This is a genomic window from Mycolicibacterium wolinskyi, assembly GCF_002101965.1.
Classification (GTDB): Bacteria; Actinomycetota; Actinomycetes; order Mycobacteriales; family Mycobacteriaceae; genus Mycobacterium; species Mycobacterium wolinskyi.
The window spans coordinates 225957-280372 of record NZ_LQQA01000013.1 but is presented as its reverse complement, the minus strand read 5'-3'; the positions used below and the strand labels follow the sequence as shown (position 1 = coordinate 280372).

The following is a 54416-nucleotide window of genomic DNA, read 5'->3' as shown; positions in this document are numbered from 1 at the left end:
GAGGCGGCGAGCGTGTGACCCCAGTGGGCACGCGTAGCCGAACGGGTCCATCTCCTTGTAGTTGTAGTCGTTGTTGCGCATCGGATCTGCGCCCAACTCAGGGTCGTCCTTGTCCGGCGCCAGCACGAGCGGCGCGCCGCTGCGCCATCGGCCCATGAACTTGGCGGCCAGCAGTTCCTGCTTGTCCGGAGTGTCGGCATTCTCCCGCAGGTAGTCGCGGAATGCCCCGACATGCTCCTGCAGTCGTCGGTACGCCAGGTAGCTACCGTTGCGGGACAACACCTCTGGTTGCGGCAGGTTGGCGACCGGACCGTCCTCGTCCGGGTAGCCGAGAATGAACTCACCCGGCTCCAAGGCCGGGCCGGAACCCGGCGTCGGTTCTTCGCCCGACCCCTTCATCACGGGTTGTGACAACCGATCTCGGAATCCGAAGTGGTCGTGGGCGTAGTTGAATGGTGGCGTCGCGTTGAGGTCGAGAAACGACAGGCTACGGACTCCGTCGGTCCGCGCCAGCAGTTTGTCGTGTTCGGCGATGGAGCGTCGGCATTGTTCATCGGTGCGCGAGAACAGGATTGCGATCGCGTGGAGGTCTGAGCCGGCCAGGCCGCCGACCCAGCGTTCGGGCGCGTTGGTCCCGGTATCGCCGAGGATGTCCGCGCGGGCCGGCATGCCCTCACGGAACTCGTCCGGGAATGTGGCCAGGGACTCGTCGGGTACACCGAGGGCCCGCAGGCCGGTCCACGTGAACGCCAGCGTGACCCAGCGATCGGAGGTGTCCATCGTGGCCTGGACATCCGCTGCCGACTGAACTTTGTCGAGCAATTCGGCCAACCAGGCGCGGCCGCCGACCGGCGTGTCGAAGGACAGAAACTCGTAGCGCCCGGTGATGGCCGGCGTGCGAGTCAGCAGGATGTGTTGGATGTCGTCGAGTTCGAGCATCGGGACCGACTCACTGCATCTGATCGAGCATGTGCGAGAACGCAGCCTTGAGTCGCAGTGCCTTCTTTATCTCATCGGCGGTGACGTAGGGATACTCGCCGTACTCGAGAAAGCTCGGGCACTGGTGTTCACGTACGAACTTGACGAAGGCGTCTGGGTTTTCCTTCCAGTCCTCGGGAAAGCCTTCGAGGTTGGTGAATACGGTCGTGATACCGGTGGCGCTGAACAACTGCACCGCGTCCTCGGTGTACTTGTCGAAGTCGGTGTCGAATATGCCTTGGTACTGGAAATGCAGGCCGGAGCCGACGTCGAACAACACCCACCGCAGGTAATGCAGGCGTAGCGGTGCCAGCACATCGGGACTGCCGGCGATCGCGTCCTCGATCTGCTTTCCGTACGCGCGGACGGCCTCCTCACGGCCTTCTTTCACTTTCGCGATTATGGAAAATCCGTAGCAAGCCGGAGTTCGGGGATAGACGGGTCCGTATCGCCCGCGTTCGAGTTCGAAATATCCCTCTTTCGGAATCGCCAAGGCTGCCGGTTTCGTCCAGTCATGATTGCCGTTGGCCATGGCGCCTCCAAGTTCGACCTGTTGGAAGCGGACGGTACACCGGCGGCAGCGCTGCCGGGGCGTACTTCGCGATGAACACGGCGGAAAGTTGTCGGGAGTCTTGCGGCCCTAAGTTCTTTGCTCCCTATTCAAGTATTTGTGTCGTCGCCGAGAGAAAATGCATTTCTTGCGTCGTGCGCGGAAATGCGGCCTAAGCTTCGCCGCAGGGAGCGACAAGCCCCATTTGAATGCACAGAGGGAGACGCCCGTGCGATCAACTCAGCGCTATCTATTGGTGGGTTTGGCGGCGGCGGCCAGTCCACTTGCAATGGTTCTCGCAGCGCCACCGGCCATGGCTGATTGCACATACAGTGGCGGGTCCACGGTATGCGCGCAGGGCGAGGTCCGTGGTGCCGACGGAGTGCCGCGGGCCGCGACTCCGGTGGTTCCGTACCCCTGCGAGTACGACTGGTATTGCGGCACCGAATGGGATCTCGACATCGGCTGGGATCCCGGTCCCGGCGGTGGAGGCGGCATCGACATCGGCCGGCCCGGCCGGCCTCGTTGAGTAGTTGCCCCAACACTTTTCAAGCACACTTTCTGACAAAGGAGCCAACATGACGTCCTCAATGCGTTCCCAACGCCGCGCGGTGAAGGTGGCGATCGGCACCGGGGCTTTGGCCGGTGCGATGCTGTTCGGCTCGGCCGCCGTGGCGGGAGCCGAACCGCCGCCGGTCCCGCCGCCATGTACGGCAGCCGAACTCGCCCGAGTGATGTCCGGCGTCACGTTCGAGACGTCGAATTACCTCATCGCGCACCCCGACGTGAACGATTTCTTCACCAGCCTCAAAGGTCAGCCCAAGGACCAGATCAAGGCGCAGGTGGACAACTACTTCAACGCCAATCCGACGGTCCGCGACGACCTTCAGCGCATCCGGCAGCCCTCGGCCGACTTCCGTCAACGTTGCGGATTGCCGGCTACCCCCTGATCAACAGCGTGTGGCGACGGTTCTGCCGGACCCGTTCACGCCACGCGTCGCCGAACCGCCGATCGCACGACGTCGCGGATCCATTGATGGCGGCGGTCGTTGTCGAGCGCGGGATGCCAGACCATTCGGTAGGGCAACGTCGCGATCTCGTCCGGGGCGCGTAGGACCCGGAGCTGGTCGGCTGCCATCGATGTAGCGACGGCCTGGCTCGGCAGGGTGGCGATCAGATCGGTGCCGGGCAGCAGTTGCGTGGCGACCGCGTGGTAGGCCACGGTGACCGCGGGCCGTCGCGGCATGCCGAGTTCGGCCAGCGGCAGGTCGATGTCGGGTTGCAGACCGTCGTGTACATCGACGATGACGTGGCGGGCACGGCAGTACTCCGGCAGCGCGATGCTTCCGGCGTCAGCCAGTGGGTGATCGGCCGCGACGACACACACGAATCGTTCGACGAGCAGTTCCTCCGAGTGCAGGTCAGCGGTGGCGAAGCCGCCGTAGAGGCCCAAATCGATGGCCGAATTACGGATCTGGTCCGCGACCCCGTCGGGGGTCCAACTGTGGAAGCGCACCGGCGTGTGCGGTGACTGGCGAAGCAACTCGCCGCAGATCGCCGGCCCGAAGGTCTGCACCCCGTAGTCGGTGGCGGCCAACTGAACCGGCCGTGTCGATGCTCGCGGATCGAAATCCGCTGGCGCGAAGATGGTTTCGAGCTGGGGTAGCACGATGTTCAGTTGGGCCTGGATCGACTCGGCACGGGCGGACAACCGGTAGCCGGTCGAGTCGCGAATCAGCAGCGGATCGTCGAGGAGGCGGCGCAGCCGCTGCAGGGCCCGACTCATCGCCGGCTGGCTCAGGCCCACGCGCTCGGCGGCGCGGGACACCTGCCTCTCTTCGATGAGCGCGACAAGCGGCGGGATCAGATTGAGGTCGATCCGATCGATATGCGCCATGTGCATACACGTCATCCTAAATATGCATGCGACTAATGTGCCTGGAACTGGAAGCCTGGCTCAGGGGCCCGCCGTTACTACTGGCAACTTGAAAAGAAAGGCACGCACATGAAGATCTCGGGCAACACCATCTTCATTCCGGGTTCGACGAGTGGTATCGGTCTGGAACTCGCCCTCGCGCTGCAGGCGAAGGGCAACACCGTCATCGTCGGTGGCCGGCGTGTCGAGCTTCTCGACCAGATCACCTCCGAGCATCCAGAACTCGACACGGTCCAGATCGATGTCGCCGACCCCGCGAGCATCGAAGGTGCGGCCGCGACGGTGCTCGACAAGCATCCCGACCTCAACGTCGTGATCGCCATGGCAGGCATCATGGCCGTCGAGAACTGGCACAACCCAGAGATGTTCCTGCGGTCGGCGGAGTCCGTCGTCACCACCAATGTGCTTGGCCCCATTCGCCTCATCGCCGCGTTCGTCGAGCATCTGCAGGCGCAGGAAGACGCGACGTTCGTCACGGTGTCGTCGGGGTTGGCGTTCGCCCCATTGAAGGCGACGCCGAGCTACAACGCGTCCAAGGCCGCCGTCCACATGCTCACCGAATCGGTGCGGCTGCAGCTTTCGGACACCAACGTCAAGTTCGTCGAGCTGATCCCGCCGTCCGTCGCCACCGATCTGATCCCCGGCCAACGCGAGAGCAGCTTCGCGATGCCGCTGGAGGATTTCGTCTCCGAGGTCGTCGGTCTGCTGGAAAGCCAGCCGGACGCCAAGGAGATTCAGGTCGAGCGGGTGAAGTTCCTGCGCTACGGCGAGGCCCGTGGTGACTACGACCAGGTGGTCGCCACGCTCAATGCCGCAGATCCGCACGGGCATTGAGCCTGAGCTTCGCCGTGGGCTTCACGGCTCACCTGTAGCCGGTACGGCGGCGGAATGATCGCGGCACAGCTGTCGGTTGATCGCAGGGGACGCAGTGCGCACTGAGTCCTCCCTGACCCGAACCAGCAGCATAGGACCAACTCACGATGCCACCCACCACAGCCGGCCCCGCGATCCTCGTCATCGGCACCGGAGAACTCGGCGCGAGTGTGCTCGCCGCACTCACCCGCCATGTCGGCGAGCACCCCGGCGCCGCGACGATCAGCGTGCTGTTGCGGCCACCAGCACCCGACACCGGCGGACAACGGGATAGCCGCAGTAAGGAGCTGACCGCCATGGGCATCGCGATCGAGCACGCCGATGTCGCGACCGCTTCGGCCGCCGAACTCGCGGCCATCATGGGCGGCTACGACACCGTCATCAGCTGCATCGGCTTCGCGGCCGGTTCGGGCACCCAGCTCAAACTCGCGCGTGCCGCACTCACCGCAGGCGTGCCGCGTTACTTCCCGTGGCAGTTCGGCGTCGACTATGACGAGATCGGGCGGGGCAGCGCCCAACCGCTGTTCGACGAGCAACTCGACGTCCGCGATCTCTTACGTGACCAGCACACCACGGAATGGGTCATCGTTTCCACCGGCATGTTCACCAGCTTCCTGTTCGAACCCGCCTTCGGTGTCGTCGATCTTGCCGCCAACACCGTGCATGCCCTCGGAAGCTGGGACAACGAAGTCACTCTCACGACGCCAGAAGACATCGGTGTGCTCACCGCCGACATCGTCTTCGCCCAACCCCGGATCCGCGACACGGTCGTCTACCTTGCCGGCGACACGATCAGTTACCGCGAACTCGCCGACATCGTCGACCGGGTCCGGGGAACCACGGTCACCCGTGTGGAGTGGACCTCCGAGTACCTGGCCGATCAACTGCGCCGCGATCCGGAGGACACGATGCGCAAGTACCGTGCGGTGTTCGCCCGGTCGAACGGCGTGGCCTGGCCGAAAGCGCAGTCCTACAACGCGCTTCACGGGATCGCTACGACGACGGCCGAGGAATGGGCCCGACGAAATCTCGGGTGACCACCAGACGATTCTGCCGCCGCCGGTCTAGACAGTGACGGCCCCGCGGTCGGCGCTCAGGCCGGCCTTCACCTGGCGGGTCAGGTCGTCGCCGAGCACCTCGACCAGGCCGGCTTCCACGCCGTCGAGAGCGGCGGCCGCGACCTGTGCCGGGTCGGCCTTCGGGGCGTCGACGCCCGCGGTCATGTCCGTGTCCATGTAACCGACGTGCAGTGCGGTCACCGCGACGTTCTTCGGGGCCAATTCCTCACGCACAGCATCGGTTTGGGCCCACAGGGCGGCCTTGGCCGCCGAGTACGCGCCGATGCCTGCCGGGTGGATCCAGGACAGCACCGAGGCGACGTTGAGCACGGCGCCGGGCGCGTTGGCGATGAGGTGTGGCGCGAATGCGCGCGTCACGGCCAACGTGCCGAAGTAGTGGGATTCCATCTGGGCACGGATGTCGTCGAGCGGGCCTTCGAGGAGTCCGTTGTAGCTGGCGGTTCCCGCATTGTTCACCAAAAGAGTTGTGTCGCGCGCGATTTCCGACGCCGCGGCAATGGTGGCGGGATCGGTGATGTCGATGCGAACCGGGATGACACCGTCGAGCGTGATGGTTTCTGGGTTGCGCGCGGCGGCGTACACCTTGGCGCCGCGGGCTACGAGTTGTTGGGCCAGATGGCGGCCGAGGCCGCGGTTGGCTCCGGTGACGAACGCGACGGATCCCTGAATCTGCACGGTGACTCCTTGTGAGGCTGACTTGGTTATGTGGAGTTAGAACCGTGCGGTGGAGGGATCTGTTCCCTCAGTTGCCGGTGAGCATCGCCGCGACATCGTCACTGGGTACCTCGTAGCCGAGGTCGTCGATGAACGCGACGTGGACCGGCCGGTCGGTGCGCCGTGCTTTCAGCTCGACGGTGGGGCCCTCGGGGCGGGGCAGGTGGCGGTCGCCCCACTGTTGTAGGGCGCCGACGAGGACGTGGAGCTCACGCCCGGCCGGGGTGAGCCGGTACTCGGGCCTGGCGCGTTGACCAGGCTCTTGGTAGGACGTTTTGGTCATCACGCCGTAGTCGACGAGCGTCGCGAGCCGGTCGCTGAGCATGTCGGCGCCGATGCCGAGGCGGGACTGGAAGTCCGCGAATCTCGTCGTGCCCAGCAGTGCCTCGCGAAGGATGAGGATCGTCCATCGTTCACCGAGGACGGCGAGGCTTCGGGCGACCGAACACTGCAAGGTCTCGACGTTCTTTCGTCCCATGCTTCGAGGGTACGACTCTGAGTTGGGAGATCGAAGTCAGAAAGGCCCGCCGCCCGAAGGCGGGGGGCCGATCCTCATGGGGTCAGCCGGCCATGAACTCGTCATAGGCCGATGACAGTTCGGGTGACAGCGCGGTCACGTTGCACGCACGCTGTGCATCACCGATCGGAGCCAGGATGCCCCGCAGGTCGTAGTACTCCGCCGGGTTGGCGGTGAAGTAACCACGCAGCGTCGCTGCGGCCTGCGGACGCGGCTGGGTCATCGCGGTGGTGACCGCCTGATTGGCACCCGGGTGGGTGTCCAGGTAAGCGCGCGCCGCGCCGGTGGCTGAGCTGACCGTGTTAGCCAGCCCGCTGGCGCTGCAGTCCGGTGCCGCATTCGCCGCCGGTGCGGCGATCATTGCTGCGGCGACGCCCCCGAGCAGACCGGAGGCGCAGGCACCGGCGATTCCGCGGCGCGCAGTGATACCAGTGAATTTCATGATCATTTTCCTTTGGGTCGCGATTGTGGTCGCTGATTTCCCCGCCCGAGTCGAAAGTAACCGTCTCTGGGTGGAGCAAAACGCACCTGGCTCTCGCAGCAACTACCTGCGGAGAAGTGTTACGGCTGGCGGGAGTGAATTACGCCTCAATCCGCCCTGTATTCGAATTGAGATCTTGAAAACTCTCAGGTTTCGCGGGCCGCTCTTAATTGATCGTGATCTGCATGGTGACCGAATTGTTATCGGACGACGGCCCCAGCTAACCGTGGGAAGTCAGCCTTCGCGCCTTAGCTCGGCGAGCGAGTTTCGCAGGCCGCCGTCCCGCCGGATCTGCACGGCGGCGATCGCCAGCATCACTGCGGCGGTAACCAGATGGACGATCGCGTCGGTGACGTTGTTCGGGAAGGCAAATATGTAGGCGACCTGGTTGGAGAAGAACGCCCAGATTCCGGGCAATGCGCCGGCCACCGCGGCCAGCAACAGGTAGAGAACCGCCCACGATCTACGCCAGCACAGCACCAGGCCGGGGCCGAACAGCGCGAGCCCCGCGACAGCGTGCCAGCCGTTGTAGTCCATGCCGAGGATCTGGGCGGTCGGTGCGTCGGGCCCGGTCGCGAAGCTCGGCTCGACGATGAATCCGATGATCGCTTGGACCACGTGAAACAGCGAGATCAGCAGTAGGCCCCACTGGGCGAAACTCCATCGCCTCATGTCTCGGACGCTACGTCTACTACAGAGCGTAGTCAATGCCCGTCGTAAGGTCGGAGCGTGGAAATTCGAGCCGCCGAAGCAGCCGACATCGCCGCGATCGCGCCGTTCTTTCGTGCCATCGTGGCCGACGGCGAAAGCTACACCTACCCCGACGACATGACCGATGCGCAGATCCGCGAGGCCTGGCTCGCGGCGCCACCGGGGCACACCATCGTCGCGGTGGTTGACGGCGTCGTCGTCGGCACCGCAAGGATGGGCCCCAACAAACCCGGCCGTGGTAATCACGTCGGCACCGCGAGCTTCATGGTGGACCTGGCGTCGCCCGCCCGTGGTGTCGGGCGCGCCATGGGACAGTGGGTGATCGACTGGCACCGCGAAAACGGTTATTCGGCAATCCAATTCAACGCCGTCGTCGAGACGAACGTGCGGGCGGTGGCGCTGTGGCAGAACCTCGGATTCCGGATCATCGGCACTGTTCCCCGCGCCTACCGGTCCCGCACGCACGGACCGGTAGGCCTGCACATCATGTATCTGGAGCTGTGATCACCAGGTGTCGACGAACCGGCGGGCCGTAGGCGGTCTTTCGTGTTCGGCGGCCGCAGTCAGGGTGGCGGCGATCAGCGACCGCGTCTCGGCCGGATCGATGACATCGTCGATTTCGAACATCGACGCCGAGTTCAGCGCCCTGGCGTGCATTTCGGCGGCCGCAGTCGCGGCGCGTACGGCTTGCTCGCGGGCGTCGGCGTCCTCGATCGCCTCAAGTTCCTTGCGCATCCCGAGCCGGACGGCGCCCTCGAGACCCATCGGACCCAGGTGCGCTCCCGGCCACGCGACCGTGAGCAGCGGTTCGTGCAGGCTTCCTCCGCACATCGCTTGTGCGCCAAGGCCGTACCCCCGTCGCAGGATCACCGCGACCAGCGGCACACTCAACGCCGCGCCGGCCACCAGCAACCGCGAGCCACGGCGCACCAAAGCCTCGGCCTCGGCAGCCGGGCCGACCATGTACCCAGGGCAGTCGACAAGCGAGACCACCGGCAGCCCGAACGCCTCACACAACTGCAGGAACCGTGCGGCCTTGTCCGACGCCGCAGCCGTGATGGCACCGGCCATGACCCTGGTGTTGTTGGCGATGACGCCGACCGGGCGGCCGTCGATGCGCGCGAGCGCTGTCACCATCTCGGGCGCGAACTTTTCGCGCAGGTAGGTCACCGTGTCCTGGTCGGCGAGCGTCTCGATGATCGGCCCGACGTGGTAGGCGCGGCGGGCTCGTTCCGGAACCATTGTGCGCAAAGCTGTTTGGTCGGCAGCGGGCCCCGGTTCACTTGGCCCGTGGAAGTAACCCAGGAGCTTCTTGGTGGCCGTGACGGCCGCGGCCTCGTCGGGGACCACGACGTCGACGACGCCGTTGGGCGCCTGCACCGAGATGGGCCCGACGTCGTCGGGGGCGATATCGCCGAGACCACCGCCGGCGATCATCGCCGGGCCGCCCATCCCGATCGAGGTGTCCGCGGTTGCGACGATCAGGTCTGCCGCCCCGGCGATCACCGCGTTGCCGGCGAAGCAGCGGCCCTTGACGACCGCGATGCGCGGCACCACACCCGACAGCGCCGCCCACAGTTTGAACGCCCGCACCTCCAACGACGACACGGTCGGGTAGTCGGTGTCCCCGGGCCGACCGCCGCCGCCCTCGGCGAAGAACACCGTGGGCAGCCGCAGCCGCTCGATGATCTCGAACAGCCGGTCCTTCTTCCGATGGCCCAGCGCGCCTTGTGTTCCGGCGAGAACGGTGTAGTCGTACGACAGCACAGCGCATGCGTGGCCGCCGATGCGCGCGGTGCCCGCGACGAGGCCGTCGGCGGGGGTTCGTTCGATGAGATCGGTGTCGTCGCGACGCCGGCGTTGCGCGGCGATCGCGAATCGCCCGTACTCGACGAACGACTCGGGGTCGATGAGGTCGGCGATGTTCTCGCGGGCCGTCCTGCCCTTGGCAGCGTGGCGTCGCGCCACCGCGTCGGGCCGGGCGTCGTCCTGCGTCAGTGCCCGGCGCCGCAGCACTTCGGCGAGATCGTCGCGGATCGGTTCGTCGGGCATCGTGCTCCTACTGGAATAGCGACCGGGCGATCGGCGGTTGCGGTGGGTGTGACCGTCACCTCATTCGATCCACGCTCCCTGCTCGCCGAGGCCCGACTCGGGGTACTCGCCACCATTAAATCCAACGGCGTCCCGCAACTGTCCCCGGTGACACCCTTCTACGACCGAAATGCCGACGTCATCTATGTGTCGATGACCGAAGGCCGGGCCAAGACCGTGAACCTGCGTCGCGACCCGCGGGCTGCGCTCGAGGTCACGAGCGCAGACGGCTGGGCGTGGGCGACCGCAGAGGGGGCCGTGACGTTGACCGGGCCGGGCACCGATCCGCACGGGCCCGAGGTGCAGGCGCTCGTGGATTACTACCGCAACGCGGCAGGCGAGCATCCCGACTGGGACGAATACCGGTCGGTGATGGTGTCCGACCGCAGGGTCTTGATGGCCCTGGCGGTCGAGCGCGTCTACGGTGAGAAACTGCGCTGACTCAACCCTGCGGGATCTCGGCCGCGATGCGGTCGAGGACAGCGGGATAACGCTTGGCATCGCGCTGTCCGCCCGGCTTGCCACTGCTGACGACGGCAGCCGACAACTTGCGTGCGGGATCGGCCCACACCGCGATGTCGACGAGCCCGGTGTGGCCGAACGCCGAAGGGGTGTTACGGCCGAACGGACCGAATCGCTTGCCGCCCAACATGTAACCGGTGCTCCACCGCATCGGCTTGAGACCGGTCGCGACATCGGGACGCATCCGCCGGCACGGTGCCGTTGCGGCACGCAGGGTCTCGGGGCTCATGATACGCACGCCGTCCAGTTCGCCGCCGCGGCGCAGGATCTCGGCGAAGCGGGACAGCTCGTCGGCCGTCGAGACCGTGCTTGACGACGGCACGATGCTGGTGAGAAACAGCGGTGTGTTGCTGAGCGGGATGATGCGGTCGGGCGTGCCACCGACCGCGGCGCGGAAGGCCGCCGCGATGGGCGCGGGCAATGGTTTACCGGTGACGTGGCTGGGTGCGACCAGTGGAACCTCTTCCGGCAGAACGCCGTAATTCGTCCACCGGAACTTGAGCGGATCGAGGATATCCTCGGCCAGGATGTCGCGGATATTGCGACCGGTGGCCGCCGAGACGATCTCACGGATCAGCGGTCCCCACGTCAGCCCGTGATAGATGTGCACCAGGCCGGGCCGATACAGGGGCTTGAGCGTCGCGAGTTGTTCGCGTGTGTACTCGCTGTCATTGACCCTCGTGACATCGGGACGCGGGCCGGTGTGGATCGGCACGCCCGCGCTGTGGGTCATCACGTGGCGGATCGTGGTGCGGTCCTTGCCATGGCTCGTGTAGTTCGGCAGGTAGTCGCACACCCGATCGTCGAGCGAGAAGTGTCCGCGTTCGACCAGCATGTGCACGACGGTCGAGCTGATCGCCTTGGCCGCGGAATACACGCAGAACGGGGTTTCCGTTGTGACCAGGATCTTTTCGGCGTCCGGGGGATCGTCCGGGCCGTTACCCCAGCCATGGCCGATCGCACGGTTGAGCACCACCTTCCCGTTGCGCCGCAGGCACACCTGGATCGCGGGATGCATGCCGGCGCGGTACCAGTGCTGCACGGACTGCCAGATGCGCTCGATTGCCGCGGCATCGATGTCGGAGTGGTCTTCGTCGCCGATGTCGGTGACGGCATCCAGGTCGGTGGGTACCGAGATCTTGCCATCGATGTTCATTGCGGTTTCCTCGTCAGGGTCGCGGCCAGGTGATGCTGCAGCGGTTGCCCGACGGCACCCATCCGGACGGTGTAGGTCAGTTCGTCACCTTCGACGCGGACAGACCGGGCCAGCGCGGTCACCTTCTTGGCGGACTCGGTCAGGCCGATGGTGGTCGCGGTCAGATCCATCGAGATGCGGTCTCCATCGGTTGTCAGTGTGCCTTCCTGGATCTCGGTGATGCCCGTCGGATGAGCGAGGACCCATTCCAGCCGGTCCGGCTCCGGGACACGGACATAGCCCGTTTCCGCGTGTAGTGGGCGGCCGTCATCGCGGGCCCTCGTGCGCTGGCTGTAGGTGAGAAAAGGCTTGCCGACGTGGCCGAACGTGATCTCCTCGAGGTACTCGAACGGTTCGATCGTCGGATACTCACCGGCGCCGGGGCCGGCCCACGTGCCCAGCAAGGGGGCCAGGACGGCTATGCCGGGATGGAGGTCAACCACATCGCCAGGGTACGGCGGCCGCAGCAGCGCCGACTTGTCGGTGGTTCGAACTAGTGTTCGATTTATGGACTTCTCGGTGGCGGACCAGCCTGATCGACCGTCCGGTGGGCGATCACGAAGGCTTGAGCGGTGAGCTCGTTGAGATGCTCTTGGCGTTCACGTCTGGCTGTCGCGTACACGGTGAACCCGGCAGTGTGCAGGGCGTCGCACACCGTCGAGGTGTCGTGCCGCAAGAACGTCATGTCGACCCGATGGCCGAACGCCTCAGCGTAAACCGAAGGGGGAGCGTCGGTTTGGAAGCCAAGCAACAGCCAACCCGGATCGGTGAGGACGCGGCCGAATTCGGCGAACAAGGAGGGGAGGCGCTCGGTTGAGGTATGGATGATCGAGTACCACGCACACACCGCGGCGAAGCTCGCCGGCGGGTATGGCAGGTCGAACATGTCGGCAACCTGGTATCGAGCCTGCGGATAGCGTTGCCGGGCAATCGAAACCATGGCCGGCGAGCCGTCGATGCCCACGGCGTTCAGCCCGCAGCGGGCGAGCTCGGCGGTTGCTTGACCGGGCCCGCAGCCCACGTCCAGAGCATCGGAGCCGCCGGATTGCCGGACGAGGTCGGTGAATGACTCCACCAGGCGGCGGTCGAACGGCCTGACGTCGAATTCGTCGGTGAAGGTTGCGGCGTACTCGGTGGCGATCAACTCGTACTGGTCGTACACGAGGATCAACATTAGGCAGGAGGCATGACACCACCCAGGTGAGAGACTGCGCGCGTGACCGCGATTCTGATCACCGGAATGTCGGGGGTGGGTAAGTCGACTGTCCTGGCCGAACTGGCGCGGCGTGGGTACGAGACGGTCGACACCGATTACGGCGACTGGATCCACGTGGTCGACGAGGAGCCGCTGTGGCGTGAGCCGGACATCGAGGCGCTGCTCGGCCGACCGCGAACCGGTCCGCTGTTCGTCCTCGGAACGGTGGCCAATCAGGTGGACTTCTACCCGAGGTTCGCCGCCGTTGTCCTGCTCAGCGCACCGCGCGACGTCATCTTTCACCGATTGCGCACGCGTACCGGCAATGACTTCGGCAAAACCGCGGCCGAGCTGGCGAGGATCACCGGCGATATCGACGAGATCGAGCCGCTGCTGCGGGCGTCCGCCACACATGAACTGGACACCACGAGGTCGGCCGCCGAGGTCGCCGACGCGCTCGTCGCAATCGCCGACGCGGCAGGGCGGTAAAGTCCCGCAGGTGAGCACACCTGTCAACCATGCCGCGCGCATGCGCGGAGGGTTGGTGGGTGCCTGCTCGGCGTTGACGGCCGCGGTCGCACATACCGCCGCGGGCGGCGCCGCGCCGTCCAGCAGTCCGCTGGTCGTATTGGTCATGTTGTGCGCGACGCTCGGCGCCGTGGTCGGCGGATTCACCCCCGAGACCCGCGTGGGCCGGACGGCGTTGCTGATCGCGGGGCTCGGCGCCGGCCAGACGCTCGGCCACCTCGCGCTGAGCTTGACCGGAGGTCACCATCACGCGACATCGTTGTTGTCCGCGCCGATGCTGGGCTTGCACGTCGCGGCCGCGGTCGGCCTCGGACTCTTGATCGGCGCGGTCGAGTACCTCTACGTCGTCTGTGCTTCGGTGCTGTGCTGGCTGCGGGTCTTCATCCTCGGCCGCGTCCGCCCCGCCGGCCACGCGGTCTGGTGGCCGTCGGACACCGTCGTGGCGCGCCCTGTTCTGCTGCGCGCTGGTTTGGGAATGCGGGCACCCCCTGTGGTGTGCCCCGCGGGCATCTAGCACCCGCGATCGCTTCATGTGAGCCCGTCGTCCACCGGCGGGCTGTTACCCGTTGCGCGTCTGCGCACATTCCCTTTGAGCGAAGGCATTTCCATGACCACGACCCCTGACGACCAACTACGCACCGAACCCCCACCCGTCAAACCCCGGACCATCCGCCCGCTGCTGGTCCGGCTCCACTTCTATGCGGGCGTATTCGTCGGCCCGTTCATCCTGATCGCCGCCGTCACCGGCTTGCTGTACGCCCTCATTCCGCAGATCGACAACATGGTCTACCGCCACGAGTTGACCGTCGACCATGTCGGCGACCACCGTCTGCCGCTGGCCGATCAACTCGACGCGGCCCGTGCCGCCCACCCGGAAGGCTCCGTCGAGAGCATCCGCCCACCGGTCGAACCCGACGAGACGACGCAGGTGCGCCTGACCGTCGACGACGTTCCACCGGACTATTCGCGCACGGTGTTCGTCGACCCGTACACCGGTGAAGTGCGCGGCGCGCTCACCACGTACGGCCAGTGGATGCCGCTGCGCGCCTGGTTCGATGAACTGCACCGCAACCTGCACCTGGGCGCGGTGGGCCGCAACTACAGCGAGCTCGCCGCGAGCTGGATGTGGGTGATCGCACTCGCCGGCCTCGCGCTGTGGATCATGCAGCGCCGCGACAACAAGCTGCGCAACCTCGTCGCACCCGACCGGTCCGCGACCGGGCGCCGCCGCACGCTGTCGTGGCATGGCGCGGTGGGCGTGTGGACGATCGTGGTGCTGCTCGCGCTGTCGGTTTCGGGCATCACGTGGTCGCGCTATGCGGGGGAAACGGTGAACAGTATCCAGGCGCGGTTCGACACGACCGCGCCGAGCGTCGACACCGCGCTGGCGGGGGGAACCACAACGGCGACAGGGCATCACGGTCAGGGCAGTGCAGGCGAAACCAACCTGCACGGTGTGGACACCGTGTCGCGCACCGCCGAATCGGCTGGACTGCAGGGGCCGATGTGGCTGTACCCGCCCGCGGAATCGGGCGAGGCGTGGAAGGTCGATGAACGCAAACGTGACTGGCCGACCCGCTACGACTCGATTGCGGTCGACCCGGCCACGGGCGCGATCAGTGACCGGGTCGACTTCTCGGAATGGCCGTTGCTCGCCAAGCTCACCGAATGGACGATCGAGGCCCACATGGGTCTGCTGTTCGGCCTGGCCAACCAGATCGTGTTGGCGCTGACCATGATCGGGCTCATCACGGTCATCGTGCGCGGCTACCGCATGTGGTGGCAGCGCCGTCCGACCCGGGGGTCGGACTGGGCGGTCGGCAGGCCACCACTGCGCGGCGTACTCCGACGACTCCCACCGCTCGGCATCGCCACGGTCGTCGTCGTGGCCGCGGTGATCGGCTGGTGTCTGCCGTTGTTCGGCCTGAGTCTGGTGGCGTTCTTGGTCGCAGACGCGGTGGTCGCGGGGCTTGCAGTGAGGAAGCGCAATGCGTAGGGCGATAGCGGTTCTCGGTGCCGTCACGTTCGTGGCAGCGGGATGCACACAAGGCCATGAGGACGAGAAGATGGCGGCGACGGTCACGATCACCGATCAATGGGCCAGCGCCGCGGACACGGGAATGACGGCGGTTTTCGGCACCCTCGCGAACAGCGGTCATCATGACGCGCGGATCGTCTCGGCGACCTCACCGGCCGCCAAGACGGTCGAGATGCACGAGGTCGTGCCCGATTCGGGCGGCGCGAAGACCATGCGGCCCAAAGAAGGCGGCTTCACCATTCCCGCCGGCGGCACGCACGAGCTGATCCCGGGCGGTGACCATCTGATGCTGATGGATCTGACGGCGCCGCTGCAGCCAGGGGCCGACGTCGAGATGACGGTGGTGTTCGACGACGGCTCGTCGCTACCGATCACCGCCCAGGTGCGCGACGCCTCCGGCGGCGACGAGAACTATCAGCCGGCCGATCCCCATGCCCATGGCTGATCCGTCCTGGCTGACGGTCAACCGGCGGCGCCTCCTCACCGGGGGTGCCGCCGTGTTGGCCGCAGGTGCTGTTCTCACCGAATGCGGTGCCGCGCAATCCGCCACGGTCGGGTTCGGTGGTGAGGCCGAGCCGTTCCACGGCCCTCACCAGGCCGGGATAACCACCGCTCCGCAGTCCCACTCGGTGTTCATCGCGTTCGACGTCAAGCCCGATACGGGCCGCGGCGAGCGGGACACCGTCGCCGCGATCCTGCGGCTGTGGACTGCCGACGCAGCACGGCTCACCCGCGGTGTACCCGCACTCGCCGACACCGAACCCGAATTGGCCCTGCGCCCAGCACGTCTCACGATCACCGTGGGTGTCGGTGGCGGCCTGCTCGATCGGCTCGGCCTGCCCCGGCCGCCCTCGGCCCGCGAGCTTCCGGTGTTCGACACCGACCGCCTCGACGAACGTTGGTCGGGTGGTGATCTGGTGCTGCAGATCTGTGCCGACGATCCTGTCGTGGTGGCACACGCTACCCGGGTCTTGACGAAGAATGTCCGGTCGATGTCCGTACAACGCTGGCGGCAGACGGGATTTCGCAGCGCCCGCGGAGCCGACCAGCAGGGCACGTCGATGCGCAACCTGATGGGGCAGGTGGACGGCACGGCTACCCTGAGCCCCGGCGACTTCGATGACCTGGTGTGGTTGGGCGACGACCAGCCGGCGCTGAGCGGTGGAACGCTCATGGTCATCCGGCGTATCGAGATGCAACTCGACACGTGGGATGAACTGGACCGGCAGAGCAAGGAACTCACCGTCGGCCGCACGCTGGACACCGGTGCGCCGTTGAGCGGGCAACGTGAGATGGACGAGCCGGATTTCACGTTGCGGCGCAATGGCATTCCGGTGATACCCGAGAATTCCCACATCGCGCTGGCACACCACCGAGACAGCCGGGAACGGTTCCTGCGCCGGCCCTACAACTACGACGATCCGCCCGAACCCGGCCAGACCTCCAATACCGGGCTGATCTTCGTGACGTATCAACGCGACATCGACGCGCAGTTCCTGCCGGTGCAGCGGCGGCTCGCCGCGTTCGACGCGCTCAACCAGTGGACCACCGCGATCGGCTCGGCGGTGTTCGTGATGCTGCCGGGTGTCGACTCGTCCGAGCAGTACCTGGGTCAGGCGCTGCTGGAGGGAGGTTAGCCGCCGAGCCGGAATAGGTTGAGCTTGTAGCTGTTGACGACACCGGGCGCGAGGCGGGCCAGCGCGCGAAGACCGTAGCGGTAGCGCGCCGGCCAGCCTCTCCCCACCTCCGGCTGCGGCGTGGCAAAGGTACGGCTGTCGAGCAGCTTCACCCCCCATGCCTCCAGCCGGCGCGGGTCCTCGCACACCCACTGCATCCGCGCGGTCACGGCCTTCATCGAACCGTTGCGCTCTTGATTGCGCATCATCGTGGCGCCGCCGGTGTCGAAGGCCAGAAGCGAACCGGGGAAGCGCTCGGCGAGTTGTGTGACAACGGTGCGGGCCTGCTCCTCGGTGAAGTACACCAGCACGGCTTCGATCACGAACAGTAGGGGCGCAGCCGTGCCGGCGTCCGGTGCGACGGCGTCGAACCAATCGGTGTCGAGCACCGAACCCGCGAGCATCGTGCAGCGGTCACGGTCGGTGAAGAACTGCCTGCGCATCGCGATCGTGTCGGGCAGGTCGAGGTCGAACCAGCGCACGCGGCCGTTGTCGAGGCGGTCGAACCGCGTGTTGAGGCCGGTGCCGATCTCGACGACGGTCCCGTCGGGGTGTTCGTCGAGGTACTGCCTGACCCAGCCGTCGAAGATCGCCGACCGCAGTACCGAACCCGACAACGACGGGCCGCCGAACTTCGTGAAGTCGTAGTCGATTCGATCCACGAGTTCGGCGGCGCGACGGTCGTGCAGCACGGGATGGCGCGCGGCGGCGTCCCTGGCCCGGCCGTAGAGCGGAATGAGCAGCGTCTCCTGCACTTCACCGAGCGCTGGTTCCACCTTCGCCATGGAACTTAGGCTAGCCTAAGCCGCGGGCGCCGTGTTCGCTACTCCTCTACGCTCGTCGTCATGACCGATCACGACAAAGCCGCGGCGCGGCGGGAAATCACCGACGCACTGCTGAATGCCCTCAACCGGCGGCACGAACTGCTCGATGTGATCGTCGAGGCCGAGGATCGTGCTACCGCCGTCGACGCTGTCGCCGGATTACTCGGTACGTCGCACGCCGCCGCCGAGGCCGTCATCGGATTGTCTTTCGCGCAGATCACCAAGGATTCCCGGCGCCAGATCGCCGCGGAACTCGACGATCTGAACAGTCAGCTGAGCTTCACCGCCCAGGAACGCCCGGCGAGTTCCGGGGAGACGCTGGAGTTGCGGGCGTTCTCTCCCGAGACCGACCGCGACATCTTCGCGGCCCGGACCGCCGACGTGGGCGCGTCCGGTGACGGATCCGGCGCTCCGGCAGCCGAACTCGACGACGAGATCCGCGCGGCGCTCGGCCGCGTGAACGCCGAGGAGGCCGCCTGGTTCGTGGCGCTCGAAGGTCCCGAGAAGGTCGGGATGGTGTTCGGCGAACTCGTCGGCGGCGAGGTCAATGTGCGGATCTGGATTCATCCGGATTTCCGCAAACGGGGCTATGGCACTGCGGCGCTGCGTAAGTCGCGTTCGGAGATGGCCTCGTACTTCCCGGCCGTGCCGATGGTCGTGCGAGCACCGGGCGCCGTGCCTCCGGCTTAGCCGCGCAGGCTCGCCACGATTGTGCGGGCCGTGGTCTCGGCTCGTCGCCGTTCATAGCTGCGACCCTCGGACAGGATCGCGTAGACGACCGCGCCCAGCAGGGCGTCAGCCGCCGCATGGGCGGTTTCGGCCGCGATGTTCTCGGCAAGCAACCGCGTACGGACGGAGTCGAGCAGCGGCCTGCTGAACCCGGCGCGCAACCGGGCCGCAGTGTCTTCGTGTTCGAGCGAGGCCGCGGTGAGGGTGCGCAGCATGGCGTAGCCGTGCTTCGTGGTCAGCGCCGACGCCAGCGTTCCGGCCCATGACACCAGGTCGGCGGTGACGTCGTCGGTGGCGGGGATCGTCGCGAGGATCTTGTCGGCATCCTCGAGCAGGACGTCGGCGACCAGGGCGGGCCGGCTCGGCCACCAGCGATAGATCGTCTGCTTGCCGACCCCGGCCTTCGCGGCGACGGCTTCGATGCTCAAGCCGTCAAAGCCGCGTTCCAGCAACAACTCCCGGGTGGCCTCGATGATGGCCACCCGGGATTTCTCGCTGCGCCGCCGCGGCGGGGTTTCGGTCGTCATCGGCAGATCCTCGTCGCTCTTTACAGGAAAAGCTACACGCCGTAGTCTCCCACAAGACGAGACGCACCGTCTCGTAAACGCCATGAAAACGAACGCAAGGGCCCTATGACTGCTGAGAAACTCGTCATCGGGGCCAGTGGGTTCCTCGGTTCGCACGTCACCCGCAGGCTGGTCGAACGCGGCGAGAAGGTGCGCGTCCTCATCCGCCCCACGAGCTCGACCCGGGGCATCGACGATCTCGATGTGCAACGCCGCTACGGCGACATCTTCGACACCGAGTCGGTGCGTGCCGCGATGGCCGGCTGTGACGTGGTGTACTACTGCGTCGTCGACGCGCGCGCCTGGCTGCGTGACCCGACGCCGCTGTGGCGCACGAATGTCGAAGGGCTGCAGAACGTTCTGGACATCGCCGCCGACGCGAATCTCCGCAAGTTCGTCTTCACGAGCTCGATCGCGACCATCGGACTGGCCGAATCCGGCTGCGCCACCGAGGAACTACCCAACAACTGGCTCGACATCGGCGGCGACTACGTGCACACCCGCGTGCTCGCCGAACAGATGGTGCTGCGATACGTGCAGGAAAAGGGACTGCCCGCGGTCGCGATGTGCGTCTCGAACACGTACGGCGCCGGCGACTGGTTGCCGACCCCGCACGGCGGGCTCGTCGCGGCCGCGGTGCGGGGCAAGCTGCCGTTCTACGTCAAAGGCGCGGCAGCCGAGACGGTCGGTGTCGGCGACGCGGCCGAGGCGCTGATCCTGGCCGGCGACCGCGGCCGCCCGGGGGAGCGCTACATCGTCTCCGAACGGTTCATGTCCGCTCGGGAGATCTACGAAACCGCCTGTGCGGCGGTCGATGTCGAGCCGCCGAAGCGTGGCGTGCCGATCCGTCTGCTGGCAGCAGCCGGTGCGGTCGCCGACCGCGTCGCGAGCCTGACCGGACGCGACAGCCGGTTGAGCCCGCTGACCGTGCGGCTCATGCATGTGATGTCGCCGATGGATCACGGCAAGGCCGTACGCGAACTTGGTTGGCAACCGGGCCCGACGCCGCAGGCCATCGCCGATGCCGCGAAGTTCTTCACCTCCCGGCGCCGCGCATGAGCATTGCGATCACGCCCGAACAGGAGCAACTCGCCGAGGCGGTGTGCGCATTCGCCGCGCGGCACGCGCCGATCGCGGCCACCAGGGCCGGTTTCGACGAGCTGGCGCACGGAATCCTGCCGTCGTGGTGGCCGGAGCTGGTGGCCAACGGTTTTCACGCCGTGCACCTGCCGGAGAAGGTCGGTGGCGGAGGCGGTGGCCTCACCGATCTGGCCTGTGTGCTGCAAGCGGCGGCATCGGCGTTGCTGCCCGGGCCGCTGCTGAGTACCGCGATCGCCGGTGCGGTGGTGTGCGCGGCGGGCGAAACCGAAACGACCACAACCGTTCTCACCGAGTTGGCAGCCGGTATCCCGGCGGCTGTCGTGTTGGCGGAACATGCCGACTTCGAAGCGCGCGCCGACGGCGGCGGCTGGCGCGTCACCGGTTCGTCGGGCCCGACACTCGGACTGTGCGCGGCGCAGCGGGTGATCCTGCCGGCCCGCACCCCGGACCGCCTGGTGTGGTTCGTGATCGATCCGGCAGCGGCCGACGTCGAGACGCGCCGGGGCACCGATCTGACCACCGACCTGGGCGTGCTGCGGTTGCAGGACCATCCGGTGCCGGGCACAGCGCTGCTGCCGAATCTGGACGAGCACCGGATCGCCGGTATCGCCGCGGCCCTGAGCGCATGCGCGTCAGCCGGAATCAGCCAGTGGTGCGTGCGCGTCGTCACCGAACACCTGCGCACGCGTGAGCAGTTCGGCAAACCGATCGGCACCTTCCAGGCGCTGCAGCACAAGGCCGCGATGCTGTTGGTCAACAGCGAACTGGCGACGGCAGCGGCCTGGGATGCGGTGCGCGCCTTGGCCGGTACGCCCGATCAGCGTCGGCTCGCCGTCGCGGCGGCTGCCGTGATGGCGGTGGCACCGGCACCCGGCCTGGTGCTCGAAGCACTCACGATGTTCGGCGCGATCGGCTTCACCTGGGAGCACGATCTGCATCTCTACTGGCGGCGGGCCACAAGCCTGGCGGCCGCGATCGGTCCGCTGCCGCGGTGGACCCGTGAACTCGGCGAACTGTCGGAAACCGCGACGCGGGACATGTCCGTCGAACTCGGGGATGGCGATGCGGAGTTCCGCGCACGGGTCGCCGAGGTGCTCGACACCGCGCTCACCGTGACCGACGACGGTGCCGGCCGCCAGGACGACCGTCCCGAATTCGCGACCGGGCCGCGCCGCGATCTGCTGGCGAAAGCCGGGCTCATCGCGCCACACTGGCCTGCGCCGTGGGGATGTGACGCCACCGTGCGCCAGCAGCTCATCGTGGACGAGGAATTCGGCAAGCGCGCGCTGCAGCGGCCGTCGATCGGCATCGCGGAATGGATCCTGCCGAGCATCATCGCCGCCGGAACCGAGGATCTCCGCGAGCGTTTCGTGCCTGCGACGCTGCGGGGCGAGCTGGCCTGGTGCCAGCTGTTCAGCGAGCCCGCAGCGGGTTCGGACCTCGCGTCGCTCACCACTCGCGCGACCCGGGTCGAGGGTGGCTGGCTCATCAACGGCCACAAGATCTGGACCTCGGTGGCGCACCGCGTCGACTTCGGAGCGCTGCTGGCCCGCACCGATCCACAGGCGCCGAAGCACCGCGGGATCGGCTACTTCATCCTCGACATGCGTTCGCCGGGAGTCCGATTCCAGCAGATCACCCAAGCGAGCGGGCGGGCCGATATCAACGAGGTGTTCCTGACCGACGTGTTCGTCCCCGACGGCTTGCTGCTGGGCGAGCCGACGTCGGGATGGCAACTGGCGATCAGCACCATGGCGCAGGAGCGGGTGGCCATCAGCGGCTACGTGCACATCGACCGCGTCGGTGCCCTGCGCCGGCTCGCGTCCGTGAGCGCCGACCGCGACCCGTTGCTGCATGCGATCGGCGAGATCGACGCCTACACGAATGCCCTCAAGGCGCTCGGCCTTCGCGAGACGCTGCGACTGCTCGACGGCCGGCCGCCCGGGCCGGCGTCGAGCATCGCGAAAGTCGCGACCAACGTGATGCTGCGGCGCGCAGCAACACTCACACTGGGACTGTCCGGCCCGCTCGCCCTGGAAGCCGAGAGCGATCCGCCCGTCGTCGCGCCGTATCTGGACCTGCCCGCCGAACTGATCGGCGGTGGCACCACCGAAATTCAGCTCAACATCATCGCCCAGATGATTCTGGGATTGCCCCGCAAATAAAGGAGCCGGTATGGGATTGAAGGGTGAGGCCGCGATCGTCGGCTACGTCGAGTTGCCACCCGAGCGGTTGAGCACTGCCACGCCTGCGCCGTTCACGCTCGAACAATGGGCACTGTTGGCGGCCGCGGCGCTCGACGACGCCGGTTTGTCGGCCGAACTCGTCGACGGCATCGTCACGTCCCACCTGGGCGAGTCGGAGATCTTCGTTCCGTCGACAGTCGCCGAATACCTGGATGTGCGAGCGAATTTCGCCGAGTTGCTGGACCTCGGCGGAGCCAGTGCCGCAGGCATGGTGTGGCGCGCGGCGGCCGCCGTCGAGCTCGGCATCTGCGATGTTGTGCTGTGCGCGCTGCCCGCCCGCTACCTCACGCCCACCTCCGAACTCAAACCCAAAACGCTGTCGGACGCCGTGTTCTTCGGCTCGTCCAGCAACCAATTCGGTTCGCCGCAGGCGGAATTCGAGATTCCCTACGGCAACCTCGGGCAGAACGGTCCGTACGGGCAGGTGGCGCAGCGCTACGCCTACGAGTACGGCTACGACGAACGCGCGATGGCGAAGATCGTGGTGGATCAACGGGTCAACGCCAACCACACCGACGGTGCGATCTGGAAAGACAAGCCGTTGACCATCGAGGACGTATTGGCCAGCCCGGTGATCGCCGACCCGCTGCACATGCTGGAGATCGTCATGCCGTGCGTGGGCGGGGCTGCCGTGGTGGTCGCGAACGCCGACGTGGCCGCCAAGGCCAGGCACCGGCCGGTGTGGGTCAAGGGTTTTGGCGAGCACGTGCCGTTCAAGACGCCGACCTACGCCGAGAACCTGCTGGATACGCCGATCCGTAAAGCCGCCGACACCGCGTTCGGGATGACCGGGCTGACGCGGGACCAGATGGACATGGTGTCGATCTACGACTGCTACACGATCACGGTGTTGCTGAGCCTGGAGGACGCCGGCTTCTGTGAGAAGGGCAAGGGCATGGCGTTCGTGTCCGACCACGACCTCACGTTCCGCGGCGACTTCCCGCTCAACACCGCGGGCGGGCAATTGGGTTTCGGACAGGCCGGACTCGCCGGCGGTATGCACCATGTGTGCGACGCGACGCGCCAGATCATGGGCCGCGCCGGCGCCGCGCAGGTCACCGAATGCGATCGCGCGTTCGTCTCCGGCAACGGCGGCATCCTCTCCGAGCAGACCACCCTCATCCTGGAAGGCGACTGACGATGACCGGACTCACCCGACCCATGCCGGTGAAAACTCCGACCAGTGCGCCGTTTTGGGATGCGTTGAGCGAACACCGCGTCGTCATCCAATACTCGCCGTCATCGCAGGCCTACGTGTTCTACCCGCGCGTGCTCGCCCCGCGAACCCTGGCCTCCGATCTGGAGTGGCGCGAGATCTCGGGCATGGGCACGTTGTACACGTTCACCGTCGCGCGACGGCCCGTCGGACCCCACTTCGCCGACGCCGTCCCGCAAATATTGGCGATCGTGGAATGGGATGAGGGGCCGCGATTCTCCACCGAAATGGTCGAGGCCAGGCCGGAGGAGCTGCGGATCGGCATGCGGGTGCGCCCGGTGTTCTGCGACCACCCCGAGCATGCCGTGACAATGCTGCGCTACGCACCCGCCTGACCTCGGCGTTCGGCGAAAAGTGGTGTCGGCTCTCACATTTTCCTTGGCATGCGGCGCGCCGCGGAGGATTATGGAGTCATGCTAACCATACGGAAACTCCTGGGGTCAGTCTTCGTAGCGGGAGCCGCAGCCGCGATCGCAGCCGGACCGACAGCAGCACTTTTGGCCGACGCGCCTGCCACGTTCACCGATCTCACCGGAACCAATCAGGTAGTCCTCGCCACGCCGAGTGGCAGCGGCGACGCCGGCGGCGGCGGTGGCTGTGACAGCGGGCCCAACTGGCACGGCTGCGGCGGCTGGAACCCGGTCCAGGGCGGCTGGGGCCACGGCTGCATCAACGGCATCTGCGGTGGCTGGGACGGCCAGCGCGGCTGGGGCGGCTGACGCTACTCTCACCCATGTGACGACCAGGTGGGCGCCGAGCCGGCTCGGCGATCTGAGCGGCAAGCGCATCATCGTGACCGGTGCGACCAACGGCGTCGGCCTGGGAACCGCCCGCGCGCTGGCGCGGGCTGGTGCCCACGTCGTTCTCGCGGTCCGCAACACCGAACTCGGCGCGCAGCGGGCTGCCGAGATCGGTGGCTCGACCGAGGTGGTCAAGCTCGATCTCGCCGACATGTCTTCGGTGCGGGCGTTTCCCGGCTTGTTCGACGGTGACGTCGACGTGCTGATCAACAATGCCGGTGCGCTCAGCCAGCACCGGGTCGACACCATCGACGGTTTCGAGATGACGCTCGGCACCAATCTGCTCGGCCCGTTCGCGTTGACCAATCTGCTGTTCGACCGGGTGCGGTCGCAGATCATCAATGTGGGGTCGGATGCGCACCGCAGCGCGACCCTGCGGCTCGACGATATGCACCTGCGCCGCAACAAGTGGACGGTGATGGGCGCCTACAGCCGATCGAAGTTGGCCGTCATGCTGTGGGGCCTCGAGCTCGATCGACGGCTGCGGGCCGCGCGCTCGCCGATCGTCACACACCTGACCCATCCCGGTTGGGTCGCATCGAATCTGCCCAATGTCTCCGAGAAGCCGCTCATGTCAGCGGTACAGCGGGGCGTCAAGGCCGTGGCCGATGTGCTGGCCAACGACATCGACGCCGGAGCCGCCCCGACGCTCTACTGCATCAGCGAACCCATCCCGCCCGGCAGCTACGTCGGCGTCGACGGCAAATTCGGGTTGCGCGGCGACCCCGTGCTGATCGGCCGGTCGGCAGTGGCCTGCGACTACGAATCCGCCGCCCGCGTCGTGGAATTCGCCGAGCGGGAGACCGGAACCGCCATCCCCGTCTAACCCGCCCGCAGCGCGTCGGCCGCCGGGCCGAACATCACCTGCTTGATCGCGCCCAGCGTGCCCGAGTCCTTGCCGCCGAGCGGGCGCAGCATCTCGGTCGCGGTGAGCGTCACCGCGCCTTCGGCGGCGGTGGCGTCGACCAAACCGTATTCATGTGCGTCGACGCCGCCGAACCGGCGGCCGGTCGTCATCGAGGCGACCGCGGCCTGCGGCGTCAGCTTCGCTTGGATCAGTGCGGCCATCCCCGGCGTGAACGGGATACGGATGTCGACCTCGGGGAAGCAGAAGAACCCGCGATCGGCGCGCATCACCCGGTAGTCGTGCGCGACGGCCAGCATCGCGCCCGCCCCGAAGGCGTGGCCCACCACCGCCGCGGCCGTGGGGATCGGCAGCGTCAGGAACCGGGCCAGCAGGCCCTGCACCCGTCCGACGTACCACGGTCCCTGGTCACTGTGTGCCCCAAGCCAATCCAAGTCGAGCCCGTTGGAGTAGAACTTGCTGTCGGCCGTCGTCACGAGTCCTTGCGCACCCTTGTCGAGCACGGTGTCGAGAAGCGCGTCGACCGCGTCGAGGAATTCCGGCGAGAAGCGGTTCTCGTCGTCGCCGAGGTCGAGGACGGCGATCTCGCCGTCGTAGTCGAGGGTCGGTGTCACTGCTGTTCCCTTTCTCTGGGTTTCCGCGGTGCCGGCCCCACGGCCAGCACGGCGTCGACGGCGGCCCGCAGATGTCGGCGGGCTGTCGGATCGGCAAGCCGATTGCGGTGCAACAGGATCGCCGTGGGCAGATCGACGATGCACGTTGTCACGGCATCCACCGCGGCCCGGTCGCGCCGGCCCCAGGCATCGCTCGCGAGCTGGATCATCAACTCCACCAACAGCTTTTCCAGTTCGGCGATCTCGGCGGCGTATTCGCCGGGTGTGTCGGGGCCGAGCACATCGTCGCGGCGCATGCGCAACAGCAGGGCGGCCGAGTCGGGACAGCGCTCGGCGAAGGTCACCGGCGCCTGTGCCGCCGCGGCGATCGCGTCGAGGCCCGGCCGAGAATCGGCCACCAACTCGCGCTGCACATCGAGGAACCGGCGGCCTGCGCGCAGCCAGGTACGGGCCAACAGGCCCGCCCGAGATCCGAACGTGTGATAGAGCGCCCCGTTGGACAGGCCGACCGTGTCGCTGATCGCCCGGACGGTCACGGCCGCCGGGCCCGATGCGACGGCGAGCGACTCGGCGGCGTCGAGGACGACGTCCGGGTCGTACACGCGGGGACGCGGCATGACGTCACCATAACAGAGCGAGTGCTCGGTTATTGGAACGTGGAGGTTGACGATCGGTAAGGTCACCCTTAGTTTGTGGGGGTAACTTTCCTAATGGCCCACTGGGGGTAGCGGTGGCGATCCACGATGTCGCAGCCCGCGTCGGCGGGCGTCCGCCGCAGATCGCGGTGGCCGACATCGTCGAGGCCGGGCGTGAACTGGGCATGCGCCGGTTGAGCGTCAACGCCGTCGCGGCCCGGCTCGGCGTATCCGCGACCGCGCTGTACCGCCACATCGGCGGCCGGTGGGAGCTTGAGCGGCTCGTGGGGGAGAGCCTGCTCGCCGAACTCGAACTCGGTGACGACCCGAGCGAAACCATCGAGGAACATCTGCTGTCCTTCGGGGTGCGGCTGCACGGCTTCGCGCTCGCGCATCCCGGGCTGGCCGCCTACCTGCAGTTGCTGTTTCCGCGTGGCGAGGCAGGCGCCCGGCTGCTGGCCGACGAGGTGGCGATCCTCGGCAGGCGCGGCTACCCGCCGGAGTCGGCCGCGCTGCTCAGTAGCTCGGTCGCCGTGGTGGCCATCGGACTGGCCGCCCAGCACGAGATCAAGGCCGAGGCCAGTGTCACCGACGAGGGCTTCGACCGGGAACGCGACGCGATCGCCGAGCGGCTCGCCGGTGATGCCGCGCTCGGCCCGGTGCACACCGCAGGGATGCAACTGACCAGCAGGCAGTACGTGGACCTGCTGCTGAACGCCTTGATCCGGGGACTGCTGGCGACGGCGGCACCCGGCAGACCGATCGACGACATCGTGGCGGACCTGACCGCCGCGGGAGAGGACCGCTGATGGCACGCGGATTCCAGGGGGTGATGATGCGCGGCTTCGGCGCGCGTGATCACCAGGCCACCGTGATCAGCACCGAGCAGGTGACGCCGAATCTGCTGCGGCTCCGGATGGTCTCGCCCACGGTGTTCGAGGACGCCGTGGCCGTACCGACGTCGTACCTGCGGTTCTGGGTGCCCGACCCGGACGGCTCGAAGACCGAGTACCAGCGCGCATACACGATGACCGAAATGGATCCGGACACCGGGCATTTCACGATCGACGTGGTGTTGCACGAGCCTTCCGGCCCGGCCTCGAAATGGGCCAGGTCGGCCAAGCCGGGGGACAGCGTTCCGGTGATGTCGCTCGGTTCGCCCGGCTTCACCGTCCCGGAGGATCCGCCCGCGGGCTATCTGCTGATCGGTGACGCCGCGTCCACGCCGGCCATCAACGGCATCATCGGCGTTGTCCCCCAAGACATTCCCATCGAGGTGTACCTCGAGCAGCACGACGAGAGCGATCTGCTCATCCCGATCACCGAGCACCCGCGGCGCAACCTGCACTGGGTGGCCCGCGAGGACACCGCCTCGCTGGCCGCGGCGATCGAGTCGAGGGACTGGTCGGACTGGTACTGCTGGGTGACGCCGGAGGCTGGCTCGCTCAAGCACCTGCGGACCCGGCTGCGCGACGAGTTCGGTTTCCCGAAGTCCGAACTGCACGCCCAGGCGTACTGGACCCAGGGTCGCGCGATGGGCACCAAGCGCGACGACGAGACACCCGACGCCACCCCCGCTGTCGCCGAACCGGCCGCCGGGAAAGCGGCCGCCGTCAATACGGCCGAGGACAAGAAACCGGCGGCGACGGGCGCCCGCGGCAACTGGCGAGCGCAGGCTGCGGGCCGGCTCCTGGCCCCGCTGAAGAACAAATTGATCATCTCCGGCGTCCTGCAGGCGTTGATCACCCTCGTGCAACTGGCGCCGTTCGTCCTGCTGGTCGAACTCGCCCGGCTGCTGCTGTCGGGCGCCGACGCCGACCGGCTGTGGACGCTCGGCCTCACCGCGGTCGGCCTGCTCGGCACCGGCACATTCCTCGCCGCCGCGCTGACGTTGTGGTTGCACTGGATCGACGCGAACTTCGCGCGCGATCTACGAACCCGACTGCTGACCAAGATGGCCCGGCTGCCGTTGGGCTGGTTCACCGCTCGCGGCTCGGGATCGATCAAACAGCTCGTGCAGGACGACACCCTGTCCCTGCACTACCTGGTCACCCACGCCATCCCCGACGCGGTCGCAGCCGTCATCGCGCCCATCGCCGTGCTGGTGTATCTGTTCGTGGTCGACTGGCGCCTGGCACTGGTGCTGTTCATCCCGGTGCTGACCTACCTCGTGCTGATGTCGGTCATGACGATCCAGTCCGGCCAGAAGATCGGGCAGGCGCAGCGCTGGGCCGAGCGGATGAGCGGCGAAGCCGGTGCCTACCTCGAAGGCCAGCCCGTGGTGCGGGTTTTCGGCGGCGCCGCGTCATCGAGCTTCCGCCGCCGGCTCGACGAGTACATCGGATTCCTGGTGGCCTGGCAGCGCCCGTTCACCGGCAAGAAGTCGCTGATGGATCTGGTCACGCGGCCCGGCACGTTCCTGTGGTTGATCGCGGTCGTGGGAACCCCGATGATCGTCGCCGGCGCGATGAACCCGGTGGATCTCCTGCCGTTCCTGTTGCTGGGCACCACGTTCGGCGTCCGCCTGCTCGGCATCGGCTACGGATTGAGCGGTATCCGCGGGGGCATGCTCGCGGCGCGTCGCATCCAGTCCACGCTCGACGAAGCCGAACTCGCGGTGCGCACCGGGGAGAGCGCGACCGCCGCGCCCGGAGATGTGGTGTTCGACAACGTGACATTCGGGTACCGGCCGGGTGTGCCCGTCATCCACGACGTCTCACTCACCCTCAAGCCGGGCACGGTGACCGCGCTCGTCGGTCCGTCGGGGTCGGGCAAGTCCACGCTCGCCGCGCTGCTGGCCCGCTTCTACGACGTGGCTGACGGCGCCATCTCGGTGGGTGGCAGCGACATTCGGTCGTTGCCGGCCGACGAGCTGTACCGCCGGGTCGGATTCGTGCTCCAGGAGACACAACTGGTGGCGGGCACCGTCGCCGAGAACATCGCGCTGGCCGATCCCGACGCGAGCATCGAACGGATCCACCAAGCCGCGCGGGACGCTCAGATCCACGACCGCATCCTGCGGTTGCCCGCCGGCTACGACACGCCGCTCGGTGCGGCGTCGAGCCTGTCCGGCGGTGAGAAGCAGCGCCTCACGATCGCGCGGGCAATCCTCGCCGACACGCCGGTGCTGATCCTCGACGAGGCGACGGCCTTCGCCGACCCCGAATCGGAATACCTTGTGCAGCAGGCACTCAACCGGTTGACCAAGGACCGGACGGTGCTGGTCATCGCGCACCGGCTGCACACCATCACCCATGCCGACCAGATCGTCGTGCTCGACGCGGGCCGGATCGTCGAAACCGGAACCCACGAGCAACTGCTCGCCGCGGGCGGCCGTTACCACCAACTGTGGGAGATGGGCAGGCGCGACACCGTCACCGCCGGGGAGGCCACCCGATGATCCGCACGCTGATCGCCCTCGTACCCGCCGCGATGCGCGGCAAGCTCGGTGTCTACTCGGTTCTGACACTGCTTTCGGTGCTGATCCGTGCGGTCGGGACGGTGCTGCTGGTACCGCTCGTCGCCGCGCTGTTCAGCGATACGCCTGCCGACGCGTGGCGCTGGCTGGGCTGGCTGACGCTCGCGACCGTGGCCGGCTGGATCGTCGACACCACGACCTCGCGGCTCGGATTCGCGCTCGGCTTCGCGGTTCTGGACAACACCCAGCACGACGTCGCCGACCGGTTGCCGAACATCCGGCTGGACTGGTTGACGGCCGAGCACACCGCCACCGCGCGCCAGGCGATCGCCTCGACCGGGCCGGAACTCGTCGGCCTGGTGGTCAATCTGCTGACCCCGCTCATCGGCGCGATCCTGTTGCCCGCCGCGATCGCGGTGGTCCTGCTGCCGGTGTCGGCGCCGCTCGGGCTGGCCGCGCTGGCCGGCGTCGTCGTGCTGCTCGGCGCGCTGTGGGCGTCGGGCCGGCTGAGCCGCAAGGCCGACACCGTCGCCGACGAAACCAACAGTGCGTTCACCGAGCGCATCATCGAATTCGCCCGCACCCAGCAGGCGCTGCGCGCCGCGCGTCGCGTCGAGCCGGCCCGCAGCCTCGTCGGCGGGGCGCTGGCCGCTCAGCACGGCGCGGGCGTCCGGCTGCTGGCCATGCAGATCCCGGGACAGCTGTTGTTCAGCCTCGCCAGTCAGCTGGCGCTGATCCTGTTGGCGGGCATGGCCACTGTCCTCACCGTGCGCGGCGAACTCGGCGTGCCCGAGGCGATCGCGCTGATCGTCGTGATCGCGCGCTATCTCGAACCGTTCACGGCGCTGAGCGAGCTCGCGCCGGCGATCGAGTCGACGCGGGCGACGCTCGGCCGGATCCGGGGTGTGCTCGACGCCCCGGCGCTGACCGCCGGAACCGCGGGCCTACCGGATCTGAAATCCGCGCCGCGCATCGAATTCGACAACGTGAGTTTCGGTTACGGCGACAACCCGGTACTCGAGAACGTGAGCTTCGTGCTGGAGCCGGGCGGCACGACGGCGATCGTCGGGCCGTCCGGATCGGGCAAGAGCACGATCCTGTCACTCATCGCCGGGCTGCATCAGCCGACCGCGGGCCGGGTATTGATCGATGGCGTCGACGCCGCGACCCTCGACGCCGAAACCCGCCGGGCCGCTACGAGTGTGGTGTTCCAGCACCCGTACCTGTTCGACGGGTCGATCCGGGACAACATCCTGGTCGGTGATCCGGGTGCGGACGACGAACGACTGGCCGGGGCGATCCGGCTGGCGCGGGTCGACGAGCTGACCGGCCGGCTGCCCGACGGCGACGCCGCCAAGGTCGGCGAGGCGGGTACGGCGTTGTCGGGCGGTGAGCGCCAACGGGTCAGCATCGCGCGTGCGCTCGTCAAACCCGCGCCGGTGCTGCTCGTCGACGAGGCGACGAGCGCGCTCGACAACGAGAACGAGGCAGCCGTCGTCGACGCCCTCACCGCAGACCTGCAGGCCCGCACCCGGGTGATCGTCGCGCATCGGCTGGCCAGTATCCGTCATGCCGACCGCGTGTTGTTCCTCGACGCGGGCCGGATCGTAGAAGACGGCAGCATCGACGAACTCCTCGCCGCGGGTGGCCGATTCGACGAATTCTGGCGCCAGCAGCACGAAGCCGCGGACTGGCAGATCACGCACTGAGTCGGCCCAACCCCTGTTGAGCGTGTCGATCTCGCGGTAGCGTTGGCGCGAATTCGACACGCGTCAAGTCGAGACACTCTCGTAGGGCAAAGGGGCTCACCATGGGGATTGCGCTGACCGACGATCATCGTGAACTGGCCGATGTGGCCCGTTCGTTCCTCACCGCGCAGAAGGCCCGGGCCGCGGCCAGAGAACTCCTGGATGCGCCGGAGGAGAACCGGCCCGTGTTCTGGGACGAGATCGCCAAACTCGGCTGGCTCGGCCTGCACATCGGCGAAGAGCACGGCGGATCGGGCTATGGTCTGCCCGAACTCGTCGTCATCGTCGACGAACTCGGCCGCGCCGTGGCGCCCGGCCCGTTCCTACCCACGGTGGTGGCCTCGGCGGTGATCGACTACGCGGGCAGCGACGAGCAGAAGGCGCGGCTGCTACCCGGATTGATCGACGGCTCGGTGACGGCCGGCTTCGGGTTCGGTGACGGCATCACCGTCGAGGACGGTGTGGCCAACGGCGCCGCGCGCGTGGTGCTGGGCGGTGCGTCGGCCGATCTGCTGCTCCTGGTGGCCGGCGATGACGTGTTGGTGGTCGACCGCGCGCGGGTGTCGGTCGAGGTGCCGACGAATCTCGACCTGACGCGTCGATCGGGACGGGTGCTGCTCGACGGCGTCGCGGTGTCCGATGCCGACGTTCTCCAAGCTGCGGGCGCGGCCGCGGTGGCCCGGGCCCGACTGCTGCTGGCCGCCGAGGCCGCGGGCGGAGCGTCGGACTGTGTGGACGCCGCAGTCGAATACGCCAAGGTGCGTGAGCAATTCGGCCGGACCATCGCGACGTTCCAGGCCATCAAGCACCACTGCGCCAACATGATCGTGGCCGCCGAATCAGCCGTGGCGCTCGTGTGGGACGCGGCGCGGGCCGCGGGCACCGACGAGCAGCAGTTTCGGCTGATGGCGGCAGCCGCCGCGGCGCAGGCGTTTCCGGCGTACGTGCGCAACAGCGAGCTCAACATCCAGGTGCACGGTGGCATCGGGTTCACCTGGGAGCACGACGCGCATCTGCACCTGCGGCGCGCCATGACGCTGCGTGCGGTGCTCGGTGGTGACGGCCCGGCGAACGACGTGTTCGAGTTGACCGCGGCAGGTGTGCGCCGGACCAACAGCCTCGATCTCCCTCCCGAGGCGGAGGCGCTGCGGGGCACCGTGCGCGCCGACGCGGCCGAGATCGCCAAGCTCACCGGCCAGGACCAGCTCGACAAGTTGATCGCCACGGGATATGTGATGCCGCACTGGCCCAAACCTTGGGGCCGGGCCGCGGACTCGATCGAGCAGCTCGTCATCGACCAGGAGTTCCGGGCCGCGGGTATCAAGCGACCGGATTACGGCATCACCGGATGGGTGATCCTCACGCTGATCCAGCACGGAACCCCGTCGCAGATCGACCGATTCGTCGACAAGGCGCTGCGCAAGGAAGAGATCTGGTGCCAGCTGTTCTCCGAACCGGATGCCGGATCCGACGCCGCGGCGATCAAGACCCGCGCGACACGCGTCGACGGGGGCTGGAAGATCAACGGGCAGAAGGTGTGGACGAGCGGGGCGCACTACTGCCGGCGCGGCCTGGCGACCGTGCGCACCGATCCCGATGCGCCCAAGCACGCCGGCATCACCACCGTGCTGATCGACATGACGGCCCCCGGCGTCGAGGTCCGGCCGCTACGGATGATCAGCGGTGGCTCGGAGTTCAACGAGGTCTTCTTCAACGATGTGTTCGTCGCCGACGAGGACGTGGTCGGCGAGCCCAACAGCGGCTGGACCGTGGCCCGTGCGACCCTTGGCAACGAGCGCGTCAGTATCGGCAGCGGGTCCGGTGTCGTCGGGGTGGATCCGACCGCGCTCATCGCCATTCTCGCCGAACATCCAGATGCCTTGGCCGGGGCGAAGGTTCGGATCGGTGACTTCATCGCCAACGACCATTCGATGCGGTTGCTCAACCTGCGCCGCGCGGTCCGCAGCATCGAGGGCGCGGGGCCAGGGCCGGAAGGCAACATCACCAAGCTCAAGCTCGCCGAGCACATGGGCGAGTACGCGGCGATCTGGTGTGCATTGCTCGGGCCCGACGTCGCCCTGATGGACGGCCCGGCCGGGATCGCCGCACAGATGGCGATGGGTGCGCGCGCGATGGCCATCGCCGGCGGGACGTCGGAGGTCACCCGCAACCAGATCGCCGAGCGGATCCTCGGCATGCCGCGCGATCCGCTCATCAAGTAGGCGCGGGCCCTCGGCGGCGGGCCGCTTGAGTCTCCACTACTGTAACCATTACAGTTAATCGTCCCGGAATGGTGTCGGGTGGTGGGGAGGTCTCGTGACGACGGCACAGATGAGGGCCGGACGCAACACCGGCCCGATGACCTATCGGCTACACGTGGTCGCGGCCGACGCAGCCGCCGTGGCAGCCCACGCGGCGGGGCTGATCGTGGACCGGGTGATGGGCGGCTGGCGGGTCACGGTGTCGCTGACCCACGCCGGTGATGCCCGGCCGCTGCAGATCCTCGGCGCCGAATTCGTCGAAGCCGAGGAAAACATTGCCGGGCCGGACGACGACCGATGTGTGTTGGCCATCGACGCCGACCTGTATTCACATGTGGCACAGGAGGATGACCACCGGCTGCTGTCGCGGTCGGCCGAGGTGTTGATCTGGGGTAAGCCCGCAGAACCCGAGCGCGCGGTGTCCCACCGGCTCAGCGCTGCCGGGCGCGCGTTCAAGGCCGAAGCGCTGGCCGCGGCGGGCGTGGCGGACCACGAGGTCGGCTGGACCGAGGTTTTCGAGGTGGCAGGCCCGCCTGCGGCATTCGCGACCTTGCACGCCTGAGTTACGGTACTTCTCCACGCGATCTCCACACGTTCTCCAAGCACCACCACCTGCGTCGCGGGCAGGCTCGTCGCCATGAAGATCAACGGCCCCATCGCCACCCTCGGCGCCGTCGCGGCGCTGGGAACCGGCATATTCCTGGTGAACATCAACCAGCAACCGGAGGCATCCGCACCCCAGCCTGCCGCGGCCACGGCCGCTCCGGCGCCGCCCTCGGTGGCCCCCACCACGCCAGCCGCAACCCCGTTCGGAGCGCGCGAGGACTTCGTCGCGAACATTCCCACCAAGGCGGGCAACCTCGGTCTGGAGATCAGCGTCACCGGCGCGACCGCCAAGGCCTACGCCTGTGACAACAAAGGCATCGAGACGTGGCTTTCCGGCAGCGCCGAGGGCGGCGTGCTCAAGCTGACGAGTGCCGATTCGACCGCGCAGCTCGACGGGCGCCACGTCGGCAACACCGTCGTCGGAAACCTGCGGATCGGCGAAAAGCGCTGGGACTTCACCGCCAAGCCGGGTGAGACCAGTGTTTTCTGAGCAGTCTTCCGAGTTCGAATTCCATGCCGCGCCGACCCGGCCCGCACCGGTCGTCGCGCCGCGGGGGACCGCCATGGTCCTGGTGCCGGTCGTGGTCGGGGCGGCGGTCGCGGTGGCCCTCGGCGTGTTCGGCAGAGTGCATGAACCACAGTTCTTTTCGGTCAGTGTGGCCGGGTTCTCCAGCGGCACCGCGGTCAAATCATGGCTTGCGACCCTGGCCGTCACGCTTGCCGTCTTCCAGCTGGTGTCGGCGTTCGTGATGTATCGGCTGACGCCGAGCGGCCGTGCCCCGTCCTGGATCGCGCCTGCCCACGTGTGGTCTGGGCGGCTGGCGGTGCTGGCCAGTGTGCCCGTCGCCGTGCACTGCCTGTACGCGCTCGGCTTCCAGTCCGGTGACTCGCGGGTGTTCTTCCACTCGCTGTTCGGCTGCTTCTTCTACGGCGTGTTCGTCACCAAGATGATGTTGCTGACGCGAAAGAACCTCAGGCCGTGGGTCATTCCGATCATCGGCGGTCTGCTGTTCTTCGTGCTGGTCTATGTCTGGCTGACCTCGGCGCTGTGGTTCTTCGAAACCACCGGCCTCACCTTCTGAAGGAAGATCCCATGTTTCTGTCTCGTCGTCAGGCCCTCGTCGGCACCGGAATCACGCTGGCCGCAGGCACCCTCGCGGGTTGCGCCACCTACGGCAAACCGCCTGCCGAAACCTCGCCACCGGCGGCCGCGCCCGGCCCAGCCGCTCCCGGCGCGTCCGTCATCGCCAAAACCGCGGACGTGCCGGTCGGTTCCGGCGTGATCGTCGGAGACGTCGTCATCACCCAGCTCACGGCCGGTGACTTCCAGGGCTTCTCCTCGGTGTGCACGCACGCCGGCTGCACGGTGGCCGAGGTCTTGGGCGCATCGATCAACTGCCCGTGCCACGGCAGCAGCTTCAACCTCGACGGCACCGTTGCCAAGGGGCCGGCGAAGCGGCCACTGGAGTCGAAACAGGTCGCTGTTCAGGGTGATTCGATAACGCTGCAGTGAGCATCAGGCCTTCGCGAGCTGCTTCTGCTCGTAGAGGCGTGCCCATGCGGCCCGCGGGCGGATCGACACGTCGACGTCGGCTCCCTTGGCGCGCAACGCACCCGCGGTGGCCTGCTCACGTGGCGTCAACCTGAACGGATCCCAGCTGAAGAACCGGCATGAGTTCTCCCAGGTGATCTTGTTGATGTCGGAGTCGCTGGCTCCTGCGGCGTTGAGCTCGGCGAGCACCTGCTCGGGCGCGTCCGGCCAGAAGCAGTCGGAGTGCGGGTAGTCGCACTCCCAGGCGATGATGTCGATGCCGATCTCGTGGCGCAGCTTCAGCGACGTCTTGTCGGTCACGTAGCAGGCCAGTGAGTGTTCACGGAACACGTCGCTGGGCAGCTTGTCGCCGAAGTCGCGGCGCAGCCACTTCTGGTTGGTGTAATGGCGGTCGCTGCGATCGAGATAGAAGGGGATCCAACCGATTCCGCCTTCCGAGAAGGCGAACTTGAGGTCGGGATAGTTGCGCATCGCCGGACCCCACAGCAGATCCTGCGCGCACATCGCCGACACCTGGGTGGCGAGGATGATCAGGTTGTCGATAGGGGCATCCTTGGCCATCGAGATGGCGCCGAATCCGGTGCCGATGTGCAGGCACATCACGACGTTCTCCTCGGACAGGGTGCGGAACACCGGACCCCAGTAGTCTTCGTCGAAGTAGCTCGGAAGCCCTTCCAGGTGCGGCAGTTCCGGCATGGTCACCGCGCGGCAGCCCTTGGCTGCGACCCGGCGGATCTCACGGCACATCGCCTCCGGATTCCACGTCGGCAGGATCGCGATCGGGATGAAGCGGTCCGGGTAGGAGCCGGCCCATTCGTCGATGTGCCAGTCGTTGTAGGCCGACACCATGACGAGCGTGGCTTCCTCACGGTGCATGTTGAGGTGCCGAGCGGAGAAGCCGGTGAACGTCGGGAAGCACATGGAGGCAAGGATGCCGTTGCGGTTCATATCGCGCACCCGCTCGTGAACGTCGTACACGCCGGGACGCATCTCGGCGAACCCGGCCGGATCGCGACCCCACTCCTCGGCCGGCCAGGACACCACCGCGTTCAAGCCGCTGACGCCCTGCGGCCGACCCTGATACATCCACTGGTCGACGCCCTTGTCGTCGGTGACCACGATCGGCGCCTCGTCCTTGTATTTGGCCGGGACGTGGCGCAGGAACATGTCGGGGGGTTCGACGACGTGGTCGTCGATGCTCACGAGGATGAGGTCGTCGGTCTGCATAACCAAGTAGTACCGTCTAGCAGTGTGACCGTCTCTGCGCTTTCGGACAGAGGTTTAGCTGAATCGGCCAACATCACCAGGCCGGTCATCGAACTGCGCCGCGGCGGCCGTGCGCCGTCCGGCAGCTACCTCTACGAGGGCGAAGGCCTCATCACCGGATGGCATTCCCATGAGGTGCACCAGATCGAGTACGCGCTGCACGGGGTGGTCGAGGTCGAGACCGACACCGCGCACTATCTGCTGCCGCCGCAGCAGGCCGCGTGGATCCCGGCCGGCCTCGAACACCAGGCGGTCATGAACCCGGACGTCAAGACCGTCGCGGTGATGTTCGACCCGGGGCTGATCCCGGGTGGCGACCGCGCGCGCATCATCGCCGTCTCGCCGCTGATCCGCGAGATGATGATCTACGCGTTGCGCTGGCCGATCGACCGCGCCGACGGCGATGCGGTCTCCGATGGGTTCTTCCAGACCCTGGCGAATCTGGTGGCCGAGGCGCTCGATCACGAAGCGCCTCTGAGCCTGCCGACATCCGACCACCCGATCGTGGCCGCTGCGCTGGCCTACACCAAGGAGCACCTGGATTCGGTCACTGCCGACGAGGTGAGCCGGGCGGTCTCGGTGTCGGAGCGGACATTACGCCGGCTGTTCGCCGAGACGCTCGGATTGTCTTGGCGCACATATCTTCTGCACGCGAGGATGCTGCGGGCGATGGCCTTGCTTGCCGCACCGGGCCAGTCGGTGCAGGCCACCGCGACAGCGGTGGGGTTCGAAAGCCTGAGCGCGTTCACCCGGTGCTTCGCCCAATTCAGCGGTGAGACCCCGTCGGCGTACCGGGCTCGGGCGAGTCAGTAGTACCCGACGAGCGACCGTCAAATGCCGGTTCAGACGGCGTGTCGGTGTACAAACACGGTCGCTCGCGGTGCAAGGGGAGCGGCTACGAACGGGAGGTGATCTCCATACTGTCGCTGTCGCGCGCGAGGAAGTTGACGCTCACATATCCGTTCGCCGGGTCGCGCACGTAGTCGAGATACGGCTGGGTGTCGGCCATCGAGGTGTTGTCGGCGACCAGCAGTGCACCGGGAACGAGCTGCGGCTCAAGGATTTTGAGCACCGGAAGGTAGAGCTCCTTCCATCCGTCGAGCAGTACGAACCCGATGTCGCCGGCAACGGTCTGCAGTGTTTCCAGGGCGTCGCCCTCGAGCACCGTGATGACGTCGTCGAGCCCGGCCTCGGCGAACGTCGCACGGGCGGCCGCGATCTTGGCCGCGCTGAGCTCGGTGGTGAACACGCGCCCGGTGCCGTTGTCGCGGACCGCGGACGCCAGGTGCAGTGCCGACAGGCCGAAGGACATCCCGAACTCGACCACGATCTGCGGCCGGGCCGCCCGCACGAGCGAATACAGCAGCCGGCCGGCCTCACGGGTCACCGGCATGTAGATGTCACTGAGCGCGTCCGCGCGCTCCTGCACGCTCGCGTTCTCCAACCGGGCGAACCGGCCGGGGCCGTCGGCGCGGAATCTGGCATGTTGCTCGGACGCCGCGGTGTACAACCGATCCAGCACACCGGCGACTCTGTCATCGTTTAGGGAAGCCACGTTGACGAACCTACGCGCGATGGGACGGCCATGACCCGAACGAAAGCTGTGCAGCTGCTATGCATTGCGGTGCTCACGGCCGTCCTGGCCGGATTGGGCGTCACCCCGACGGCGCTGGCGGGCGGCTACCGCACCATCACGTTGACCTTCGTGCGGCACGCGCAATCGGCGGGCAACGCATCGGGTCTCATCGACACCTCGACGCCGGGCCCGCCGATCACCGAACTCGGCCGCAGCCAGGCGATCGCCAGCGCACAGAAGCTCGCGGGCAATGACTACGACGGGATCTTCGCGTCGACGATGATCCGCACGCAGCAGACCGCCCAGCCAATGGCCGACAGCCTCCACGAACCGGTCACGGTGCTGCCGGGGCTCCGCGAACTCGAGGCCGGTGTGTACGAGGGGCAGCCGGAGGCCGCGGCGGCCGACACCTACTTCGGCGCGCCTCAGCAGTGGCTGCAAGGCAACCGCACCGCCCGGATTCCCGGATCGGTCGACGGCAACGAGTTCGACGCGCGGTTCGACCAGGCCGTACAACAGATCTACGACACCGGCGACGACAAGCCCGTCGCGTATTCGCACGGCGGCGCGATCATGCTGTGGGTCAGCATGAACGTCGGCAATCCCGATCCGCAGCTGCTGCGCACCCATCCGCTCAACAACACGAGCTATGTCGTGGTCAAGGGCAATCCGACCGATGGCTGGACACTGGTCGACTGGGACGGCGTCCCCGCCCGCTGAGTCAGCCGAGCCCCACGATGCGCTGGATGCCGGTCACCGAACCCTGATAGAGCACGCCGTCGGGTGCCGTCGTCCCGGCCATCTGGATCGGGTCGGCTGCGATCGTGGCACTCATGAACTGTTCGGTGACCAATGCACCCGACGCGGCGTCGACCGCGGCGTAGAAGTACGTGTCGGCAGGCGAGGTGCTGAACTGATCACCCAGCGGGTTGTGGCGCGTGACCGTCGCGATCAGCCCGTCCGCCACCGAGAGTTTCGGCACGGCCGCCGAGCGCACGGTGTTGTTCCAGACCACGTCGCAACCCGACCCGTCGGCCCGGACGTCGACGCGCGTCATGCCGCCGACGAACGGAGCCGTCGGAGGCACCGCGGGGCCGGCACCGTCCGGCACGGTCGGGTACGGATAGCCGTAGGTGCTGGCCGCGATCACCGTGCGGCCCGCGCCGATCGGTGAGTTCTCCGAACCCGGACCGCCCGACGTCAGCACCGGCGTGATGCACAGCAGCGCGCCGGAAGCCGCGTCGACGACCAGCAGATGCACCTGGTTGTCGGCGTTGTCGATCAAGCTGAGGTAGTCGCCGCCGGTGACGGGGCCGAAGAACGTCGGCGTCGACCCGCTGCCCCAACTGAGCTGGCCGGGCTTGCGGGCCGAGCCGCGGTCGTAGCCGACCCGGAACTTCACCACGGGCTTGCCCGCGGCGTCCTCGGTCAGCAGATACAGCGCGTGGCTCGTCACGACGGCCGTGCCCTGCGGTGCGGTGGCGATGCTGTTGTCGACGCGTTCGCCTGCCGGCAGCGCCACCGAGGTGACCGCGCCGGTCGCGGTGTCCACGATGCCGACGGTGGCGCCCGCCGTGGCGTACCAGACCTTGCCGTTGTAGGCGGGCGCGACGCTGGTGACGGCGTCGCCCGCGGGCAGACCGGTACCCAACGGCGTCGACTCGACGATGCTCAGGTTCCACAGCCCGAGCTTGTTCGGCGTGTGGGCAACCCGGATCAGGTTGTTGTCGCCGTCGACGAGCACCATGCGGTCGGCGTCGTCGAGATAGGCATACACGCCGCCGAGCAGGCTGCCCGCGGAAACGGCCATGCTCGCGAGCGGAATGCCCGTGGCCTTGTCGAGCAGGTAGACCCGCGGCGTACGGCCGAGAACCTGCGTGCACAGGGCGACGGGCATGCCGTCGCGGCCGATCAGGACGGTCGGGCAGGCCGCGCCGAGCGCGATGGGCTGGGTCAGCACGTGGCGGGTGCCGGGGCCGCGCAACGGCGTGGTGTCCGACGCGCCGCTATCGCCGTGCATCGCCGCCGTGCCGGTCGGGCCGTCGTGCGGATTGTCGGGCAGTTGCGGACCGTACGGACTGGCGGCGTGCGCTGGATCGGGTAGGGCGAGGGCCGCCGACAGCACCGCCACGAGCACGGCCGCCAAGAACTTTGCCGGCCATCCGGTAACGGACATTCGTCAACTCCTGGCGCCGGCGGGTTCGTCGGGATCCGAACGCTACGGACAGCGGGTCACGAAACCGCATCCGACGGAAATCGGTTGAGCCAAGGACCGCATAATGTGACCTGTGCCACTGGTTCCGGCGGCCTGCGGCGCCCATCACGTCTGGCTCCCCTGGCCGCCTGGTCGGAGCTACTGTGAGCCATGACATCCAGGATGGGAGCGGGGCATATGAGGTTTCGGTTGCTGCCATACGTCACCGTCGAGGTCGACGAGCGGTTGCGTCAGCGGATGCGCATCGCCGGCGAGCGGCTCCGGATCAACGTCAGGGCCTATCTGCGCAGTGCGGCCGACGACGTCGAGACGGCCAGCGGCCGGGTGCGGGTGTTGTGCGACACCGCGGTGAACCGGGTCGACCTGGCTGTGGCATCGGTCAACGACAAGATCGCGCCCGCACCCGCCGACCATGCCGAACCCGCGGAGCCCGCCGGTCCACCGCAGCGGCCACATCTGCAGGTCGTGTAGGCCCCGATCGGCACGCCTCGCCGCGGCGCTCTACGGTTGAAGGTGACTGGGCCTTCTCGCCTCTGGAGGGCCGACCGACAATGGCCCGAAAGGGGTTGACGAGGCTTGCTCGGCAACGGTCTTGCGGTGCTGTTCGCTCTGTGCGCCGCGGTTTTCGCGGCGATCGGCATCGTGGTACGGCAACGCGCCACGATGGACGTTCCGCCCGAGAAGGGTGTCAGCACCGCGATGCTGCGGACGCTTCTGCGCCGCAAACTGTGGTGGGCGGGCACCGCGTCCGCCATTGCGGGGTACGCGTTTCAGGCCCTGGCACTCGCGTTCGGTTCGCTGCTGCTCGTGCAGCCCGTGCTCGTGTCCGCATTGCTTTTCGCGCTGCCGTTGAGCGCGCATCTCGCGAACCGCCGGGTGACGCGCGCCGAATGGCTGTGGGCGCTGCTGCTGACGACGGCGCTCACGGTGTTCGTCGTCCTGGCTCGATCGAGTACCGGCAGCTACGCGGTTCCGGTGTCCACGACGGTGACGGTGGCCGTGGTGTGCGCGATTGTTGTCACGCTGTTCGTCCTGCTGGCCACGCGCTCCACGAACTGGCGCCGGGCCGTCCTGCTGGCGGCCGGGGTCGGCGTCATGCTGGGCGTGGTCGCGGTGCTGACGAAGATCGTGATGCACATGGTCGCCGAGGGCAGCATGCTCGCCACGCTGGCCACCCCGGCGCTGTACCTGGTGGTGTTGCTCGGTGTGGTGGCGACGCTTCTGCAGCAGTCGGCGTTCCATGCCGGCTCGCTGCAGACTTCGGTGCCGACCATGCTCGTGCTCGAACCGGTCGTGGCCGTGATGCTCGGCTCGATCGTGCTCGGCGAGCATCTGTCGATCACCGGCTGGGAGCCCGTCGCGCTGTCGCTGGCGATCGGCGCGATGGCAGCGGCCACGATCGCGCTCGGCCGTGACGAGGGCGCCTACGAGGAGAAGCTGGAAGCCGAACTCGAGGCCGAGATGAAAGCCAAGGCAGGGCCCAGCTGACGCCCGCTACGGGTTGATGGTCGGCTCGCCCACCTGTCGGCCCCAGACGTATTCGGTGAGAATCGGCTGGCCCAATTCGAAGTGGTTGTAGGGCGCGATCGAGGCGCCGGTGTCCATCACCAGGTAGGGCGCCGGCCACAGGTCACGGGTGATCGGCTGCCAGCAGCCCGGCCGCCCTTCTGGCCCGCCCTTGGCGTTCACGCGGGGCAGGTTGTCCGGGTACACATACGGGTTGCCGGCTCCCACCAAGGAGTCGAGCAACTGGATCGAATACCCATTGCTGGTCTGGGCGGCGAACTTGGGGGCCGCGTCGTGGTAATTGCGGATCGTGCAGAACAGCGCCGGGCTGTACTCGTCGAGCAACGCCGATGTCGGGAGCAGGTCCTGTGCGCCGCGCACCAGATACGGGCCACCGCGCTCGAAGATGTCGCCGCCGGTGTTGCCGAAGCCGACCGCCGCGACGAGGGCCTGGTCGAGATTGCCCCGTTGCTCGTTGAGCGTGCGCGCAGTTGTCACCGCATTGGTCAACCCGTCCCACAGATCGGGGGACGCGTCGGCGTAGATCTCGCCGAGGTCGGCCAAACCCGTGATGTCCCGGCGGATTTGGGGCATGCGCGGGTTGACGTCGGCGAGGATGTCGTTGCCGTCGGCGATCGACCGGCCGAACTTGTCGCCGAGCCCGTCGAGCGCCTGCGCGGTGGCGGTTAGGGTTTCGTTGAGCTTGATCGGGTCGACCTGTTCGGAGATCGCGGTGATGGTCTCGAACAGCGTGTTGAACTCCGTCGTGACGCCCTGCGCCCGTATCGGCGTGGCAGCCGACACACGTGCGGGGGACGGGTCCTCGGGTGACACGAAGGAGATGTACTTGTTGCCGAATACCGTCGTCGCCCGCAACTCGGCGTGCACGTTCTCGGGAATCAGGTTGAGGTAACGGGGATCGACGTCCACCGTCAGCTTGGCCTGCGTGTCCCCGTCGGATTCGACGACATTGACCGCTGACAAGCGGCCGATCGGCACGCCGTTGAACGTGACCTTCGAGCCCGGGTCCATGGACAACCCGGACCGGCCCGACATCACCGTCAGTTGAGTCTTGGGTTCGAAGACGCCCCGGAACTGCATCCAGGTGAGGGCCAGGACCGCGACGATCACGATGACCATGCCGAGGGATGCGGACTTGTACGGCGGGTCGTATCGCCAATGCTTGAACCGTTGACCGAACCGGTCCCGAGACGCCGCGGATGAGGCCACGCGCTAAACCCCCGATATCGACGCAGCGAGTTAGTGAGCTCAGCAAACTGTCGCAAACTATCGGAGACAAAAGCAACTGAATGGGGCCAGTGCGGTGAACATCAAATACTGGGCGCCACGAGACTTCCGTCACAGACGCAACGCCGTCAGGTGTTGCGGCCGCCGTTCACCCCGACGATCTGGCCGGTGATGTAGCCGGCTTCCTCGGAGATGAGAAACGAGCAGGTCGCGGCGATATCTTCGGGCTTGCCCATGCGTCGCACCGGGGTGGCGTCGATCGTGTCCTGGATGTTGCCGAGTTCGCCACGAGCCTCGGCCGCGCGCAGCATCGGGGTGTCGATGAAGCCGGGTGGGACGGCGTTGACCGTGATTCCGGCCGGGCCGTATTCCAGGGCCAAGGATTTGGTGAGCCCGTTGACCGCGGATTTCGCCGATACGTAGTGGCTCATGTACGGCACACCGGAATGTGTGCTCGACGACGAGATGTTGACGATGCGACCCCAGCCCGCCGCGACCATGTCGGGCAGCGCGGCCTGCACCACATGGAAGACGCCGTTGAGATTGACGTTGACGACGCGCTGCCATTCCTCGAAGGTGATGTCGGCGAACGGCTTGAAACCGCTGAGCCCGGCGGCATTCACCAGGATCGTGACCGGGCCCAGTTCTTCCCGCACGGCCTTGAACACCGCGTCGACCTGCGCGCGATCGGTGACATCGGCTGTGTACGCGTGCGCGGCGTCGGTCGCGGTCAGGTCGAGCGTCGCGACCTGATGGCCGTCGGCCGCCAGCCGTTCGGCGATGGCCTTGCCGATCCCGGAGGCGCCGCCGGTGACCAGCGCTGTCTTGGTTGTCATGGTGACCCTTTCGTAAGTCGTTGCGTTTCAGGCTTTTTCGGGGCGACGGGTGGCGCGCAGGCCGAGCGTGCGCCGGCTTGCCTCCACCGCGTACCGGTAGAAGTCGTCGTCCCCGATCTCCGCCGCGGCGGCGCCGGCGATTCCGGAGAAGACCATCGAGGCCTTGACCACACCCGCGGGGCCGGGGTCGACGTCGGCCAGCAGCGCCATCTGGCGGTCGATCACGGCGTCCCATTCCGGCCGGGTCCGCAGTGCCTCGTTGACGCTCGGATCGCCGGCCAGCACCGAGACGAGCGCGCGATTGCGCAGCGCGATCTCGGCGTAGCCGCACACCATGCGGTCGGCGCGGCCGTGCGCGCCGCGCTCCTGCTCGGCGGCCGCGACGACGGTCTGCAGGTCGGCGAGGATCGGCTCGACCACCGCGGTCAGCAGCTGCTCGCGGGTGCGGAAGTGGTAATAGATCGCCGCCTTCGTGAAACCGAGCTCGTCGGCGATCATCTGCAGCGAGGTGCCGGCGAAGCCGTGGCGGGTGAACAGTCTGACGGCTGCGGCGACAAGTCGTTGGCGGGTGGCGGCGCGATTGGCACCCGAACCGGCCGGCTCGTCGGCGACGGCTGTCATCGGGATCCCCTTGGGTGCGATCTTCATCGATCTACTTTACGATCGTAAAGTAGCGTACTAGTCGATCGTAAAGCAGATCGACATGGAGAGGACATGCCGATGTTGACGCCCTTGCCGGCCGAGGACTGGGACGATTCGGCGCGAGATGCGTTGGCCGCCACGGTGCCGCCAGAACGGCGCAATCCCGACGACGCGGGGAACGCGCTCGCGACGCTCGTGCGCCATCCGGTGCTGGCCAGGGCGTTCCTGCCGTTCAACGCCTACCTTCAACAGGGGTCGACGCTGCCGGATCGCGTCCGGGAGCTGGTCATTCTGCGTACCGCACACCTGCACGGCTGCGTATACGAGTGGGGACACCACCAGGCCATGGGCCGCGTGCTCGGCCTCACCGACGCAGAGATCTCCTCGGCCCGAACCGGGGTCGCCGCAGACGAATTCGACCAGGCCGTGCTCGATGCGGTGGACGAGTTGAACTCGGGCTCGCGGATGACCGCGCAGACCTGGACGCGGCTCGGCGCGCGCCTCGACGACCGCCAGCGGATGGACTTGATGTTCACCTACGGCGGCTACAGCACACTTGCGCTGGCGCTCAACACCTTTGACGTCGAGCTGGAACCGGGCGCGGGCAACGACGAGTTCTACGCCGCAATGGGGTAGTCACGGCCGGTGACCCGACATCACGCCGAACTGCGGACCCGGGCCGCCGCCGATTCCGGCATCGGCTCATAGCGGGCGAACGCACGGGTGAACGAGCCCGCGCCGTGTGACAACGAGCGCAGGTCGATCGCGTAGCGGGTGAGCTCGACCTCGGGGATCTCGGCTTTGACGACCGTGCGGTCCTCGCCGACCTTGTCGGTTCCGAGCACGCGGCCGCGGCGCCCGGCGAGATCGCTCATCACGGCTCCGACGAGTTCGTCGGGCACGACCACCGATACGTCGTCGACGGGTTCGAGCAGGTTGACCTTGGTCGCCGCGGCGGCTTCGCGCAGTGCCAGGGCGCCGGCCATCTGGAACGCGAAGTCCGACGAGTCGACGCTGTGGGCCTTGCCGTCGAACAGCGTGACGCGGATGTCGACGACCGGATAGCCGGGTCCGACGCCTTTCTCCATCTGCGCGCGCACGCCCTTCTCGACGCTCGGGATGAACTGACGCGGTACCGCGCCGCCGACGACCTTGTCGACGAACTCGAATCCGCTTCCCTCTGGCAGTGGCTCGACCTCGATGTCGCACACGGCGTACTGGCCGTGGCCGCCGGACTGTTTGACGTGACGGCCGTGGCCTTTTGCCTTGCCGCCGAACGTCTCCCGTAGCGGAACGCGCAGCTCGACGGTGTCCACCGATACGCCGTACCGCCGGGACAGGGCGTCGAGCACCACCCCGGCGTGGGCCTCACCCATGCACCACAGCACGATCTGGTGGGTCTCGGGATTCTGCTCGATGCGCAACGTCGGATCCTCGGCCGCGAGACGTTGCAGGCCGACCGAGAGTTTGTCCTCGTCGGTCTTGGCGCGGGGTGACACGGCGATCGGAAGCAGGGCGTCGGGCATGGTCCACGGCCGCAGCACGAGCGGATCGGCCTTGTCGCTCAGCGTGTCCCCGGTCTCGGCCCGGCTCAACCGGCCGATCGCGCAGATGTCGCCGGCCACGACCGTCGGCGCGGGCCGCTGCTGTTTGCCGAGGGGGAACGACAGCGCGCCGATGCGCTCGTCCTCGTCGTGATCTTGGTGGCCGGACGAACCGTTGGAGTTCGTGAGGGCCGAAAAATGGCCCGACACATGCACGGTGGCGTCGGGCCTGATGGTGCCGGAGAACACCCGGACCAGGCTGACCCTGCCGACGTAGGGATCCGACGTCGTCTTCACCACCTCGGCCAGCAGCGGGCCATCCGGATCGCACGTCAACGGTTTGCGCGCGGCGCCCGCGGGCGTGAAGACATCGGGCAGCCGGTGCTCGGGCGGTGACGGGAACCCGCGCGTGACGACCTCGAGCAGTTCCAGCGTGCCGACCCCGGAGCCGCTGCACACCGGTATGACCGGGAAGAACGAGCCGCGGGCCACCGCCTTCTCCAGGTCGCCGATGAGCACCGACTCGTCGATCTCCTCACCGCCGAGGTAACGCTCCATGAGAGTCTCGTCCTCGGATTCCTCGATGATCCCCTCGATGAGCGAGCCGCGAAGCTCCTCGATCTCGTCGGTGTAGGAGTCGGCCGGTGCGTGCGTGGTGTGCTTGCCGTCGGCGTACTCGTAATGGGTGCGGGTGAGCAGCCCGATCACCCCGGCCCCGGCCGGAAAGTAGAGCGGCAGGACCTTGTCGCCGAACGCCTCCTGCGCACCCGCCAGCGCGCTGGCGTAGTTCGCCCTCGCGTGGTCGAGCTTGGTGATCACGACGGCGCGCGGCATGTTCACCTCGGCGCATTCCAGCCACAGGGTCTTGGTCGGCTCGTCGATGGCCTCGTTGGCGGCGATGACGAACATCGCGCAGTCCGCGGCCCGCAGGCCGGCCCGCAGTTCACCGACGAAGTCGGCGTAACCGGGGGTGTCGATGAGGTTGACCTTGATCCCGTTGTGCTGCAACGGTGCCAGGGCCAGACCGACCGAGCGCTGCTGTGAGATCTCGGCGTCGTCGAAGTCGCACACCGTGGACCCGTCGACCACCGAGCCGACCCGGTTCAGCACGCCGGCCGCGACCAGAAGTGCCTCGACGAGCGTCGTCTTACCTGCCCCGGACGGCCCGACCAGGGCCACGTTGCGGATGGCCGCCGGACTGTCCGCGGTGGGTACCGCGCCCTGGCCTGCCGATGAATTCGTCCTGTCCGCCATGGCTTTGCCTCCTGAGCCCCCGGGACGCCACGCTGCGGCCCGCCGGACCTGTCTCCACCATTCCCCGATGTGACCTACAGCACAAGTCCTGCGGGCCCGGCGCCGAGAATGTGAGCACGGCGCCGGCAGGCTGGACTGACCGGGCGATATCCGGTGGCGGAATGCGAGTTGTCCGGACGTGCTCACGCCTTGAGGCTGGATTCATGAACACCGACCGGGATTTCGACGCCTATGCCCGCTTCCTACCTCCGCAGTACCGCGCCGAACCCTTGATCGAACCGACCTCGACGTGGTGGCCGTGGCGCGGGCGCACCGTGCACATCGCGCGGGCCGCGGTGCCGGACAGCGACATCCGCGCACTGGTGCTGCACGGTGCCGGCGGTTATTCGGGAGCCTTGTGGCCGTTCGCGGCCTTCGCGGCGGCCGAGGGCGCCGACGTGCACGTGCCTGATCTGCCGCTGTACGGCGACAGCGTCGTCCCACGTCCGGCTTCGGTCAGATACGACGACTGGGTCGAGTTGCTGTGCGATCTGGTCCGCGCCGAATGTGAGCGCGACGACCGTCCGCTCATCGTGTTCGGCGCGAGCATGGGCGGTCTGCTGGGCTACGAGGTGGCGGCGCGGACCCGGCTGGTGACCCATGTGGTGGCGACCTGTCTGCTCGATCCGGCCGACCCGGCGGCGCGGCGGGCCGCGTCGCGAGTATCCCGGTTGGGAGGGGTGGCGCCCGGTCTCATGCGGGTCGCCGAACCGGTGATGGGAGGGCTGCGGGTACCCATCCGATGGTTGGTCAAGATGACGGCGATGAGCGGCAACCGCGAGCTGTCCCGGTTGTGTGCGACCGACCCCAAAGGCGGCGGGATCCGGGTGCCCCTCGGCTTCCTGTCGAGCTGGCTGAACTTCGCCCACACCGCGCCCGAGGCGTACGACGCGGCACCGGTCACGCTCGTGCATCCGGGCGCCGACCGCTGGACGCCACCGGCGCTGAGCATCCGGTTCCTCGATCGCATCGCCGCGCCGACACAGCTCGTGATGCTGGAGAACTGTGGCCACTATCCGGTGGAGGAGCCCGGTTTGAGCCAGTTGGTTTCGGCGTTACGCCGGGTGCGTGAGCAGGCGCTCGACCAGATCCACTAACTGGTCGACGTCCATGCCGCGCCGGGTCAGTACCCGGTGCAGATGCGCGTCGATCGCGTGGACGAGCACCTGTGCGGTGACCAACGGATCGTCGTCACCCGCGCGATCGCACCGCTCGAGGTGAAACGCGATCTCGCGCGCGAGGTGGTCCTCGAACTCCTGCAGCGCGGCAAGCTCCTTCGCGCGCCTCGGTGCCACGCGGTGCAGCAGGCCGTGCAGGCCGGGACGGTCGCTGTGCAGTGCGACGACCTCACCGAGAATCCTGCGCATGGTGTCGTCGAAGGGCCGGAGTTCGGTACGCAGCCGGGCGAACAGCTTGTCGAGTCGCTCGACGGTGTCGCGCACGTGCCGCTCGGCCAGCGCGTACAGCAATGCGTGCTTGTTCGGAAAGTACTGGTAGACAGAGCCGATCGAGACGCCGGCCCGCTCGGCGATGCGGTTGGTGGTGGCCGACAGGCCTTCTCGTTCGAAGACCTGCGCGGCCGCCTCCAGCACGACGTCGACGGTTTCCCGGGACCGGTCCTGCCGAGGCGCCTTGCGCGGGGCGTCGCTCACGGCCCGCTCAGGCCTGCCATGAGGACCAGCGCGTTACTGCGATCGTCACGACCGGCCCGTCCAACGCAATGCGTTCGTACTGGCGGTATTTGGCGCGCAGCAACGCGTATCCGGTGGCCATCTCCTCGCCGCTGTAATGCGTCGCGGCCAGCCCATCGGCCCGGACCCACCACAGCTGCGTCCAGTCGTCGGTGTAGTGGTCGGCGAGCAGGCTCACCCGCTCGTCGCGTTCGATGTTGGCCAGCCTGCGCAGTTTGTGGGTGGACTTCCGCTTGGCGTCCACCGCGGTGTAGATGGTCGCCGACTCGGCGTCGCGGCGCACCGCGAAGACCACCGGAACCAGATGCGGTGCGCCGTCGGAACCCAGCGTCGCGAGCACCGCGGTAGGCGCACTCGCGAATTCGGTGACGGCGTCGAATCCTGGCATGGACTCAGATTAGGCGTCGAGCCTCAGTTGCGCGGATGCCTTGGTTGGGGCGCGACACTGATCGGGGAACGGGTCACCGGCGTGCGGGTCACCCCGATCTCGGGTTTCTTGTTCTCGCTCGGGCGCTGCGTGGGCCGGTACACCGGGCGCCGGGGGGCTTCCTGCGCCGGCGGGGGAGGTGGCGGAGGCGGTGCGGGCGGCACGCCCACGCGCAACGACGGCGACGGGCTCGGCGGTGCGGTGGTGGCGGTCGGGGCGACCGACGTGGGCTCGTCCTCGTCGACCACCGGCGACGAACCACGCAGCAACAGCAGGACCAGTGAAACCACGATCGCGGCCGCGGCCACGCCCGCCGCGATCAGGGCGACGGCCGCGCCGCGGGTGCGGTACCAGGGCACCGGGGCCGGCTTGAAATTCCAGGTGTTGATGTCGAACGCGTCGAAGCCGTCCCGGCCCGCGTTTGGGCCCGCATCGGGAGTGGGCGGAGGGTCGTCCCACAGGTAATCGAAGCTCCCCCCGGCTTCGCGTTCAGACACCCCACTGATGCTAGCGGCACGACCTGGGAAAATTCGCGGCAAACCCGGGCAACCATGGCAGTGGCATCGAACTCGCCCCCTGTTCGCCGAGGTCACGATATGGTGCGATGCGCCTGTCTCGTGCGGAAATACGTACCCGCGGATCCGTTCACCCAGGTGACCGGTGCACGACGAGATCCGGTAACCGGCGCGCCACTGCGGCGCCTCTTGACCATCGGAAGGTTTGGCCCATGATCACATCACGGTTCATCCCGAAGGCTGCCGCAGTCGCCGCCTCGGCCCTGGTAGTCGTGGGCCTCGCGGCCTGCGCCCCACCCGAGAAGGACAGCGCGGGCGGTGAAACCGACAGCGGAGTGAAGGTGGCCGAAGCGAAGTCGGCGGCCGACTTCGGCGGAATGGACAAGCTCGTCGAGGCGGCGAAAGCCGAGGGCGAGCTGAACGTGATTGCGCTGCCACCGGATTGGGCTAACTACGGCGAGATCATCAAGACCTTCTCGGACAAGTACGGGATCAAGGTGAACTCGGCGCAACCCGACGCGTCGAGCCAGGATGAGATCAACGCCGCCAATCAACAGAAGGGCAAGAGCACCGCGCCCGACGTGTTCGATCTCGGGCAGTCGGTAGCGCTGGCGAACGTCTCGATGTTTGCCCCCTACAAGGTGGCCACGTTCGACGACATCCCGGCCAAGTTCAAAGATCCCAACGGCGCCTGGGTCAACGACTACGGCGGCTTCATGTCGATCGGTTTCGATTCCAGCAAGGTCCCGCCGGTCACGAGCGTCAACGATCTGCTCAAACCTGAGTATCACGGCAAGGTCGCGCTCAACGGTGACCCCACGCAGGCCGGCGCGGGCTTCTCGGGCGTGCTGATGGTCGCGGTGTCGCAGGGCGGATCCGCCGACGACATCGCACCCGGCGTCGAGTTCTTCTCCAAGCTCAAGCAGGCAGGCAACTTCCTGCCGGTCGACCCGACCCCGGCCACGATCGAGTCGGGTCAGACTCCCGTCGTGATCGACTGGAACTACCTCAACGCCACCGAAAGCAAGAAGGTGCCGGGCTGGCAGGTGCTGGTGCCGCACGACGCGGCCGTGGCCGGCTACTACTACCAGGCCATCAACAAGGATGCACCGCATCCGGCGGCCGCCCGGCTCTGGCAGGAGTTCCTGTACAGCGACGAGGGCCAGAACCTCTATGCCGCAGGCGGTGTCCGCCCGGTGCGTGCCGACCAGATGGCCGCGGCAGGCACCGTCGACAAGGCGTCCTTCGGCGACCTCCCGGTCATCGACGGCCCGGTCACCATTCCCACCCAAGCGCAAACCGAAGCCGCTACAAAGTATCTCGCCGACAACTGGGCCAAGGCGATCGGCTGACGCGGCCGATGGATGGTCGAACCCTGGTTCGGCGAATCCGCGACGCCCTGCCGCTGCTGCCGTTCTTCGCGGTGGTCACGATCTTTCTGATCGTGCCGACCGCGACGGTCATCGTCATGGCGTTCTTCGCCGACGGAACGTTCTCGCTCGAACGCATCGCCGCGCTGTTCTCCGGCACCGCACTTGCGGCGCTCGGCAAGAGCGCGCTGCTGTCGGCGAGCACCGCACTGCTCGGCGCGGTGCTCGGTGCGGTGCTGGCCTGGTTGATCGTCAGTTCGCCGCCGACGTCGATGCTGCGCCGTTCCGTGCTGGCGCTGTGCAGCGTGCTGGCGCAGTTCGGCGGTGTGGCACTGGCTTTCGCGTTTCTCGCGACGATCGGCCTCAACGGTGTGCTGACGCTGTGGGCGGCCGAGCACCTCGGGTGGGATCTGGCCGGATCCGGCTGGCTGTACGGGCTGGCCGGACTGACGTTGGTGTACACCTACTTTCAGATCCCGCTCATGGTCATCGTGTTCATCCCGGCCCTGGAGGGACTGCGTGAGCAGTGGCGCGAAGCCGCCGTGAGCCTCGGCGCGTCGACGTGGCAGTACCTGCGTGAGGTTGCCGTACCACTGCTGACCCCGGCGTTCCTCGGCTCGGCGCTGCTGTTGTTCGCCAACGCGTTCGCCGCGTATGCGACCGCGGCGGCGTTGGTCAGCCAGGGCAGCCCGATCGTGCCGTTGTTGATCCGCGCCGCGCTCACCAGCGAAGTGGTTCTGGGGCAGTCCGGATTCGCCTACGCGCTCGCGCTGGAGATGATCGTGGTGGTCGCGGCCGTGATGATCGCCTACAACCTGCTGGTGCGCCGGACCGCGCGGTGGCTCAAATGAGTGTCAGGCGCGTCGTCCGGGTCGCGCTGTGGATCGTGTTCGGGCTGTTCTTCCTGTTCCCGCTCTACGCGATGGCCGATTTCTCGACCCGCAACCTGATCGAGGGCGGACGCACCCTGGCGGCCTGGCGCAACCTCGTGGCCGACGATGCGCTCTACCAGTCCATCGTGATCTCGTTGCTGCTCGCGGTGTTCACCGTCGCGGGCATGCTGATCCTGTTGGTACCCACCATGATCTGGGTCCGGCTGCGTGCGCGGTGGGCGAGTGGGATCGTCGAATTCCTGTGTCTGCTGCCGCTGACCATCCCGGCGCTGGTGATCGTGGTGGGGCTGCGCAACGTATACCTGTGGGTGACTTACTTTCTCGGCGAATCGGCGCTCACGCTGACCTTCGTCTACATCGTGCTCGTGCTGCCGTTCGCCTACCGGTCCATCGATTCCGCGCTGGCCGCCATCGACCTGCAGACGCTGGCGGAGGCGGCCCGCTCACTGGGCGCCGGCTGGTTCACCACGATCGTGCGGGTGATCGTGCCCAACATCTGGTCGGGCATCCTGTCCGCGGCCTTCATCTCCATTGCCGTCGTGCTCGGTGAGTACACCATCGCCTCGCTCAGCGGTTTCACGACGCTGCAGGTGCAGATCGTCGCGATCGGCAAGAGCGACGGACCCACGTCGGTCGCCGCATCGCTGGCCGTTCTGCTGCTCGGATTCGTATTGTTGTTGGCTTTGGCGGTCGTCACGCGTGGGCGGCGCAGGTTAGGAGAACAGGCGTGAGCGGTCCGAGTGTGGCGGTCGAGTTGAACGACCTCACGCGCGCCTACGGCAACGTCAAGGCGCTCGACGGGCTGAGCCTGCACATCGAGCCGGGCGAACTCGTGGCACTGCTCGGGCCGTCCGGCTGCGGCAAGACCACGGCCCTTCGCATCGTGGCCGGGCTCGACGAGGCGACGTCGGGCACCGTGCTCGTCGGCGGCCAGGATGTCAGTTCGGTTCCCGCCAACAAACGCGACATGGGCATGGTGTTCCAGGCCTACAGCCTGTTCCCGCACCTGACCGTGCTGGACAACGTCGCGTTCGGCCTGAAGATGCGCGGAAAAGCCAGGGGGGACAGGGTTTCCCGGGCCGCGGACATGCTCGACCTGGTCGGGCTGGCCGACCATAAACACAAATAC

Annotated in this window: 61 protein-coding genes (2 of these 61 cut by a window edge); 36 read left to right on the top strand and 25 right to left on the bottom strand. The window is 67.4% G+C overall.

The annotated features are described in order from the left end of the window. A protein-coding gene (locus tag AWC31_RS13430) for a Dyp-type peroxidase (protein WP_085144694.1) crosses the window boundary here: on the bottom strand, positions 1-939 show its 5' portion. Its footprint begins 381 nt before the window's first position; the window shows 939 of its 1320 coding nt (coding positions 1-939); its start codon is at positions 937-939; its stop codon lies off the left edge, out of view. A 10-nt stretch (positions 940-949) separates the two neighbouring features. Then, positions 950-1510 carry a hypothetical protein gene (locus AWC31_RS13425; protein ID WP_085144693.1) on the bottom strand — a complete coding sequence of 187 codons (561 nt, stop codon included), beginning with the start codon at positions 1508-1510 and terminating at the stop codon, positions 950-952. A 247-nt stretch (positions 1511-1757) separates the two neighbouring features. Between AWC31_RS13425 and AWC31_RS13420 the strand changes: the two genes are divergently transcribed. Both AWC31_RS13420 and AWC31_RS13415 read left to right on the top strand, forming a co-directional pair. After that, entirely contained in the window at positions 1758-2057 is a 300-nt protein-coding gene (locus tag AWC31_RS13420) for a hypothetical protein (protein WP_085144692.1), read from the top strand. Between the two features lie 49 nt (positions 2058-2106). Then, on the top strand, positions 2107-2478 hold the full coding sequence (locus AWC31_RS13415; protein WP_085144691.1) for a heme-binding protein: 372 nt from the start codon (positions 2107-2109) through the stop codon (positions 2476-2478). Between the two features lie 35 nt (positions 2479-2513). Here AWC31_RS13415 and AWC31_RS13410 read toward each other — a convergent pair whose 3' ends face one another. Continuing rightward, positions 2514-3431 carry a LysR substrate-binding domain-containing protein gene (locus AWC31_RS13410; protein WP_165765955.1) on the bottom strand — a complete coding sequence of 306 codons (918 nt, stop codon included), beginning with the start codon at positions 3429-3431 and terminating at the stop codon, positions 2514-2516. 102 nt (positions 3432-3533) lie between these two features. Between AWC31_RS13410 and AWC31_RS13405 the strand changes: the two genes are divergently transcribed. Both AWC31_RS13405 and AWC31_RS13400 read left to right on the top strand, forming a co-directional pair. Then, complete coding sequence (locus AWC31_RS13405) at positions 3534-4298, top strand: SDR family oxidoreductase (protein WP_085144689.1); 765 nt, start codon at positions 3534-3536, stop codon at positions 4296-4298. A 146-nt stretch (positions 4299-4444) separates the two neighbouring features. After that, positions 4445-5374 carry an aromatic alcohol reductase gene (locus tag AWC31_RS13400; protein WP_085144688.1) on the top strand — a complete coding sequence of 310 codons (930 nt, stop codon included), beginning with the start codon at positions 4445-4447 and terminating at the stop codon, positions 5372-5374. A 27-nt stretch (positions 5375-5401) separates the two neighbouring features. On the opposite strand, the gene AWC31_RS13395 is transcribed toward AWC31_RS13400, so the two are convergent. The 4 genes from AWC31_RS13395 to AWC31_RS13380 all read right to left on the bottom strand — a co-directional run bounded on the left by AWC31_RS13395 (position 5402) and on the right by AWC31_RS13380 (position 7800). Then, entirely contained in the window at positions 5402-6091 is a 690-nt protein-coding gene (locus AWC31_RS13395; protein WP_085144687.1) for an SDR family oxidoreductase, read from the bottom strand. 67 nt (positions 6092-6158) lie between these two features. Then, complete coding sequence (locus tag AWC31_RS13390) at positions 6159-6608, bottom strand: winged helix-turn-helix transcriptional regulator (protein WP_085144686.1); 450 nt, start codon at positions 6606-6608, stop codon at positions 6159-6161. An 82-nt stretch (positions 6609-6690) separates the two neighbouring features. Then, a complete protein-coding gene (locus AWC31_RS13385) occupies positions 6691-7089 on the bottom strand; it encodes a heme-binding protein (RefSeq protein WP_067853933.1) in 399 nt (132 codons plus the stop codon). Between the two features lie 273 nt (positions 7090-7362). Continuing rightward, entirely contained in the window at positions 7363-7800 is a 438-nt protein-coding gene (locus AWC31_RS13380) for a DUF4383 domain-containing protein (protein ID WP_067853767.1), read from the bottom strand. A 57-nt stretch (positions 7801-7857) separates the two neighbouring features. Here AWC31_RS13380 and AWC31_RS13375 point away from each other — a divergent pair, with 57 nt between their 5' ends. Next, positions 7858-8343 (top strand): GNAT family N-acetyltransferase, encoded by a 486-nt coding sequence (locus AWC31_RS13375; protein WP_085144685.1) that lies wholly within the window; start codon positions 7858-7860, stop codon positions 8341-8343. On the opposite strand, the gene AWC31_RS13370 is transcribed toward AWC31_RS13375, so the two are convergent. Beyond that, positions 8344-9891, bottom strand: a complete 1548-nt coding sequence (locus AWC31_RS13370) for an acyl-CoA carboxylase subunit beta (protein ID WP_085144684.1) — start codon at positions 9889-9891, stop codon at positions 8344-8346. Positions 9892-9939: 48 nt separating this feature from the next. Between AWC31_RS13370 and AWC31_RS13365 the strand changes: the two genes are divergently transcribed. Beyond that, positions 9940-10371: a PPOX class F420-dependent oxidoreductase gene (locus AWC31_RS13365; protein ID WP_067853936.1), complete on the top strand. Its 432-nt coding sequence runs from the start codon at positions 9940-9942 to the stop codon at positions 10369-10371. A 1-nt stretch (position 10372) separates the two neighbouring features. Here AWC31_RS13365 and lipE read toward each other — a convergent pair whose 3' ends face one another. The 3 genes from lipE to AWC31_RS13350 all read right to left on the bottom strand — a co-directional run bounded on the left by lipE (position 10373) and on the right by AWC31_RS13350 (position 12809). Beyond that, on the bottom strand, positions 10373-11608 hold the full coding sequence (lipE, locus tag AWC31_RS13360; protein WP_207626346.1) for a lipase LipE: 1236 nt from the start codon (positions 11606-11608) through the stop codon (positions 10373-10375). Continuing rightward, entirely contained in the window at positions 11605-12090 is a 486-nt protein-coding gene (locus AWC31_RS13355; protein ID WP_085144683.1) for a peroxynitrite isomerase, read from the bottom strand. Before AWC31_RS13355 ends, lipE begins: the two co-directional genes overlap by 4 nt. Before the next feature lie 62 nt (positions 12091-12152). Further along, on the bottom strand, positions 12153-12809 hold the full coding sequence (locus AWC31_RS13350) for a class I SAM-dependent methyltransferase (RefSeq protein ID WP_234816844.1): 657 nt from the start codon (positions 12807-12809) through the stop codon (positions 12153-12155). A gap of 63 nt (positions 12810-12872) precedes the next feature. Between AWC31_RS13350 and AWC31_RS13345 the strand changes: the two genes are divergently transcribed. The 5 genes from AWC31_RS13345 (at position 12873) to AWC31_RS13325 (ending at position 17045) form a co-directional block, all read left to right on the top strand. Further along, on the top strand, positions 12873-13331 hold the full coding sequence (locus AWC31_RS13345; RefSeq protein ID WP_165765963.1) for an AAA family ATPase: 459 nt from the start codon (positions 12873-12875) through the stop codon (positions 13329-13331). Between the two features lie 10 nt (positions 13332-13341). Further along, positions 13342-13884, top strand: coding sequence for a hypothetical protein (locus AWC31_RS13340; protein ID WP_085144681.1), 543 nt, complete (start codon positions 13342-13344; stop codon positions 13882-13884). Positions 13885-13977: 93 nt separating this feature from the next. Beyond that, positions 13978-15366: a PepSY-associated TM helix domain-containing protein gene (locus AWC31_RS13335; protein ID WP_085144680.1), complete on the top strand. Its 1389-nt coding sequence runs from the start codon at positions 13978-13980 to the stop codon at positions 15364-15366. Continuing rightward, a complete protein-coding gene (locus tag AWC31_RS13330; RefSeq protein WP_085144679.1) occupies positions 15359-15853 on the top strand; it encodes a copper chaperone PCu(A)C in 495 nt (164 codons plus the stop codon). The genes AWC31_RS13335 and AWC31_RS13330 overlap by 8 nt, the downstream gene beginning before the upstream one ends. After that, positions 15846-17045, top strand: a complete 1200-nt coding sequence (locus AWC31_RS13325; protein WP_085144678.1) for a Dyp-type peroxidase — start codon at positions 15846-15848, stop codon at positions 17043-17045. The genes AWC31_RS13330 and AWC31_RS13325 overlap by 8 nt, the downstream gene beginning before the upstream one ends. Here AWC31_RS13325 and AWC31_RS13320 read toward each other — a convergent pair. Next, positions 17042-17869 carry a class I SAM-dependent methyltransferase gene (locus tag AWC31_RS13320; protein WP_085144677.1) on the bottom strand — a complete coding sequence of 276 codons (828 nt, stop codon included), beginning with the start codon at positions 17867-17869 and terminating at the stop codon, positions 17042-17044. The genes AWC31_RS13325 and AWC31_RS13320 overlap by 4 nt on opposite strands. Before the next feature lie 60 nt (positions 17870-17929). Here AWC31_RS13320 and AWC31_RS13315 point away from each other — a divergent pair, with 60 nt between their 5' ends. Beyond that, a complete protein-coding gene (locus tag AWC31_RS13315; RefSeq protein ID WP_085144676.1) occupies positions 17930-18598 on the top strand; it encodes a GNAT family N-acetyltransferase in 669 nt (222 codons plus the stop codon). Here the strand turns inward: AWC31_RS13315 and AWC31_RS13310 are convergent. Then, positions 18595-19164 (bottom strand): TetR/AcrR family transcriptional regulator, encoded by a 570-nt coding sequence (locus AWC31_RS13310; protein WP_085144675.1) that lies wholly within the window; start codon positions 19162-19164, stop codon positions 18595-18597. The two genes, AWC31_RS13315 and AWC31_RS13310, sit on opposite strands and share 4 nt — an antisense overlap. A gap of 105 nt (positions 19165-19269) precedes the next feature. Between AWC31_RS13310 and AWC31_RS13305 the strand changes: the two genes are divergently transcribed. From AWC31_RS13305 to AWC31_RS13280, 6 genes are all read left to right on the top strand, one after another. After that, complete coding sequence (locus tag AWC31_RS13305) at positions 19270-20262, top strand: NAD-dependent epimerase/dehydratase family protein (RefSeq protein WP_085144674.1); 993 nt, start codon at positions 19270-19272, stop codon at positions 20260-20262. Continuing rightward, positions 20259-22469, top strand: a complete 2211-nt coding sequence (locus AWC31_RS13300; RefSeq protein WP_085144673.1) for an acyl-CoA dehydrogenase family protein — start codon at positions 20259-20261, stop codon at positions 22467-22469. Before AWC31_RS13305 ends, AWC31_RS13300 begins: the two co-directional genes overlap by 4 nt. 10 nt (positions 22470-22479) lie before the next feature. Continuing rightward, complete coding sequence (locus tag AWC31_RS13295) at positions 22480-23688, top strand: thiolase family protein (protein WP_085144672.1); 1209 nt, start codon at positions 22480-22482, stop codon at positions 23686-23688. A gap of 2 nt (positions 23689-23690) precedes the next feature. After that, on the top strand, positions 23691-24101 hold the full coding sequence (locus AWC31_RS13290) for a Zn-ribbon domain-containing OB-fold protein (protein WP_085144671.1): 411 nt from the start codon (positions 23691-23693) through the stop codon (positions 24099-24101). Positions 24102-24179: 78 nt separating this feature from the next. Then, positions 24180-24485, top strand: a complete 306-nt coding sequence (locus AWC31_RS13285) for a hypothetical protein (protein ID WP_085144811.1) — start codon at positions 24180-24182, stop codon at positions 24483-24485. A 16-nt stretch (positions 24486-24501) separates the two neighbouring features. Next, positions 24502-25392 carry an SDR family NAD(P)-dependent oxidoreductase gene (locus AWC31_RS13280; RefSeq protein ID WP_085144670.1) on the top strand — a complete coding sequence of 297 codons (891 nt, stop codon included), beginning with the start codon at positions 24502-24504 and terminating at the stop codon, positions 25390-25392. On the opposite strand, the gene AWC31_RS13275 is transcribed toward AWC31_RS13280, so the two are convergent. Together AWC31_RS13275 and AWC31_RS13270 are read right to left on the bottom strand one after the other, a co-directional pair. After that, complete coding sequence (locus AWC31_RS13275; protein ID WP_085144669.1) at positions 25389-26045, bottom strand: enoyl-CoA hydratase-related protein; 657 nt, start codon at positions 26043-26045, stop codon at positions 25389-25391. The genes AWC31_RS13280 and AWC31_RS13275 overlap by 4 nt on opposite strands. Further along, entirely contained in the window at positions 26042-26662 is a 621-nt protein-coding gene (locus tag AWC31_RS13270; protein WP_085144668.1) for a TetR/AcrR family transcriptional regulator, read from the bottom strand. The genes AWC31_RS13275 and AWC31_RS13270 overlap by 4 nt, the downstream gene beginning before the upstream one ends. 113 nt (positions 26663-26775) lie before the next feature. Here AWC31_RS13270 and AWC31_RS13265 point away from each other — a divergent pair, with 113 nt between their 5' ends. From AWC31_RS13265 to AWC31_RS13230, 8 genes are all read left to right on the top strand, one after another. Further along, positions 26776-27489, top strand: a complete 714-nt coding sequence (locus AWC31_RS13265) for a TetR/AcrR family transcriptional regulator (protein WP_085144667.1) — start codon at positions 26776-26778, stop codon at positions 27487-27489. Then, positions 27489-30080: an ABC transporter ATP-binding protein/permease gene (locus tag AWC31_RS13260; protein WP_085144666.1), complete on the top strand. Its 2592-nt coding sequence runs from the start codon at positions 27489-27491 to the stop codon at positions 30078-30080. The genes AWC31_RS13265 and AWC31_RS13260 overlap by 1 nt, the downstream gene beginning before the upstream one ends. Then, positions 30077-31807 (top strand): ABC transporter ATP-binding protein, encoded by a 1731-nt coding sequence (locus AWC31_RS13255; protein ID WP_085144665.1) that lies wholly within the window; start codon positions 30077-30079, stop codon positions 31805-31807. The genes AWC31_RS13260 and AWC31_RS13255 overlap by 4 nt, the downstream gene beginning before the upstream one ends. A gap of 101 nt (positions 31808-31908) precedes the next feature. Next, on the top strand, positions 31909-34068 hold the full coding sequence (locus AWC31_RS13250) for an acyl-CoA dehydrogenase family protein (protein ID WP_085144664.1): 2160 nt from the start codon (positions 31909-31911) through the stop codon (positions 34066-34068). A 94-nt stretch (positions 34069-34162) separates the two neighbouring features. Then, positions 34163-34669 carry a hypothetical protein gene (locus AWC31_RS13245; RefSeq protein WP_234816842.1) on the top strand — a complete coding sequence of 169 codons (507 nt, stop codon included), beginning with the start codon at positions 34163-34165 and terminating at the stop codon, positions 34667-34669. 75 nt (positions 34670-34744) lie between these two features. Beyond that, on the top strand, positions 34745-35203 hold the full coding sequence (locus AWC31_RS13240; RefSeq protein WP_085144663.1) for a hypothetical protein: 459 nt from the start codon (positions 34745-34747) through the stop codon (positions 35201-35203). Between the two features lie 73 nt (positions 35204-35276). Further along, positions 35277-35795: a DUF6529 family protein gene (locus AWC31_RS13235; protein ID WP_207626351.1), complete on the top strand. Its 519-nt coding sequence runs from the start codon at positions 35277-35279 to the stop codon at positions 35793-35795. 11 nt (positions 35796-35806) lie between these two features. Further along, the gene (locus AWC31_RS13230) at positions 35807-36226 is read left to right on the top strand and encodes a Rieske (2Fe-2S) protein (protein WP_085144661.1); all 420 of its coding nucleotides are present in this window, start codon (positions 35807-35809) and stop codon (positions 36224-36226) included. 3 nt (positions 36227-36229) lie between these two features. Here AWC31_RS13230 and AWC31_RS13225 read toward each other — a convergent pair whose 3' ends face one another. Next, positions 36230-37492, bottom strand: a complete 1263-nt coding sequence (locus AWC31_RS13225; protein ID WP_085144660.1) for an amidohydrolase family protein — start codon at positions 37490-37492, stop codon at positions 36230-36232. Between the two features lie 24 nt (positions 37493-37516). Here AWC31_RS13225 and AWC31_RS13220 point away from each other — a divergent pair, with 24 nt between their 5' ends. Next, positions 37517-38344, top strand: a complete 828-nt coding sequence (locus tag AWC31_RS13220; RefSeq protein WP_085144659.1) for an AraC family transcriptional regulator — start codon at positions 37517-37519, stop codon at positions 38342-38344. Positions 38345-38426: 82 nt separating this feature from the next. On the opposite strand, the gene AWC31_RS13215 is transcribed toward AWC31_RS13220, so the two are convergent. Continuing rightward, positions 38427-39053, bottom strand: coding sequence for an O-methyltransferase (locus tag AWC31_RS13215; protein ID WP_374213915.1), 627 nt, complete (start codon positions 39051-39053; stop codon positions 38427-38429). Between the two features lie 63 nt (positions 39054-39116). Between AWC31_RS13215 and AWC31_RS13210 the strand changes: the two genes are divergently transcribed. Next, entirely contained in the window at positions 39117-39827 is a 711-nt protein-coding gene (locus AWC31_RS13210; protein WP_085144658.1) for a histidine phosphatase family protein, read from the top strand. 1 nt (position 39828) lies between these two features. Here AWC31_RS13210 and AWC31_RS13205 read toward each other — a convergent pair whose 3' ends face one another. Next, a complete protein-coding gene (locus AWC31_RS13205; protein WP_085144657.1) occupies positions 39829-41283 on the bottom strand; it encodes an NHL repeat-containing protein in 1455 nt (484 codons plus the stop codon). Positions 41284-41499: 216 nt separating this feature from the next. On the opposite strand from AWC31_RS13205, the gene AWC31_RS13200 reads away from it, so the two are divergent. Continuing rightward, positions 41500-41793: a hypothetical protein gene (locus AWC31_RS13200; protein ID WP_067853860.1), complete on the top strand. Its 294-nt coding sequence runs from the start codon at positions 41500-41502 to the stop codon at positions 41791-41793. A 105-nt stretch (positions 41794-41898) separates the two neighbouring features. After that, positions 41899-42810, top strand: coding sequence for a DMT family transporter (locus AWC31_RS13195; RefSeq protein WP_085144656.1), 912 nt, complete (start codon positions 41899-41901; stop codon positions 42808-42810). A gap of 6 nt (positions 42811-42816) precedes the next feature. Here AWC31_RS13195 and AWC31_RS13190 read toward each other — a convergent pair whose 3' ends face one another. The 3 genes from AWC31_RS13190 to AWC31_RS13180 all read right to left on the bottom strand — a co-directional run bounded on the left by AWC31_RS13190 (position 42817) and on the right by AWC31_RS13180 (position 45533). Then, complete coding sequence (locus tag AWC31_RS13190) at positions 42817-43968, bottom strand: MCE family protein (protein WP_085144809.1); 1152 nt, start codon at positions 43966-43968, stop codon at positions 42817-42819. A 236-nt stretch (positions 43969-44204) separates the two neighbouring features. Then, positions 44205-44912, bottom strand: coding sequence for an SDR family NAD(P)-dependent oxidoreductase (locus AWC31_RS13185; protein ID WP_085144655.1), 708 nt, complete (start codon positions 44910-44912; stop codon positions 44205-44207). A 27-nt stretch (positions 44913-44939) separates the two neighbouring features. Then, positions 44940-45533 carry a TetR/AcrR family transcriptional regulator gene (locus AWC31_RS13180; protein WP_085144808.1) on the bottom strand — a complete coding sequence of 198 codons (594 nt, stop codon included), beginning with the start codon at positions 45531-45533 and terminating at the stop codon, positions 44940-44942. Positions 45534-45632: 99 nt separating this feature from the next. On the opposite strand from AWC31_RS13180, the gene AWC31_RS13175 reads away from it, so the two are divergent. Then, positions 45633-46190 carry a carboxymuconolactone decarboxylase family protein gene (locus AWC31_RS13175; protein ID WP_085144807.1) on the top strand — a complete coding sequence of 186 codons (558 nt, stop codon included), beginning with the start codon at positions 45633-45635 and terminating at the stop codon, positions 46188-46190. A gap of 20 nt (positions 46191-46210) precedes the next feature. On the opposite strand, the gene AWC31_RS13170 is transcribed toward AWC31_RS13175, so the two are convergent. Next, positions 46211-48352, bottom strand: coding sequence for an elongation factor G-like protein EF-G2 (locus AWC31_RS13170; protein ID WP_085144654.1), 2142 nt, complete (start codon positions 48350-48352; stop codon positions 46211-46213). A gap of 203 nt (positions 48353-48555) precedes the next feature. Between AWC31_RS13170 and AWC31_RS13165 the strand changes: the two genes are divergently transcribed. After that, positions 48556-49488 (top strand): alpha/beta hydrolase, encoded by a 933-nt coding sequence (locus tag AWC31_RS13165; protein WP_110775056.1) that lies wholly within the window; start codon positions 48556-48558, stop codon positions 49486-49488. Here the strand turns inward: AWC31_RS13165 and AWC31_RS36840 are convergent. The 3 genes from AWC31_RS36840 to AWC31_RS13150 are packed head-to-tail and all read right to left on the bottom strand — an operon-like array spanning position 49447 to position 51006. Next, positions 49447-50043, bottom strand: coding sequence for a TetR/AcrR family transcriptional regulator (locus AWC31_RS36840; RefSeq protein WP_110775055.1), 597 nt, complete (start codon positions 50041-50043; stop codon positions 49447-49449). The genes AWC31_RS13165 and AWC31_RS36840 overlap by 42 nt on opposite strands. 7 nt (positions 50044-50050) lie before the next feature. After that, the gene (locus tag AWC31_RS13155; RefSeq protein ID WP_067854789.1) at positions 50051-50470 is read right to left on the bottom strand and encodes a TIGR03668 family PPOX class F420-dependent oxidoreductase; all 420 of its coding nucleotides are present in this window, start codon (positions 50468-50470) and stop codon (positions 50051-50053) included. Positions 50471-50493: 23 nt separating this feature from the next. Next, positions 50494-51006, bottom strand: a complete 513-nt coding sequence (locus AWC31_RS13150; RefSeq protein WP_085144653.1) for a hypothetical protein — start codon at positions 51004-51006, stop codon at positions 50494-50496. Between the two features lie 230 nt (positions 51007-51236). Between AWC31_RS13150 and AWC31_RS13145 the strand changes: the two genes are divergently transcribed. The 4 genes in view from AWC31_RS13145 to AWC31_RS13130 are tightly spaced (at most 8 nt apart) and all read left to right on the top strand, a layout consistent with a single transcriptional unit that may run on beyond the window. Then, positions 51237-52376 carry an ABC transporter substrate-binding protein gene (locus AWC31_RS13145; RefSeq protein ID WP_085144652.1) on the top strand — a complete coding sequence of 380 codons (1140 nt, stop codon included), beginning with the start codon at positions 51237-51239 and terminating at the stop codon, positions 52374-52376. An 8-nt stretch (positions 52377-52384) separates the two neighbouring features. Next, on the top strand, positions 52385-53245 hold the full coding sequence (locus tag AWC31_RS13140; RefSeq protein WP_085144651.1) for an ABC transporter permease: 861 nt from the start codon (positions 52385-52387) through the stop codon (positions 53243-53245). Beyond that, positions 53242-54018 carry an ABC transporter permease gene (locus AWC31_RS13135; protein WP_085144650.1) on the top strand — a complete coding sequence of 259 codons (777 nt, stop codon included), beginning with the start codon at positions 53242-53244 and terminating at the stop codon, positions 54016-54018. The genes AWC31_RS13140 and AWC31_RS13135 overlap by 4 nt, the downstream gene beginning before the upstream one ends. Next, a protein-coding gene (locus AWC31_RS13130; RefSeq protein ID WP_085144649.1) for an ABC transporter ATP-binding protein crosses the window boundary here: on the top strand, positions 54015-54416 show its 5' end (the start). It continues 636 nt past the right edge of the window; 402 of the gene's 1038 nt are visible here — the first part of the coding sequence; the start codon lies at positions 54015-54017; its stop codon lies off the right edge, out of view. Before AWC31_RS13135 ends, AWC31_RS13130 begins: the two co-directional genes overlap by 4 nt.

Bases quoted from the DNA above. Each gene is read 5' to 3' on its own strand.
- AWC31_RS13425 (WP_085144693.1), bottom strand. From the start codon at position 1,510: ATGGCCAACGGCAATCATGACTGGACGAAACCGGCAGCCTTGGCGATT.
- AWC31_RS13415 (WP_085144691.1), top strand. From the start codon at position 2,107: ATGACGTCCTCAATGCGTTCCCAACGCCGCGCGGTGAAGGTGGCGATC.
- AWC31_RS13410 (WP_165765955.1), bottom strand. From the start codon at position 3,431: ATGCACATGGCGCATATCGATCGGATCGACCTCAATCTGATCCCGCCG.
- AWC31_RS13405 (WP_085144689.1), top strand. From the start codon at position 3,534: ATGAAGATCTCGGGCAACACCATCTTCATTCCGGGTTCGACGAGTGGT.
- AWC31_RS13400 (WP_085144688.1), top strand. From the start codon at position 4,445: ATGCCACCCACCACAGCCGGCCCCGCGATCCTCGTCATCGGCACCGGA.
- AWC31_RS13390 (WP_085144686.1), bottom strand. From the start codon at position 6,608: ATGGGACGAAAGAACGTCGAGACCTTGCAGTGTTCGGTCGCCCGAAGC.
- AWC31_RS13385 (WP_067853933.1), bottom strand. From the start codon at position 7,089: ATGAAATTCACTGGTATCACTGCGCGCCGCGGAATCGCCGGTGCCTGC.
- AWC31_RS13380 (WP_067853767.1), bottom strand. From the start codon at position 7,800: ATGAGGCGATGGAGTTTCGCCCAGTGGGGCCTACTGCTGATCTCGCTG.
- AWC31_RS13370 (WP_085144684.1), bottom strand. From the start codon at position 9,891: ATGCCCGACGAACCGATCCGCGACGATCTCGCCGAAGTGCTGCGGCGC.
- lipE (WP_207626346.1), bottom strand. From the start codon at position 11,608: ATGAACATCGATGGCAAGATCTCGGTACCCACCGACCTGGATGCCGTC.
- AWC31_RS13335 (WP_085144680.1), top strand. From the start codon at position 13,978: ATGACCACGACCCCTGACGACCAACTACGCACCGAACCCCCACCCGTC.
- AWC31_RS13330 (WP_085144679.1), top strand. From the start codon at position 15,359: ATGCGTAGGGCGATAGCGGTTCTCGGTGCCGTCACGTTCGTGGCAGCG.
- AWC31_RS13325 (WP_085144678.1), top strand. From the start codon at position 15,846: ATGGCTGATCCGTCCTGGCTGACGGTCAACCGGCGGCGCCTCCTCACC.
- AWC31_RS13320 (WP_085144677.1), bottom strand. From the start codon at position 17,869: ATGGCGAAGGTGGAACCAGCGCTCGGTGAAGTGCAGGAGACGCTGCTC.
- AWC31_RS13315 (WP_085144676.1), top strand. From the start codon at position 17,930: ATGACCGATCACGACAAAGCCGCGGCGCGGCGGGAAATCACCGACGCA.
- AWC31_RS13310 (WP_085144675.1), bottom strand. From the start codon at position 19,164: ATGACGACCGAAACCCCGCCGCGGCGGCGCAGCGAGAAATCCCGGGTG.
- AWC31_RS13305 (WP_085144674.1), top strand. From the start codon at position 19,270: ATGACTGCTGAGAAACTCGTCATCGGGGCCAGTGGGTTCCTCGGTTCG.
- AWC31_RS13300 (WP_085144673.1), top strand. From the start codon at position 20,259: ATGAGCATTGCGATCACGCCCGAACAGGAGCAACTCGCCGAGGCGGTG.
- AWC31_RS13295 (WP_085144672.1), top strand. From the start codon at position 22,480: ATGGGATTGAAGGGTGAGGCCGCGATCGTCGGCTACGTCGAGTTGCCA.
- AWC31_RS13290 (WP_085144671.1), top strand. From the start codon at position 23,691: ATGACCGGACTCACCCGACCCATGCCGGTGAAAACTCCGACCAGTGCG.
- AWC31_RS13285 (WP_085144811.1), top strand. From the start codon at position 24,180: ATGCTAACCATACGGAAACTCCTGGGGTCAGTCTTCGTAGCGGGAGCC.
- AWC31_RS13270 (WP_085144668.1), bottom strand. From the start codon at position 26,662: ATGCCGCGTCCCCGCGTGTACGACCCGGACGTCGTCCTCGACGCCGCC.
- AWC31_RS13260 (WP_085144666.1), top strand. From the start codon at position 27,489: ATGGCACGCGGATTCCAGGGGGTGATGATGCGCGGCTTCGGCGCGCGT.
- AWC31_RS13255 (WP_085144665.1), top strand. From the start codon at position 30,077: ATGATCCGCACGCTGATCGCCCTCGTACCCGCCGCGATGCGCGGCAAG.
- AWC31_RS13250 (WP_085144664.1), top strand. From the start codon at position 31,909: ATGGGGATTGCGCTGACCGACGATCATCGTGAACTGGCCGATGTGGCC.
- AWC31_RS13240 (WP_085144663.1), top strand. From the start codon at position 34,745: ATGAAGATCAACGGCCCCATCGCCACCCTCGGCGCCGTCGCGGCGCTG.
- AWC31_RS13235 (WP_207626351.1), top strand. From the start codon at position 35,277: ATGGTCCTGGTGCCGGTCGTGGTCGGGGCGGCGGTCGCGGTGGCCCTC.
- AWC31_RS13230 (WP_085144661.1), top strand. From the start codon at position 35,807: ATGTTTCTGTCTCGTCGTCAGGCCCTCGTCGGCACCGGAATCACGCTG.
- AWC31_RS13225 (WP_085144660.1), bottom strand. From the start codon at position 37,492: ATGCAGACCGACGACCTCATCCTCGTGAGCATCGACGACCACGTCGTC.
- AWC31_RS13210 (WP_085144658.1), top strand. From the start codon at position 39,117: ATGACCCGAACGAAAGCTGTGCAGCTGCTATGCATTGCGGTGCTCACG.
- AWC31_RS13205 (WP_085144657.1), bottom strand. From the start codon at position 41,283: ATGTCCGTTACCGGATGGCCGGCAAAGTTCTTGGCGGCCGTGCTCGTG.
- AWC31_RS13200 (WP_067853860.1), top strand. From the start codon at position 41,500: ATGAGGTTTCGGTTGCTGCCATACGTCACCGTCGAGGTCGACGAGCGG.
- AWC31_RS13190 (WP_085144809.1), bottom strand. From the start codon at position 43,968: ATGGTCATCGTGATCGTCGCGGTCCTGGCCCTCACCTGGATGCAGTTC.
- AWC31_RS13185 (WP_085144655.1), bottom strand. From the start codon at position 44,912: ATGACAACCAAGACAGCGCTGGTCACCGGCGGCGCCTCCGGGATCGGC.
- AWC31_RS13180 (WP_085144808.1), bottom strand. From the start codon at position 45,533: ATGACAGCCGTCGCCGACGAGCCGGCCGGTTCGGGTGCCAATCGCGCC.
- AWC31_RS13175 (WP_085144807.1), top strand. From the start codon at position 45,633: ATGTTGACGCCCTTGCCGGCCGAGGACTGGGACGATTCGGCGCGAGAT.
- AWC31_RS13170 (WP_085144654.1), bottom strand. From the start codon at position 48,352: ATGGCGGACAGGACGAATTCATCGGCAGGCCAGGGCGCGGTACCCACC.
- AWC31_RS13165 (WP_110775056.1), top strand. From the start codon at position 48,556: ATGAACACCGACCGGGATTTCGACGCCTATGCCCGCTTCCTACCTCCG.
- AWC31_RS13155 (WP_067854789.1), bottom strand. From the start codon at position 50,470: ATGCCAGGATTCGACGCCGTCACCGAATTCGCGAGTGCGCCTACCGCG.
- AWC31_RS13145 (WP_085144652.1), top strand. From the start codon at position 51,237: ATGATCACATCACGGTTCATCCCGAAGGCTGCCGCAGTCGCCGCCTCG.
- AWC31_RS13140 (WP_085144651.1), top strand. From the start codon at position 52,385: ATGGATGGTCGAACCCTGGTTCGGCGAATCCGCGACGCCCTGCCGCTG.
- AWC31_RS13135 (WP_085144650.1), top strand. From the start codon at position 53,242: ATGAGTGTCAGGCGCGTCGTCCGGGTCGCGCTGTGGATCGTGTTCGGG.